This window comes from Nonomuraea wenchangensis (genome assembly GCF_900111685.1).
In the GTDB taxonomy this organism is placed as follows: Bacteria; Actinomycetota; Actinomycetes; order Streptosporangiales; family Streptosporangiaceae; genus Nonomuraea; species Nonomuraea wenchangensis.
This window is the reverse complement of sequence record NZ_FOHX01000008.1, coordinates 164163-218742: the sequence shown is the minus strand read 5'-3', so window position 1 is coordinate 218742 and position 54580 is coordinate 164163. Positions and strand designations below refer to the sequence as shown.

The following is a 54580-nucleotide window of genomic DNA, read 5'->3' as shown; positions in this document are numbered from 1 at the left end:
CGGCGAGTTGCGCGAGGGTGAGGGGGGTCGACTCTGCGGTCATGACCGAAGCATAGTCACGGGGGTCGCGGCGTGCGGCGCGGCGGTGATCTCCGTCGCGCCGCACGGCGGACGTCACCGGATCAGGGGTTCTTCCCCATCGCCTGGCGGATGACGTCGCGGACCCGGTCCATCATGGCGGCCGGGGTCCCCATGAGGATGTTCTTCTTCGCCGACTCCACGCCGGGGTGCGGGTGGGTGGGCGCCATGGCCTCGGCGGCCTTCACGCCCGCGGCCATCGCGCGCCGCTCGGCCTTGGTGGTGTGGGCGTACAGCTTGGTGAACTCGTAGCGTTCCTCGCTGCGCGCGTGCGCCTCGACCGCCGCCCGCAGCACGAGCAGGTTGTGCATGAAGTCGGGCGCGTCCGCCCCGGCCTGGTCCATCCGCTGCAGCAGCTCCTTGGCCTCGTGCTCCTCGGCCAGGCGGTCGTCCACGATGCCGTCGCCGCCCTCGAACGCGTGCCGCGCGCGCGGATGGACGATCTCCTCCTCGGCCGTCTCGTGCACGGCCAGCAGCCGTACGAGCCGGGTGAACGCCTCCGCCCGCCGGTCCGCGGACGCCTGCTCGACCTCGTCGAACAGGTTCCTGATCATGCCGTGCTGGGCCTGCAGCAACTCGATGACGTCCGCCTCGGCCATCTTCTCCGGCACGGTCTGCTGTGCTGTCATGATCGTCCTCTCTCGGTCACGCTCGGTGCCTACCCCTGGCTTTGCCGGCCACGCGGGGCATTACCAACTCCAGCCCCTCGACCTGCGGCAACGTCCTGCGGGTCGCGCAGACGGCGTTACCGTCGCGATCTGGCGGGCAACCGCCTTGCATGCTGCGCAACGTGATGAAGGGCGCTCTGGGCGGGACGGCCGCCACCGCCACGATGAGTCTGGTCATGATGGCCGGGAGCCGCATGGGGCTCATGCCGGACCAGCCACCCAAACGCATCGTCCGGGCGATGCTGCCGGGCCATCGGCACCGGCCCAAGCGGGGGGAGAGCGTGGCGGGGGCGCTCGCCCACTTCGGTTTCGGCATCACCGCCGGCTCCCTGTACGGGCTGCTGACCCGAGGACGGCACACCCCAGCGCCGCTCGGCGCCGGCTACGCGCTGGCGATCTGGTTCTCCAGCTATGAGGGCTGGGTCCCGCAGCTCGGCATCCTGCCGCCGGCCCGCCGGGACCGGCGTGGCCGCATGGCGGTCATGATCGCGGGACACCTGGTGTACGGCACGACGCTGGCCCTCACGCTGAACCGGCTCAACGCCCGCACCGCCGGCTCCGGACAGCCCTGACCGGCGCCCGCCCGGGCGGTGCCCGTATATCAGCCCAAGGACTGGACGCGGTACACCGCGTGCCCCCGGGCGCTGTTCGGGTCCTCCACGGCGGTGACCAGGCCGAGCGGGCCCATGAGCTCGTCCAGGGCGCGTGAGGCGCGTTCCCTGTCGAGCCCCGCCCGCCGGGCGATCTGCTCCAGGTCGCCCGGCCCGGCGGGGCCGCTCTCCAGATAGGAGACGGCCTGGAAGACGGCCGCCTGGTCGCCGTTCAGATCGGCGATGCCGTGATCGAGCTCGCTCATGGCGCTTCCCCTCCGCGTGCCGGCGCCGACGCCTGCGCACCTGCCCGGCGGCCGGGGACCGAACCCTCCGCCCGCGGGGCGGTCGGTACGGGACCGCCATCCGGGCAAAAGAATCCGAATATCGGCGATTTGTCCGCTTGTGGGGCATGAGGCGGGGCAGCGGAGCCCCGTGGCGCGACCGGGTACGCGATCCCGGCGCGCGGCTTTCCTGAGGAAAGGACTCCGCCATGACCACTGTGACGGCCGACGTCTCCGGACGGTTCGCGATCGACGGCACCCTCGGCGTCAACCGCCTCGGCTACGGCACGATGCAGCTCACCGGCCGGGGCGTCTGGGGGCCGCCGGCCGATCAGGACAACGCCGTACGGGTCCTGCGCCGGGCGGCGGAGCTCGGCGTGACCCTCTTCGACACCGCCGACTCCTACGGCCCGCTGGTCGCCGAGCCGCTGCTGCGCCGCGCCCTCGCCCCGTACGACGAGGACATCGTCATCGCCACCAAGGCGGGGCTGACCCGGCAGGGCCCGGACCGGTGGACACCCGTCGGCAGGCCCGCCTACCTGCGCCAGCAGTGCGAGATGAGCCTGCGCGTCCTCGGCCTCGACCGGATCGCGCTGTTCCAGCTGCACCGCGTCGACCCCGACGTGCCTCTGGAGGACCAGGTCGGCGAGCTGAAGGCGCTCAAGGACGAAGGGAAGATCGCGCACATCGGCCTGTCGGAGGTCAGCGTCCAGCAGATCGAGCAGGCCCGGGCCATCACCCCGATCGCCTCGGTGCAGAACCTGTACAACCTGGGCAACCGCTCCGCCGAGGACGTGCTCGACCACTGCGAACGCCACCAGATCGCGTTCATCCCCTGGTTCCCGCTGGCCACGGGCAGCCTCGCGAAGGCGGGCGGGCCGCTCGCGGACCTCGCCACCCGGCTGTCGGCCACGCCGTCGCAGCTCGCGCTCGCGTGGCTGCTGCGCCGCTCGCCCGTCATGCTGCCCATCCCCGGCACGTCGTCGGTCGAGCACCTGGAGCAGAACGTCGCCGCCGCGGGCCTGCGGCTCAGCGACGACGACGTCGCCGCGCTGACCTCGGCCGTCGCCAAGCCCGTCTGACAGCCCGCCGCCCGCCACCGGCTCAGGGGACGCGCAGCGCCAGCATGGCCACGTCGTCGTCGTTGTCCGCCGGCCGCACGCCTTCCAGCAACAGGTCGCAGAGGACGTCCAGCGGGCGGCGGGCGAGACCGGCGGCCCGCCGGCGCAGCCGCCCGAAGCTCTCGCCGAGGCCGTGCGCGCGGGACTCGACGAGCCCGTCGGTGTAGAACAGCAGGGCCGAGCCCCGCGGCAGCTCGATCACGGCGTCGGTGCGCGCCGGACGCAGCCCGGTGCCGAGCAGCGGACCGTGCCCCGCCTCCAGGAGACGGGTCCGCCCGTCGTCCTCGACGAGGAGCGGCGGGGGATGGCCGGCGTTGGCCCAGCGCAGCAGCCAGCGCCCGTCGTCGGTGTGCTCCAGGTGGGCGAGGACGACGGTGGCCATCGTGGTCTGCACCATCCGGGTCACCGCCAGGTCCAGCCGGCCCAGGATCGTGCTGGGCAGCTCCCGCTGGGCTCCGGCGTAGGCGCGCAGCATGTTGCAGATCTGCGCCATGCCGGCGGCGGCGTCGAGATCGTGGCCGACCACGTCGCCGATCACCAGCGCGGTGCCGCCGCCCGGCAGGTGGAAGGCGTCGTACCAGTCGCCGCCGACCTGCGAGGCGTGGGGCGCGGGGACGTAACGGGCGCTCATCTGCACGCCCGGCACGACCGGCAGCTGCGGCAGCAGGTGGCGCTGCATGGTCTCGGCCACCCGGCGCTGGCGCTCGTACAGGCGGGCGTTGTCCAGCGCCAGCCCGGCGCGGCGGGCGATGTCCTCGACCAGCAGCAGGTCGGTCGTGGTGAACGCGCCCGGCTGGTCGGCCCGCCCGAGGGTCAGCGCCCCCACCACCTCGCGCACCCCGCGGATCGGCACGATGCAGGCGGAGCGCATGCCGGTGGCGCGGAACAGCTCCCGCTGCGCGACCGCGATGCCGGAGTCGGGCGTCCTTCGGTAGGTCTCGGGGCCGGTCAGCGTCGCGGTGACGCCGCGCAGCGCCCGCGACAGTGGCATCGGCGACTCCTCCGGCACCTGCGGCATCGGCCCCTGGAGGTCCTCCCGGTGGATCACGACGCCGTTCTCGTGATGCGCCACCACGGCCCGCGACACGCCGCGGTGCTCGGTGAGCAGGTCCACCACCGCCCAGTCGGCCAGCAGCGGCACCGTGAGGCGGACGAGCCGGCGCAGCGTCTCCTCCACCTCCAGGCTGGCGGTGAGGGTCGTGGTCGTCTCCGCGAGCAGGGCCAGCCGGTCGAGCTCCGACATCGTGGACGACGCGCTCTCCGGCTCCCGTCTGGAGGGGTCGGCCGTCTCGGTCTCGTAGAAGATCACCAGCGAACCGGTGCGTCCCGGGCCGGCGTCGCACGGCGTGACCAGCCAGGAGACCGGCAGCAGAGTGCCGTCCCCGCGCTCGAACCACTCCAGCTCCCCCTGACCGCTGCTCCCGGCGAGAAGGGGCTGCCGCATCGCGCACCGGCTGCGGGGCACGCTCTCGCCGTGCCGGCCGCGATGCAGCAGGTCGTGGGCGTCCCGGCCGAGCAATTCGTCGGCGGTACGCCCGAGCAGGCGCTCCGCGAGGGCGCTGACCTCGATGATCTGGCCGCGATCGTCCACCAGGTAGGTGCCGGCCTGGCGCAGCTCGCCCAGCCCGTGAGGCCGCTCGCCCGCCGCCGCCCGGCACCGCCGCTCGTCGCCGTCGGGCGCTTCCATGCGAGGACTCCCTTCCCTCCGCCGCCTCCGGTCCGAGGGCTTGCCTATCATCCCCGGCCGTCCGGCGCACCCCGCCGCGATGATCGCCGGGCCCTGGCGGGACGATCGAGCACCGATCAGTACGCTCGTACACATGATGCCTGATGGGAACCAGGTCCTCGCCGGAACGGACGACCCCCGCACCAGCCGCCGGGACCGGTGACGCCCGAGCGGACCCGCCGCGCCGCCCACCGCGCCCCGGGCTGAGCCGCACCCCGCGCCGGGACCACCGCCCGCCCGCGCCCGCCACCGTGATCGGAGAGCCGATGCCCGCTGCCGCCCCTCCCTCCGCGCCCGCCCGCCACGCGCGCCAGGCCCGTGCCGCCGTCGCGGTGCTGTTCCTCACCAACGGAGCCGTGTTCTTCAACGTCGTCCCGCGCTATCCGCAGATCAAGGCCGAACTGGGCGTGAGCAACGCCGTCTTCGGCGGCGCGGTGGCCGGCTACTCGGTCGGCGCGCTGCTGGCCGGGCTGCTCGCCGGGGTGTTCGTGCGCCGGTTCGGCTCGGCCCGGGTGGCTGCGTTCGGGATCGTCATCACCACGCTCGCGACCCTGGCGATCCCGTTCGCGCCGAACTGGATCGCCTTCGGCGCCGCGCTGTTCGTCGTGGGCGCGCTCGACGCGGTCGTGGACGTCGCGCAGAACGCCCACGGCCTGCGGGTGCAACGGCTCTACCAGCGTTCCATACTCAACTCGCTGCACGGCGTGTGGAGCATCGGGGCGGTGCTCGGCGGCCTGATGGGCGCGGCCGCCGCCGGGCTGCGCCTGCCCCTGGCGTTGCATCTCGGGATCTCCGCCGCGCTGTTCAGCGTCGTCGCGGTCGTCGCCTACCGGTTCCTGCTGGCCGGCCCGGAGGACGCCGAACGCACCGCGGCGGCCACCACCGACGGCCACCCGGCCACCGCCGGCGGTGATCCGGTGGCTCCGGCCGGGCGGCGGTCGTTCGCGCGGCCGGCGGTGTGGATGCTCGCGGCGCTCGGCCTGCTGGCCGCGTGCGGCGCGCTCGTCGAGGACGCCGGAGCGTCCTGGGGAGCCCTCTACCTCACCGGCCTGCACGCCGACGCCGCCACCGCCGGCCTCGCCGTCGTGGCCTTCCAGACCGCCATGACCGTCGGCCGCCTGTCCGGAGACCGCGTGGTGGACCGGTTCGGCCAGCGGACGGTGACCCGCGTGGGCGGCCTCCTCGCCGCCGCCGGGATGGGCGCCGCGCTGGCCGTGCCGTCCGTCCCGTCGGCGCTGGCCGGGTTCGTCCTCGCCGGGCTCGGCACGGCCACCCTCGTGCCCGCCGCCATGCACTCCGCCGACGAACTGCCCGGCCTGCCCTCCGGCACCGGCCTGACCGTCGTGAGCTGGCTGCTGCGCGGCGGGTTCCTGCTGTCGCCGCTGCTCGTCGGGTTCGTCGCCGACCTCGTCAGCCTGCGCGCCGGCCTGCTGTCGGTGGTCCTCGCCGGGCTCCTCACCTTCGTCCTGGCGCGCGTCCTGGTGAACGACCCCGGACGCTAGGACCCCGGACGCTACGACTCGGTCAACATGGCGAAGTCGGGGGCGTACACCGTCATCCAGTGCGGGCGCAGCCGGTAGTAGACCACCTCCTTCTCCCAGTCGAAGGCGGCGGCGCCGTAGAAGTCCTTGAAGTACGCGAGCAGCTCCGGCCAGTCCGGGTGCGGCTCGCCGTCCAGGGGGTTGAGGACCTCCACGGTGCCGTGCGTGAACACGCCCAGGTCCTCCCCGCGCAGGTGCGCGACGCTGGCGGCGGGACGCGCGGCGAGGTGGCGGGCCTTGGCGGCGTCGCGCGCCGTGCCGAAGTGCCATCTGCCGTGCAGGAAGTGCCCGTCCACGCCGCTGATCCGCGGCTCGCCCTTCGCCGTCACGGTCGACAGGGCGAGCGTGCGCATGCCGGTCAGGACCTGGGTGAGCTGCTCGGCGGTGAGCGTGTGCTCGGAGACGATGGAGCGGAGGTGCGAGGTGGAGCGGGAGAGCGAGGCGTCGAGGAGGGACTGCAGCCGCTTCAGCTCTTCTGGTGTCTCGTGCATCGAGGTCCTTGGTTCGGTGGTGTTTCGCGAAGGCATCACCTTTCCGGAAAAACCCGACACCTACTGGCATGTTTTCCCGATTGCCAAGATCCGCACACTTTGTCAGGAGCGGATGTGATGTAGTGATCTTCGTCCGTACCGCAGAAAGGACCACATGCCCGAGGAATCGATCAACCGGCGCAGGCTCATCACCTTGGGTTCGGCGGCGGCCGCGAGCGGCCTGTTAGGTCTGTCGCTCGTCCCGGCCGAGGCTCGGGCGGCGTCCCAAGCCGCCACGCGCGCCCGCCGTGCCGCGGCGACGTGGGAGAACCTCGTTGAGAAGTCCTCCTTCGCCAGCGCCACGGCTTTCGCCCAGGAATGGAACTACGGCTATCCCTGGGGGAACGTCCACAACGGCGCCGCCAAGATGCTGACCAGCAAGGTCTCGCTCTCCGGCGGCGTGCTCACCCTCACGGCCACCCGGCTCGCCCAGCCCGACGGACAGAGCGCGAGCCCGCCGCACGCACCGCTCTGGTACCAGTCCGGCGCCGTGCACGCCAAGGAGCAGATCCTCGTCAACGACCAGTTCCCCGAGTACGACATCGAGGGCGAGTTCCGTACGCAGACCGGACAGGGCATCTGGCCCGCCTTCTGGACCACCGGCATCGCGCCGAACTGGCCCCCGGAGAGCGACATACTCGAGTACGTCGGCGACTCCACGAACCTGTTCAACACCTGGACCAAGGAGGCCGGCGAGAACGACCCCGCCGAGCGCACGCCGATCAGCGGCCACAACCCCGACGCCTGGCACAAGTACCGGCTCTGGATGGAGAAGGACGGCAACGACGTCCTGCTCGACTACTACTTCGACGGCGTGTGGCAGGCGTCCCACCGGGGCGTGGGCTGGGCCGGCATCCCGCAGTACCTGATCATCAACCTGCAGATGGGGTCCTGGGCCTCCGGGATCGAGCCGGGCCACGCGCTCTGGAGCCAGCAGCCCGGCCCCTCCGGCAACACCTACTTCCGGGCCCGCAACGTGTGGTTCGGCCGCACGCGGGCCTGGTGACGCCGGCGTCCGTCCGGTGAGCTGACGATCGTCCCGGCCCGCACCGCCGGGCCGGGACGAGATCGGGTCTAGGCGACTTCCCTGCGCGCCATTACGTTCCTTACAGCACCATCTCGGGGGAATTGTCTCGTCCCGTCAGATCCCCAGAGGAATGGCATGAGATCACGTCTGCTCGCCGCACTCACCACCGTGACCCTGGCCTTGGCCGGCGCCCTCACCGTCGCGCCCGCGCCGGCCTCGGCGGCGCTCGCCGTGCCCGACATCCCGCTGGCCGGCGTCAAAGCGCACCTGACCCAGTTACAGAGCATCGCCACCGCCAACGGCGGCAACCGCGCCCACGGCCGGCCCGGCTACCTCGCCTCGGCCAACTACGTCAAAGGCCGCCTCGACGCCGCCGGGTTCACCACCACCCTCCAGTCCTTCACCTACAACGGCGCCACCGGCTACAACGTGATCGCCGACTGGCCCGGCGGCGACGCGAACGACGTCCTCATGATCGGCGCCCACCTCGACAGCGTGACGGCGGGTCCCGGCATCAACGACAACGGCTCCGGCAGCGCCGCGATCCTGGAGACCGCGCTGGAGGTCTCCCGGCAGGCGCTCCAGCCCACCAAGCACCTGCGCTTCGCCTGGTGGGGCGCCGAGGAGCTGGGACTGCGCGGCTCGCAGTTCTACGTCACCAACCTGGCCGCGACCGAACGCGCCAAGATCAAGGGGTACCTCAACTTCGACATGGTCGGCTCGCCCAACGCCGGCTACTTCATCTACGACGGCGACAACTCCGACGGGGTCGGCTCCGGCCCAGGCCCGGCCGGCTCCGCCCAGCTCGAACGGGTCCTGCAGGACTACTTCACCTCGATCGGCGTGCCCACGCGCGGCACCGACTTCGACGGCCGCTCGGACTACGGCCCGTTCATCTCCCAGGGCATCCCGGCCGGCGGCACCTTCACCGGCGCGGAGGGCATCAAGAGCAGCGCCCAGGCGCAGCTGTGGGGCGGCACGGCGGGTCAGGCCTTCGACCCGTGCTACCACCGCTCCTGCGACACGACGGCCAACATCAGCGACACCGCGCTCGACCGCAACGCCGACGCGATCGCGTACGCGGTCTGGACCCTCGGCACCGCCGTGCCGCCCACCGTGGTCTGGTCGGACGACTTCGAGACCGACCGGGGCTGGACGACCGTGGCCGGCACCGCCACGAGCGGCCTGTGGGAGCGGGGAGACCCGGAGGCCACCACCTCCAGCGGCGCCAAGCAGCTCGGCACCACGGTCAGCGGCGTCAACGACCTGGTCACCGGCAGGCTGGCCGGAGCGTCGGCCGGCGACCACGACGTGGACGGGGGCCTGACGTCGATCCAGTCGCCGCCGATCACGCTGCCGGCCGGGGCGCCGAAGCTGTCGTTCTCCTGGTATCTCGCGCACGGCAGCAACTCCTCCAGCGCCGACTACCTGCGGGTCAAGGTGGTCGGAAGCACGACGAGCACCGTGTTCCAGCAGCTCGGCGCGGCCAGCGACCGTGACGGCGCATGGGCGGTCGCGACCGTCGACGTGTCCGCGTTCGCGGGCCAGACCGTACGGGTGCTCGTCGAGGCGGCAGACGCCTCGACCGCGAGCCTGGTGGAGGCGGCCGTCGACGACGTGAAGATTCTCCAGTAGCGAGGGCCGGCGGGGGCCGCGCGCCCCCGCCGGATTGCCCTTCATATAGCCGTATGGCAATATGAACGGCATGAGCGCCTACGCAGCCCTGGCGGAGCCGCATCGCAGGCGGATACTCGACCTGCTCCGCACCGGTGAGCGGCCCGCCGGCGAGCTGGTGGAACATCTCGACCTCAGCCAGCCCGGCGTGTCCAAGCACCTCAAGGTGCTCCGCGAGGCCGGGCTCGTCGCCGTGCGCACGCACGGCAAGCAACGCGTCTACTCGCTGCGCCCCGAACCTCTCGCCGAGGTCGCGGAGTGGCTGGAGCCCTACCGGATGCTCTGGTCCCAGCGTCTCGACGCCCTGGAACGACACCTGGAGGACAACCCATGACCGACGGCACCCTGGAGACCATCGGCGGACGCCCGGCGCTGCGCTTCGAGCGCGTGCTCGCCTTCCCCGTCGAGCGCGTGTGGCGGGCCGTCAGCGTGCCGGACGAGCTGCGGGCCTGGTTCCCCGCGGCCGTCGACTGGACGCCGGCGGTCGGCGAGACCTTCGACGCCGGCGGCGCGACCGTCGAGGTGACCGAGGTCGATCCGCCCCGCCGCCTGGCCTGGACGTACGCCGGCCAGCCGTACAGCTTCGACCTGACCGCCGACGGCGACGGCTGCCGCCTGGTCTTCGTGCACGTCATCGACGACCTCGGCCTCGCGGCGCAGACCGCGAGCGGGTGGGACGCCTACCTGTCGCGGCTGGAGCCCTACCTGTCGGGCCGGACCGTCACCGAGGAGGAGGCCCACAAGGGCTGGGAGGAGACGCACGAGCGTTACGCCGCGCGCTTCGGCGTCGACCCGGAGCCGGGCCGCCGCTTCGCCGCCTCCCTGCGCGGGGACGCCGGCGCATAGTGGGCCTGTGCCGGCGCGCGGGAAGCGGGCATGCTGAAGGGCCGGACGGAGTGTCCGGCCCGACGCGGCACTGGCGGTGGCATGAGCAACTTCCTTCCCGAGCCCGAGCTCGGCGAGGCGGCCCAGCGGCTCTACGACGAGGACCTGGCCGACAACGGATACGTGATGAACCTGTCCCGGCTGTGGGCCCACCAGCCGGCGGCGCAGGACAGGCTGTTCGGCCTGATCGGCGAGGTGGCCGCGGCCGGTGGGCTGACGCTGCGGCAACGCGCCGTGCTGGTCACCGCGTGCGCCTCCACGATCGGTGACTCCTACTGCTCGCTGGCCTGGGGGACCAGGCTGGCGGCGGTCGCCGGGGCCGAGACGGCGGCGGGGCTGCTGCGCGGCGACGACGCCGGGCTGGAGGAGCCCGAGCGGGCGATGGCCGCGTGGGCGCGCAAGGTGGCCCGCGACCCCAACGCCACCCGCCCGGAGGACGTCGAGGAGCTGCGGGCGGCCGGGTTCGGCGACGGGCAGATCTTCGCGATGACGGCGTTCGTCGCGTTACGGCTGGCGTTCTCCACGGTGAACGACGCGCTCGGCGCGCGGCCCGACGCCGCCCTGCGCGCCGCGGCTCCCGAGCCCGTACGCCGCTCCGTCACCTACGGCAGGCCCGCCGAGACCGTCCCGTAGCGGGCGCCCGTCCGATGAGTTTCCGCGCCGCCACCGGTCTCCACCGGCATGACGACTTACGCGCTCATCCACGGCGGCGGCGGTAGCGCCTTCGACTGGCACCTGGTCGAGGCCGAGCTGCGCGCCCGCGGCCACGACCCGGTCGCGGTGGACCTGCCGACGTCCGACCCCGGGGCGGGCCTCTGGGACTACGCCGACACCGTCGTCCGTGCGGTCGCCGGGCGCGGGCCGCTCGTGGTGGTGGCCCACTCCTGGGGCGGCTTCGTCGCCCCGCTCGTCTGCGCACGCGTGCCGGCCGCCGCGCTCGTCCTGGTGACCGCCATGATCCCGGCCCCTGACGAGCCGCCGGGGGACTGGTGGGAACGCAGCGGGCGGCCCCCGTCCGACATCGACGACGAGCACGAGCTCTACTTCCACGACGTCCCCCGTGATCTGGCCCGCCAGGTGCTGGACCACGACGGCGCGCTCGCCGCCCACATGAACATGGACCGGGCGTGCGCCGAGCCCTGGCCCCTGCCCGCCTGGCCGGACGTGCCGACGAGATACCTGCTCTGCCGCGACGACCGGCTCTTCACCCCGGACTTCGTCCGCCGCCACGTCAAGGAACGGCTCGGCCTCACCCCTGACGAGATGCCCGGCGGCCACATGGCGATGCTGTCGCGACCGGCGGAACTGGCCGCCTACCTGGCGGGGATCCTCCCCGCCGCCCCCTGACGCCACGACGGCCGCCGGTTTGTCGGTCGGTCTCGCCATACTCACCGCTGACGATCAAGAAGACCGGCACAGCGTGGAGGTATCGGCATGACCGCACACGAGGGCGACGAGGACCGGCTGACCATGCCGGCGGCCTGGCTGCGCGCGCTCTGCCCGCGGCGGGGCGGCGTCGAGGTGGCGGTGAAGGGGCCCGATCCCGCCGCGCCCGGCCGGCTCGCCGCGACGCTGGACGGCCACCGGCAGCAGCTTCTCGACGCGCTGGCGGCGTGCCCCGACCCCGAGCCGCGCGCGGCCGGCCTCGCCTGCGTCGAGGGGGAGTCCCCGGCCACGCCCCTCGGCGCGGCGGTGGTCGCCGAGCTGATGACTTTCCACGCCTCTGACGACCAGACCTGGCAGTCACTGCTCGCCGACGCCTGGCTGGCCGGACCAGGCCCGGTGTTCGCGGCGGCGGCCGTGGCCGAGCACGCCTGCCTGGACATGATCCACAGCAAGGGCGTCTGGACGGTCCGGCGGCTGGACGACGCGAGCTCCCCCAGCCACTGGACCGCCTGGAAGCGGATGGAGGCCGCCGCGCGGGTCCGCGCCGCCCTCGCCGCCGCGCCGGACGCCACGTACGCCGAGGCCGTCGCGGCGCTGGCCGCGTCCCGTGACGGCGGGCTGCACCACCGGGTGGCCGCCTCCTTCCTCGCGCCGACCGAGACCGGCTGGGTCGAGGCCGACTGCGCCGAGGTGAGCCACGTCAACCCGGAGCTCTCCGCCCGGCTGCTCGCCGCGGTCGGCACGCCGGAGCAGGCCGCGCTCATCGCCGGCCACGTGCACGGCTCCAGCGTGACGCACTCCCTGGCGCTGCCCGCCACGCTCGTCGACGGCCTGGGCCTGGCGGCCGTGCCGCTGCTGACCGGCTGGCTCGGCCAGTCCTACGACTCCGCGGGCGAGCGCCGGCTGCTGGAGGTGCTCGCCGAGCTGCCGGGCGACGCGGCCATGCGGGCCATCCTCGACCGCATCGACGACAGGTATGCTCAGCCCGCGTTCCTGCGCGCGGCGGCCCGCTTCCCGCGCCGGGCGATGCGCCTGCTCGCCGCGTCGCACGGCAAGACCGTGGACGGGCTGCTGCGCGTCCACGTGGCGACCCACCCCGACCTGGTGCCCGAGGTGGTCCCGGCGCTCGGTGAGGCCGCCGCCCAGCGGATCGGCAGGATCGCCTCGGCCCCGCCCGTCGCCGTCGCGCCGGCGGAGGCCCTGCCCGAGGTGCTGGTCAGCCCGCCGTGGACGCGTCCGCGCACGGTGCGCAAGCCGGTCGTGGTGAGCGGCCTGACCTGCCAGGACGAGCCCTCCGTGACGTGGGGGCCGGGGGAGCGGGACGCCTGGCTCGCCGCCCCGCCCGACCACTGGGGCCGGGTCTACGGCCGCACCTGGAAGGACATCGCCGACGGCCGCGGGCGGTACGACTGGAGCGACGTGGTCGCGCTGTTCATCGCCGGGCCCGAGGAGCTGGCCGCACCGCTGCTCTCCACCTGGCGGCTCGGCGGTCACTGGCACTGGGGCACGGCCGACTGGCTGCCCGGGGTGGCCGCCAGGTTCGAGCTGGCGGCGCTGCCCCTGCTGCTGGACACCGCCCGGCACACCCCGAGCGGCGCCGGTCCGTCGCTGCTCCCGTTCGCCGCACCGGAGATCGCCGTCCTCATGGCCGACTGGCTGGCGCGGCTGAAGTCCGTCCGCGCCACCGCGCTGGCCTGGCTGTCCCGCCATCCCGACGCGGCCGCCAGGGCGCTCGTCCCCGCCGCGCTCGGCAAGCCGGGCGCGGCCCGCCGGCAGGCCGAACGGGCGCTCACGGCACTGGTCACGGGCGGCCACCGCGACGCCGTCGCGCGGGCCGCCGCCGGCTACGGCCCCGCCGCCGAGGCCGCGATCGGCGACCTGCTCGCGGCCGACCCGCTCGACGCGCTGCCCGCCAAGATGCCCGTTCTGCCCGAATGGGCGGACGTCGCGGTCCTCAGCCCGATCCGGCTCCGCGGCGACGCCGGCGCCCTGCCCGCCGAGGCGGCCCGCCACGTCACCACCATGCTGGCGATCTCCCGGCCCGGCGAGCCGTACCCCGGTCTCGACGCGGTCCGGCAGGCGTGCGACGCCCGCAGCCTCGCGGACTTCGGCTGGGCGCTGTTCCAGCGCTGGCAGGCGGCCGGTCACCCCGCCAAGGAGAGCTGGATCATGGACGCGCAGGCGCTGGTCGGCGACGACGAGACCGTACGCCGGCTGGCCCCGCTGATCAGGACCTGGCCCGGCGAGAACGGGCACGCCCGTGCCGTCGCGGGCCTGGACCTGCTGGCCGGCATCGGTTCCGAGGTCGCGCTGATGCACCTGCACGGCATCGCGGAGAAGGTGAAGTTCGGCGGGTTGAAGAAGCGGGCCCGCCAGAAGATGGACGAGGTCGCCGCCGAGCTCGGCCTCACCCCGCAGGAGCTGGCCGACCGGCTGGTGCCCTCCTTCGGGCTGTCGGCCGACGGCAGCCTCACCCTCGACTACGGCCGCAGGCGGTTCGTCGTCGGCTTCGACGAGCAGCTCAAGCCGTACGTCACCGACGCCGCGGGCAAGCGACTGAAGAACCTCCCCAAACCGGGCGTCAACGACGACCCCGAGCTCGCGCCCGCCGCCCACCGGCGCTTCGCCGGGCTGAAGAAGGACGTGCGCGCCGTCGCCGCCGACACCATCCGCCGCCTGGAGCGGGCCATGGTCGACCGGCGCCGCTGGAGCGCCACCGACTTCGAGCGGCTGCTCGTCGGCCATCCGCTGCTCTGGCACATCGTCCGCCGCCTCGTGTGGGGCCGCTACGACTCCTCCGGCCGGCTCGTCGGCGCCCTGCGCGTGGCCGAGGACCGCACCTTCGCCGACGCCGCCGACGATCCGCTGACGCTGCCCGGCGACGCCGTCGTCGGCGTGGCGCACCCGCTGGAGCTGGGGGAGGAGGTGGCAGCCTGGGCGGAGGTGTTCGCCGACTACGAGATCCTGCAGCCGTTCCCGCAACTCGGCAGGGAGACTTACACGGCCGACGAGGCGCTGCTGGCCGAGATCTGCGGGGCCAAGATCCCCACCCACGCGGTGCTCAGCCTGGAACGGCGCGGCTGGCGGCGGGGCGACCCCCAGGACGCCGGCTGGCAGGGCTGGATCGAGCGGGACGTCCCCGGCGGCGGCACCGTCGCCGCCGGCCTCGACCCGGGCGTCGCGATCGGCTGGATCGACATGAACGAGACGCAGACGCTCATGGGCGTCAGCGTCGACGGCCTCGACCCGATCACCGCCTCCGAGATCCTGCGCGACCTGAGGGAGATCACCCGATGAGCGAGCGCGCACAGCGGCCCCCCGCCGAGGTCCGCCACGCCGACGAGCTGGCCCGGCTGCGCGAGCACGACGCCGACGACCGGCCGCCCGGCTGGGCGCTCAGCCTGCGGGCCGCCCGGCGCTTCATCCTCGGCGACGACGCCCTTGGCGTCAGCCGCAAGTTCGTGGGCGACGCCTCGCTCATCGACCGGTCCCTGGTCGCGCTCGCCACCCAGCGCGGGCTGATGCTGGTGGGGGAGCCGGGCACCGCCAAGTCGCTGCTGTCGGAGCTGCTCGCCGCCGCCGTGAGCGGCACCTCCACGCTCACCGTCCAGGGCGGCGCGGCCACCACCGAGGACCAGATCAAATACTCGTGGAACTACGCGCTGCTGGTCGCCGAGGGGCCGTCCACCCGGTCGCTGGTGGCCGCGCCGCTGCTGCGCGGCATGGCCGAGGGCAAGGTGGTGCGGTTCGAGGAGATCACCCGCTGCCCTCTGGAGGTGCAGGACTGCCTGCTGTCGCCGCTGTCGGACCGGGTGCTCGCCGTCCCGGAGCTGACCGGCCCCGAATCGATGGTGTTCGCCCAGGAGGGGTTCACCGTCATCGCCACCGCCAACACCCGCGACCGCGGCGTCAACGAGATGAGCGCCGCGCTCAAGCGCCGCTTCACCTTCGAGACCGTCTTCCCCATCGCCGACTTCGACACCGAGCTGCTGCTGGTGGAGTCAGAGGCCACCGCGCTGCTGCGGCGCTCCGGCGTCACCGCGCCGCCGCGCCGCGACGTGCTGGAGGTGCTCGTCACCACCTTCCGCGAGCTGCGCGAGGGTCAGAACGCGCGCGGCGACGTCACCGACCGGCTGTCCGGCGTGATGAGCACCGCCGAGGCCGTCTCGGTCGCCCACGCTGTCGGGCTGCGCGGCTGGTTCCTGCGCGGCGAGCCGGGCACCGCCGCCGACCTGGTCGCCTGCCTGGCCGGCACCGCCGCCAAGGACAGCCCGGAGGACCTGGCGAAACTCCGCCGCTACCTGGAGCGGCGGCGGCACGGCGCCCAGTGGAAGGCCCTGTACGACGCCCGTCACCTCCTGCCGGGCTGACGATGACGGTCACCTTCCTCGGCGTGCGGCACCACAGCCCCGCCTGCGCCCGGCTGGCCGCCGACATCGTCGCCGCCGTACGGCCCGCGTACGTGCTGGTCGAGGGCCCGGCGGACATGAACGACCGGATGGACGAGCTGCTGCTGGGCCACGAGCCGCCGATCGCGGTCCACACCGGCTACCGCGACCCCGGCCGCCGGCACGGCTCGTGGACGCCGTTCTGCGACCACTCACCGGAGTGGACGGCGCTGAACGCGGGCCGCGCCGCCGGCGCCGAGCTGCGCTTCATCGACCTGCCCGCCTGGCATCCCGCGCTGGCCGGCGTACGCAACCGGTACGCCGACGCCGAGGCCCGCTACGGCGAGGCCACCGCCCGGCTGTGCCGTGACTTCGCCGTGGACGACGCCGACGCGCTGTGGGACCACCTGTTCGAGATCGAGCCGGCCGACGGGCTGGCCGAACGCCTGGCCGTCTACTTCGACCTGCTGCGCGGCGACACCGAGGCGGGGCCGGACGACACCGCCCGCGAGGCGTACATGGCCCACTGGGTCAGGGCCGCCGCCGCACACGCGGACGGGCGGCCGGTGGTCGTGGTCACCGGCGGCTTCCACCGCCCGGCGCTGATCCGGCTCGCCGAGGACGGGGACCGGAGCTGGCCGGAGGTGCCCCGGCCGCCGGACGGCGCGACGGCCCGCAGCTACCTCGTGCCGTACTCGTTCCGGCGGCTCGACGCCTTCGACGGCTACCAGGCGGGCATGCCGTCGCCCGGCTACTACCAGCACCTGTGGGAGCACGGCGCCGCCGGGGCCGGCCGGCTGCTCGTCGAGGCGGTCGTCGCCCGGCTGCGCGCCCGGCGTCAGCAGGTCTCGACCGCCGACCTGATCGCCGCCCGCGCCGCCGCCGACGCGCTCGCGCTCATGCGCGGCCACCGCCACCCGGCCCGCGTGGACGTGCTCGACGGCCTGGCCGGCGCGCTCGTCAGTGAGGCGATCGAGACGCCCTTGCCCTGGGCGAGCCGCGGCCCGCTCCAGGCCGGCGCGCACCCGGTCATCGTCGAGATGATCGCCGCGCTCAGCGGCGACCGTACGGGCCGGCTGCACCGGGACACCCCGCTGCCGCCGCTGGTCCACGCGGTCCTCGCGGTCCTCGGCGAGCCCGGCGAGGAACGCCTCGACCTCGGCGAGGAGACCGGCCGCGAGCGCAGCCGGCTGCTGCACCGGCTGCGCGTGCTGGGCGTCCCCGGCGTGCTGCGCACCTCCGGGCCGAGCCCGGCGGGCGGCGCCGAGCTGACCGAGCGGTGGGAGCTGACCGACTCCGACGAGCGCCTGCCCGCCCTCATCGAGGCCGGGGCGTACGGCGTCGACCCGCAGGAGGCGGCGGCGGCCGTACTCGCCGAGCGCGTCCCCGGCGCCGACCTGGACGAGCTGGCCGGCGTCCTGCTCGACGCCGCGCTGTGCGGCGTCGGCGAGCTGACCGGGCAGGTGCTGGACGACCTGGCGCGGGCCGTCGGCAGGGCGGCCGACCTGGGCGCGCTGGGCCGCACCCTCGCCGTCGTCCTCGCCATGTGGCGCCACGGCGAACTGTTCGGCACCAGCGGCAGCGCCACCCTCGGGGCCGTCGTACGGGCCACGGCGGAGCGGGCGCTCTGGCTGGCCGAAGGCGTACGCGGCGGGCCCGCGCCGGCCGACCTGCGGCGGATCGAGGCCATGGCCGCCGTCCGCGACGCGCTCAGGCACGCCGGATCGGCGCTCGGCCTGGACACGGAGGCGGCGCTCGGCGTCGCCGACCGGATCGCCGCCTGCCGGGACGCGCCGCCCGACCTGCGGGGAGCCGCGCTGGGCCTGGCCTGGACGCTGCGGGGCCACGCCGCAGGAGACCCCGGGCGGGCGGTACGCGGCGCGTTCGTCCCCGCCACGGCGGGCGACTGGCTGGCCGGGCTGTTCGCGCTCGCCCGCGAGGAGGTGCTGCACACCGCCGGCGTGCTGGAGCTGCTGGACGAGCTGGTCGCGGCGATGGCCGACGACGACTTCCTGGTGGCGCTGCCCGCGCTGCGCCAGGCGTTCGGCTTCTTCCCGCCCCGCGAGCGCCACCTCATCGCCACCCGGCTGACCGGGCTGCGGGGCGGCGGCACGTCCCCCTGGGACCTGATGAGACTGGACGCGGCCCCGGAGCTGGTGGCCGCAGGCATGGCGCTGGACGAGCGGGCCGACGCCGCACTGCGCAGAGAAGGACTGATCCCCTGATGGCCGACCCCACACTCGAACGCTGGCGGCTGCTGCTCGGCGAGCCGGGCGCCGCCTGTCTCGGCGGGCAGCCGCTCGACCCGCGGGCCGCGGCCCGCGACGCCGCACTCGACTGGCTCTACGGGCGCGACGAGGACCTCCGCAGGCGCGGCGTACGCCGGCAGGGCGGATCAGGGCCGTCGTCGCTGACCACGTTCGGCTGGCTCGACGACATCGCCAGGCTCTTCCCCAAGGAGACCGTCGAACGGCTGCAGCGCGACGCCGTCGAGCGCTACGAGATCCACGACGTCGTCACCGACCCGGACGTGCTGGCCCGCATCGAGCCCAACCCCGCCCTGCTCCAGGCGGTGCTGCGCACCAAGCACCTGATGAACCCGCAGGTGCTGCGGCTGGCCAGGCGGATCGTGGAACGGGTCGTCGGGCAGCTCATGGACCGGCTCGCGACCGAGGTCCGCAGCGCGTTCACCGGCGCCAGGGCGCGCCGGGCCGGGCGCCTGCGGCGGGCCCGCGACTTCGACGTGGTGCGGACCGTACGCGCCAACCTCGGCCGCTACCAGCCGGAGACCGGCAAGCTGGTGATCGAGACGCCCCTGTTCTTCTCCCGGACCCGCCGCCACCTCCAGCCGTGGCAGGTGATCCTGCTCGTCGACCAGTCCGGGTCCATGGTCGAGTCGGTCATCCACTCGGCCGTCACCGCGGCCTGCCTGTGGGGGCTGCCCGGCGTACGCACCCACCTCGTCGCGTTCGACACCGACGTGGTGGACCTCACCTCCGACGTCGACGATCCCGTGGAGCTGCTGATGAAGGTCCAGCTCGGCGGCGGCACCGACATCGCGCGCGCGGCGGCGTACGGGGCGGGCCTGGTGGAGCAGCCGCGCCGGGCGATCGTCGTGCTCATCTCCGACTTCTACGAGGGCGGCGATCCGCACCGGCTCGTACGGGTCGTACGCGGCCTGGCCGAGCAGGGCAGCAAGGTGCTGTGCCTGGCCGCGCTCGACGAACAGGCCGACCCCGCCTACGACCGGGAGCTCGGGCAGCGCCTGGCCGACGCCGGAGCGCACGTGGGCGCCATGACGCCCGGCGAGCTCGCGTCCTTCGTCGCGGAGCACGTGGGCCGATGAGGACCGACCTGCTCGCGCTCACCACCGACTCCCTGGCCGCGCTCACCAACCGCGGCCTGGTCAAGCGGGCCGCCAAGGAGGCCACGCCGGAGCTGCGGCTCGACGCCGACGGCACCGTGCACGGCGGCTTCCCCGGCGGGCCCGACACGAGCCTGCCGCCGGGCGGCCTCGACGCGGCCCGCTGCACCTGCGGCGCGATCGGGGTGTGCCGGCACGTGATCGCGGTAATCCTCACCTACCAAACCCTCCCCACCACCCCCGCCTCCCCGGAGTCCGGTCCCGCAGCGCTGGACTCCCCGGCCCCTGCCTCTCCGGAGCTCGGTGCCGTAGCGCTGGACTCCCCGACCCTCGCCTCCCCGGAGGCTACTTCCGTGGCGTCGGCCATCGCGGCCCCCGCCTCCGCGGCCCCCGCCTCCGCGGCGCCCGGTTCCGCGGCGCCCGCTACGCATGAAACGCTCGCGACGCATGGGACAATCGCGACCCCTGCGGCTTCCGGGACGGTGAAGACGCTCGGGACATCCGGAACGCCGGGGACGACGGCCGGGACGCTCGCCAGGCCGGGGGAGGAGCCGGGGGCCTGGTCGCCGGGGCAGGTCACCGATGACGAGCTCACCGCCAGGCTCGGCGCCCGCCTGATGAGCGCCGCCCGCCGCGCCGAACGGGCCGGCTACACCGCCCGGATCAGGCGGGCCACCCCCGCCGACCAGGTGCCGCAGGTCGAGCTGCCCACCGCGACCGTGCGCTTCCTGGTCCCCGGCGACCTCGGGTTCGTCCACACCGACGCCGTCGCGGGCAGCCGCGACGACGTCATCGCCCTGGCCGTGTGGGCGTTCCGGGTCGCCGACGAGCTGCACCCCGGCGTTCCCGACGCTCGCGTCGATGTCGGCGGGCAGGCCGTGACCGCGTCCGGGTCCGGGGCCGCGGCCGGGCTGGAACGCGCCCTCGCACTGGCCGGCACGGTCCTGCGCGAGGGCGCCGCGCACCTCGGCCAGGGCCTGGAGGCGACCGTCGCCGACGTCACGCGCCACCTGGACGCCGCCGGGCTGCGCTGGCCGCTGCTGGCCGTCGGCGACCTCGCCGAACAACTGGCCGCCTACCGCGACCGCGCCGCCCACTACCGCCCCGAACTGCTCGCCGGGCACCTCGCCGAACTGCACGCCCGCCGCCGTGCCGCGACCCGCCAGGACGCCGCCCCGCGCAGCAGCGTGCTCGGCACCACCGAGGCCGCCGAGACCCCGCTGCGCCGGGCCCGGATGGAGGGCCTCGGCTGCCGGGTCCGCGCGTTCGGCGACCGGCGGATCGCCGAGATCTACCTCGCCCACGCCGACGCCGCCATGGTGCTGGTCCTGCGCCGCCAGTGGGAGGGCGACGACGACGGGGCCGCGCTGGCCCGGCGGCGGATCGCCACGTCCACGCTGGCCGGGCTGGCCGCCGGCAGCGTGGTCACCGAGTCCGCCGTACGCAGCGCCAGCCGTACGGTCCGGCTGGCCACCGGGCGCGTCTCCCGTACGGACGTCAGCTCGTCGCGGGGCGACTGGGACGCCTTGCCGCCGTCACTGAAGGTGACGGATTTCGCGGTGCTCGGCCGGGAGCTCGACGCCCTCCCGCTCCGCCTCGTCCGGCCGCGTGTCGAGGCCGAGCTCGTCAGGGCCGTCGCCGTCGCGGCGGTCGAGTCCATCGCGTACGCGCCCGGCGACCAGCGGCTCGATGCCGTCATCGCCGACCGGGCGGGCAACCTCGCCACGGTCAGCGCCACCCACGCCGCCTCCGCGCCCGGCCGGCTCGACGCGCTGGCCGCCGTACTCGCGGGCGAGGAGGGAGAGCTGAGCTTCGTCAGCGGCATCGTCGGACGAGCCGGGGCCGGAGCCGGGGTCGTCATCGAACCGATCGGGCTGGCGGCGGGCGGCCGCGTGATCGTCCCCGACCTGCGGCCCGCCACCGGCGGCACGCTGACACCCACATGGGACGACGAGCCAGAGCCGCCGCTGACCGCCGCACTGACCCACGCCCGCGCGCTGCTCGCCGAGGCCGCCCACCACGGCCTGTCCCACCTGCCGCCCACCTACGACGCCCGGCTCGACGCCGCCGCGCACCGGCTGACGGCCCTCGGCCTGCACCGCGTCGCCGCGGCCGTCACCGCCTTCGCCGCCGCACGCGCCGCCGGCTCCGCCGAAGCGGCGGAGCGGACCTGGGTTGACGCCTACTTGCGCCTGGACGCCGCCCTGGAACTGAGCTGAGGCCCGAGGACATCAGGACCGGCGCCAGGGCCGTGCCGGGGCCGTCCGCGCCAGGGGCATCAGGGCCGTGCATGTCCGTGCCGGGGTCATCAGGCCGAGGTCATCAGGCCGAGGTCATCAGGGTCGGGCGAAGCGGGACAGCAGCTCGTCCACTGCCGCGAACCCGGCCACCACCTCGGCGGCCGGGCGCTCGTGCCGGACCAGGCCGACCGCTTGCCCGGCGTAGACGAACGCGGCGTCGTAGTCGCCGTCCCGCCGCGCGGCCGTCAGCTCGTCCCGCGCCGCCTCGTTCTCGCCCAGCTCCTCCTCCTTCCCGTGCCACCGGTCGAAGAAGGTGTTGCGCAGGGCCCGACCTCCGTACTCGGGCGGCCAGGCCAACCGCTGGGCCACGTCGAAGACCCGGCCGTACGCCGTCCCCGTCTCGCCGGCGGCCAGGACCCGCGCCCGCGCAGGCCCGGAGAGGGCCGTCTCGGCGCAGCCGAGGAACGCCGTCCCCGCCCACCCGCCCTCGGCCCCCGCCGCCAGCACGGCGGCGAGGCCGCGCGCCGTCGCGATGCCGCCCGCCGCGAGCACCGGAACGTCGACCGCGTCCAGGACGCTCTGCAGCAACGGCAGCGTCGCCACCTCGTCGCGCCCGTGCCCGCCGCCCTCGCCGCCGCGCGCCACGACGACGTCCACGCCGGCGCGCTCGGCGTCCAGCGCCTCCTCCGTGGTGCCCGCTTGGGCGGCGACGGTGATGCCCGCGCCGCGCAGCGGCTCGACGTACGGGCCGAGGTCGCCGTAGCTGACGGAGACGAGCGCGGGACGGGCGGCGAGCACCGCGTCGAGCTGCTCGGGATTGCCCGGCAGCGCCCACGCCATCAGCCCGATCCCGTACGGCCGCCCGCTCCCTGCGGCGACGGCGGCCTGCTCGGCCACCCACGAGCCCGGCGCTTTCGCCGGCACCCCGAACATGCCCAGCGCGCCCGCCGCCGACACGGCCGCCGCGAGCCTGCCGTCGCCGGCTCCCGCCATCGGCGCTCCCACCAGCGGCACGTCCAGCCCGAACCGTTCGGTCAACCAGGTACGCGGCATCGTCCTGCTCCTTCATCTCACCTCGGTATCGACGGAACTGTCGTACCCGAATGCGAGACTTCCGGGATGCTGAACGTGGACGAGTTGCGGCCGCTGCTGCGCGCCGCCTGGGGGCCGGACACCTGCGATCCCGCGAGCCTCGACGAGTGGCGGCCGGACAACCCGGCGAGAGGCCAGTGCGGGACGACGGCGCTGGTGGTGCAGGACCTGCTCGGGGGTGATCTCATCCTCGGCGAGGTCCACGTCGACGGTGCCCGGACCTCCTACCACTACTGGAACCGGCTGCCGGACGGCACCGAGACCGACCTCACCGCCGAGCAGTTCGGCCCCGATGAGGTCGTCTCCGGTGGCACCGTCCAGCAGCGGCCGCCGGAGGGTCCCCGGCGCTGCCGTGAGCAGTACACACTGCTGCGGCAGCGGGTGCTCGCCGCCCTGACCTGACGGGCGCCTTGCGGGATCCGTGCCGCTACGGTCGCGACCAGGGCACGAGGAGCCCGCTCACGGCCGACAGGATCGTCCGGGTGAACGGCGACACGCTCGCCGGCCCGTGGAACGGCCGCGTCCCGCCCCCGGTCACCCCCTCCAGCGTGCCCAGATCGGCCCCGGGGTGGCAGGCGATGTCGGGCCCCGGCAGGTCGGCCAGCAGAAACTCGCCGTCGTCGCTACCGGCCTGCGACGGATGCGCGGCGCGCCGCACCCAGCGCGCCCGCCCGTCCCGGTCGAGCCGGTAGACGCCGGAGCCCTGCCCGCCCGCCATCCGCGCGGGCGGGCCCTCGGCCAGGCGCAGCCGCACCGCGAACGGCCCGCCCGGCTGGGTGGCGCGCAGCAGCGTGAGCTGGTTGAACTCCGCCGCGTCGCCGAGCCAGCCCACCGGCCGGCCGAGCATCACCGCGAGCTGCCCCAGCACGAACGGCGGCAGCCCTGCCGCCTGCTGGTTGACCGCCTCCACCTCGTCGCGCCGCTGCCGCCGCCACCGCAGCGCGGTCAGGTAGATCCGCTCGTCCGGCGTGAGGAGCGCGTCCACGCCGAACATCCCGGCGGCCCCATACCTGCGCCAGGCCCAGAGCGCCACCCGTTCCGCGCACTCGATGAGCAGCGCGGCGGCGGGCGCCGGCCAGGGCCGCGACCAGTCGGCGCCGGCGGCGCTCACGGGGCCGAGGGACGGCTCGGCCACGCAGGTCGTCAGGTGCGCGGGCCGGTCGGCGTACACCTGGACGCCGCCCCTGCCGTCCGGGACGCTGAGCACGGTGATCGCGACCGGCCAGCCGTCCACGTACGCGGCTACCCGGTACGGCCCGAGCAGCCGCGCCGCGCGGCCCATGTCACCCTCCCCGGACACGATCACCGTGCCGCTCCCGCCGGGCCCGCCCGCCTGCACCACCACGCGCTCGGCCCCGACCGCTCGCCGCAGCTCGGCGGGCGACGGCAGCCGGTCCACGTACGCGCTGCGGACCCGCGCCACGGCCGGCACCCCGGCGGCGCGCAGGAGGTCGTCGAGGAGCGGCTTGGACTCCAGCGTGCCCCGTACGCCGGGGTCGATGGAGGCGGGCGTGCCGCCGGGACCGGCCAGCTCGGCGAGCCGGACGTCCGCGCCGCCGGTGACGACGACCGGCGGGCGGTCCAGCTTGAGCAGGTGCCGGGCGGCCTCGTGGCGCACCCGGCGCGGCCAGCCGTGGCGCTCGGCCACCGAGCGCACGCGGGTGCGGTCCTCGGCGGCGACGACCAGGTCCGCCAGGCCGGGGTCCCAGGCCGCGTAGCAGCCGATGGCGAGCGCGGGCCGCAGCGCCGCCACGGCGGACGGGCCGGTGTAGCCGGTGCGCAGCGCGCTGGTGCACCGGTCCACGACGACCAGCGGCCGACCGGCGAGCACCTCGTCCCGCACGGCCTCCGCGTCCCACCGCGCCGCCCAGACGTCCTTGACCGAACGCCTGTCCCGCTGCACCACGCCGGCGTCCCACTCGCCGGCGTCCGGCTCGCGGGGATCCCGGTCTTTGGGGTCCCACTCCCTGGGGTGGGTCCACTCGCCGGGGTCCCGGTCTCTGTCGACGACCGCGCCGATGCGACGGGACGATCGTTTCTCCGGCTCTCCGCTCATGTCGCCGCCCCCGCCATAAATCGTCCTTCAGACCGCTGTGTCACGGTCCGCACTATTGACGGTGCTCTGCGTGGAGCGCAGAGTCGAGGGCACCAGGATGTGAAGCGATGTGAAGCTGCGATGCCGCCCCGCCGCACCCACCCCGTCGCCAACCGGGCCCTGGCCGCGCTGATCGAGCAGGCCGCCTGGACCCACGCCGCCCTCGCCCGCCACGTCAACGCGGCCGCCGCCGTGAACGGCGACCCCCTCCACTACGACCGCTCGGCCGTCGGGCACTGGCTGACCGGCACCGTCCCGCGCCCGGAGGCGGTGGCGGCGGTGCTGGAGGCGTTCCGGCGGCGGCTGGGCCGTCCCGACCTCACCGCCGCGCACCTCGGCTGGCCCGACCCCGGCGCCGGGCCGCCCGACGACCCCTGGCACGGCGACCCCGTGGCCCGCCTGGCCACGCTGGGGGAGGACGACCTGCTGAACCGGCGCGCGGTGCTCACGGCGGGCACGTTCACGCTGGCCGCGCTCTCGGGCCTGGCGGCGAAGGCACGCGTCCCTGCCGCCGCGGAGGTCGCGGCCGAGGTCGCCGCCGGGGTGGCCGCGGGGGCCGCCGCGCGGATCACGTCCGGCGGCCGGGCCCCGGCCAGGGCGGGCGCGGCCGACGTCACCAGGATCCGCGCCGCGACCGCGGGCTTCGCCGACCTCGACGACCAGTACGGCGGCGGCCACGCCCGCGCCGCCGTGGCCGCCTACCTGGCGCGGGAGGTGACGCCGCTGCTGCACGGCACGTCCGGCCGCCGCCGCCCGGACCTGTTCGGTGCGGCGGCCGAGCTGAGCTATCTGGCCGCGTACATGGCGATGGACGCGGGCGCGAACGCCCTGGCCCAGCGCTACTACATCAGCGCCGTCCGGCTCGCCGACGAGGCCGGCGACCTCGTGTCACGCGCGACCGCCCTGCGCAGCATGGCCGTGCAGGCCGCCGAGCTGGGCCACGACAAGGAGGCGCTGGCCCTGGCCGAGGCGGCCGCCTCCGCGCTCGGCGGCCACGGCCCGCCGCGTACGCAGGCATGGGTCACCGGCATGCGCGCCGAGGCGCACGCCGCCGCCGGCACCCGCCACGACGCGCTGAACCTGCTGCACCGCACCGAGAGGCAGCTCGAACGCGCCGACTCCCGCCCCGAGTCGGAGTGGACCGGCAACTACCGGCGCGAGTCGCTGGAGCACCAGATCGGGCTGACCCTGACCAGGCTCGGCGACCACGCCGGGGCCGCCCGCCACTTCGCCGCCTCCATGGACGCCCGCCGCCCGGTCGAGCGGCGCACCCGCACCCTCATCGGGCTGCGGGCGGCGCACGCGTTCCTGCGCGCCGGGGACGTCGAGCGGGCCGCGGTGACCGTGCTCGGGCTGAGCGAGGACGTCCGGCTGGTGGCCTCCGCCCGCGTCCGCGGCGAGCTGCGCGAACTGCGGACGGCCTGGCAGCCGTACCGGAGGACCGCCCTCGTCGCGGAGGCCGACCGCGTGCTGCGCGGCGCGTGACGGACCGCGGACCGGCTAGACGTCGTGGGTCCAGAGGGTCAGCAGCTCCTCGGCCGCGGCGGTGCGCGGCGTGACGCTCCTCTCCTCGTGGTCCACCTCGATCTCGACGGGACGCAGGTCGGGGACGAGCCCGCTGCCGAGCGCCTGCTCCTCGGGCAGGTCCTCGTGCGCGCCGGGCCGCCACCAGTAGACCTGCGGGGTGAGCGGGTGCTCGCCCTGCTCGACATGTGTACGGCTGAGCGACTGCATCGTCTCCATGGCCGCGACCAGGTGCACGTCGCCGATGACGTGCACCAGCACGTACTCGGGGACGGGGAACGACACCAGGGCGCCCAGCCCGGCGTGCCGCAGATGCCGGGTGAGCACGTGCGCGTGGGCGCCGACGTAGCGGTGGGTCTGCCCGATGTGCGTGATCGGCACGCCCCAGAGCTGCTGGGTCTCGACGTAGTGCGGCTCCCGGTGGATGGAGGCGCGCAGCGCGGCGCCGAACACCTCGTTCTCGGTGCGATGGCCGAGGTCGGAGCGGTTGAGCGGGACGATGGAGTCAGGCAGGTCCATCACCACCGTCTCGACCAGGCCCGGCGCGAGCGGGCGGGTCGCCAGGGCCGCGAGCAGGCCGGGCGGGTCGGCGAGCGCCTGCTCGGTGTAGAGGCGGATCCGCAGGGAGTCCTCGGCCAGCAGCCGTTCGATGTCGACCGCGGACGCCTCGGCGAGGGCCCGGGCCCCGGCGTGGTGGCGGCGCATCCCCTGGACGAACCCGCGCGCGAACTCGGCGGCGAACCCTGGGATCTCGGACGGCGGCAGGAGGCCCGCGTGCTCGGTGTAGGTGGTCACGTCGGCGGGGACGTCGCCGATCTCCGGCAGGCTGACGCTGACGGTCGTCGGGCCGACGAACCTGGCCTCGACGTTCTCGCCCGCGAAGGCGCTGATCAGAGCGTGGACGGCGACGTCCTGGACCATCGTTCGTTCTCCTCGGACCGGTGGGCAGCCTTCCGATGGTAGAGGGACGCGGCCGTCAGCGGGTCAGGGCCGGCGACCACGACGCCAGATCTGCCGCGATGACCAGCGGATGGTCCTCCGGAGTGTGGTGCCCGGCCACCTCGTCGTGCTCGCGCACCTCCAGCGAGGCCATGGTGGCGGCGCACCACTTCACCGTCTCCTGCGTCCACATCGACCCCGGGCCGGGCCGGAAGCCGATCAGCAGCTTCGGCACCTCGGGGCTGTCGGCCGCCCACCGCCCGAACGCCTCCATCCTCGCCACCACGTCCGCGGGCTCGCCGCCGAGCGGCATCGACCGCGGCCACCGCAGCAGCGGCAGCCGGCTCTCCCTCGTCGGGTACGGCCGCAGGTAGACCTCCAGGTCCTCCTCGGCCAGCGGGGTGGCCATGGTGGCGGGCAGGCCGCGCAGGAAGGCGTTGTCGTCGAGGATCATGGACTCGCCCACGCCCTCGGTCCTGATCGCCCGGAACAGCTCCCGGCCGCCCTCCGGGAACTCCTCCCAGCTCATGGGCTTGACGACGGCCTCGGTGAAGGCGATGCCGCGCACCCGGCCGGGATGGCGGGCGGCCCAGTCGAAGGCGAGCGCGCCGCCCCAGTCGTGGCCCACGAGCAGCACGTCGTCGAGCTCCAGGGCGTCGAACCAGGCGTCGAGGTAGCGGGCGTGGTCGGCGAAGGTGTAGTCGACGGGCGGTCTGCCGGACTCGCCCATGCCGATGAGGTCGGGGGCCAGGCGGCGGCCGGGCCCGGCGGCGGGCATGACGTTCCGCCACAGGTGGGAGCTGGTGGGGTTGCCGTGCAGGAAGACGACCGGCGCGCCGGAGCCCAGCTCGCGGTAGGACATGGTGGAGTCGAGGACGTTCAGTACGGGCATGAGGGTTCCGTTCAGATGTTGAGGGTGGTGACGCGGCTCACCGCGATCTCGACGACGACCCGGCCCGGAGGGGCGGGCGGCGGCGAGCCGTAGCGGAGGGTGTAGCGGCGGACGGCCTCGGCCACCCGCCCGCGGTCGGCGGACACCGTGGCGGCGCCCTCCAGCGTGGCCCAGCGGAAGCCGTCCACCTGGCAGAGGGCCGCGTGCGGGTCGGCCGTGAGGTTGCGGGTCTTGCGGGCGCCGGCGACGGTCAGCACGCGGGCCAGGGACGCGCCCGCGTCCCAGGTGAAGCGGACGGCCGTCACGTGCGGGGTGCCGTCGGGGCGCAGTGTGGTCAGGGTGGCCACATCCGGCCCGGCGAGGAAGCGGAGCAGTGGCCGTGACGGGGTCATGATCCCCTCCGAGAGAGTTAGTTAGCTGACTGACTGAGATCGAGACCATAGCGCGCCCCAGAAGCGGTTGTCTATAGTGAGTGAGATGACTGACTCAACGAGGGCGGGCAAGCGCGAGCGGCTCGCCGCGGCCGCCGCCCGGGTCCTCCACGAGCAGGGCGTCGAGAAGACGACGCTCGCCGACATCGCCCGCGCGGCCGACGTGCCGGTCGGCAACGTCTACTACTACTTCAAGACCAAGGACCAGCTCATCGGGGCCGCCATCGACACCCACGGCCGCGAGCTGGAGACCCTGATCCACCGCCTCGACCGGCTCCCTGACCCACGGGACCGGCTCAAGGCCCTCGTCGGCGGCTGGGTCGGGCAGAGCGACGTCACCGCCCGCTTCGGCTGCCCCACCGGCACCCTCGCCTCCGAGCTGGACAAACGTGACGACGGCCTCGACCGGGCCATCGCCACAGTCATGGGGGCGCTGCTCGACTGGATGGAACGGCAGTTCGCCGCCATGGGCCGGGCCGACGCGCGGGAGCTCGCGGTCGCCCTGCTGGCCGCCTATCAGGGCGTGTCGCTGCTCACCAACACCTTCCGCGACCCCGCTCTCATGCGGGCGGAAGGGCGGCGGCTGGAGCGCTGGATCGACTCCCTCGCCTGAAGGGCGGCCGGCGGGCCCACGTCGCCCACCGCCACGACCACTCCAGCGGCCCCTGACGGAACCACCGCAGCCACAACGCCGACCAGACCCACTGCAGGACGAGGACGCCGCCCGCGATCGACAGCACCGTCGCCGTGGACCAGCCGTCCGGCGAGCCGCCCACCAGGCGGGCGGCGAGCAGGACCAGCACGGTGGCCGTCAGGTAGTTGGTCAGCGCCATCCGCCCGAGCGGGGCGAACACGGCCCGCAGGAACCGCCCCAGCGGGGTACGCAGCAGCACGAGCACGGCGCAGACGTACGCGCCCGCGGTCAGCAGCCCGGCGGCCCCCATCGCCCGCGAGTCGCCCGTGCCGCTCTGCAGCCATGCCAGCGGCGCCGCCGCGGCGGAGAAGGCCAGGCACAGGAGGGCCGGCACACGGGTGGAGTCCTCGATGCGCGCGGTCACGCCGTACCTGGTGAGCGCCGAGCCCAGCAGGAACAGCCCCGGCACCAGCCCGAACGTCCCCGCCCCCGTCGCGAGCGCGGCCACGACGACCACGCCCGACAGCCCGGCCACCGCCCGGCGCGGCAACCAGGAGGAGGGCAGCAGCACCGCCAGGCCGACGACCGCGTACACGGTCAGGATGTCGCCGTACCACAGCAGGAACATGTGAGCGAGCCCCAGCGCGAGCAGCGCCAGGAGCCGGCGCAGCAGGAGCAGCCGCGGCCGTCCCACCTGCCGCCCGGCGGACTCCAGCAGCAGGGAGAAGCCCACGCCGAACAGGAACGAGAAGATCGGGAAGAACCGCTGGTGGACCAGCAGCCCCAGCCAGGCGTCGCCGGCGTCGCCTCCGCCGGTCCGCACGGCCAGGGCGTCGCCGGCGTGCGCGATGGGCTGGACGTTGGCCACCAGGATCCCGCACAGCGCGAGGCCGCGGATCACGTCGAGCGCCCCGATCCTGGGGCGCGCATCCCGTGTCATATGTTCTCGTGACATGGCCCCACATCCTCGGGACCGCGTGGGAGCGGCGGTACGGGCCGGAAGCAGGGTTCGCGGGCGGCGGGAGTCATACTTTCGGCCGGTACGGCGGGAAGGGCCCGGCTTCTAACCTGAGCGGCGTGACTGACCGGGACCAGCCGGCCGCGCGCGACCGGGCGCCCGGCGACCGAGCCTCCGCCGTGAGCGCCGACGGCGCGGCGTGCGGGCGGCTGCGGTGGGTGGCGGACGCCGGGCTCGGCGCGATCCTCGCCGGACTTCTGGCGTTCTGGGCGTACAGCGTGGCGACCTCCTGGGGGCCCGGCTACTGGGCGTTCGGGTGCGTGGCGGGGGCGGCCGTGTCCGCGATCGCGCTGGCACGGCGCCGGCGCAAGGCGCTCGCGGCGGTCGCGGGCCAGCTCGTGGCGCTGTCGGCCGCGCTGGTGTCCCACCTCGCCGGGCTGCCCGCCGAGCCGGGGCCCGCCGCGGCGCTGGCCCTGGCCGTGCTCACGGCCTCGGCCGTACGGACCCTCGCGCCCCGCGCCGCCTGCGCCGTCGCCCTGGGCGGGCTGGTCGTGGTCGCCGCGACCGGCCTGCGGGCCACCACCGGGATCCCGCCCGTCACGGTCCTGAACGCCGGGGCGTGGCTGGCCGGGCTGGCGGCCGGGCTCGGCGCGCGTACGCTGGCCGCCCGCCGCGAGGCCATGGCCGAGACCGTACGCCGCCACGAACGCCTCCAGCTCGCCCGCGAGCTGCACGACGTCGTCGCGCACCACGTCACGGGCATCGTCCTGCAGTCGCAGGCCGCCCAGGTGCTGGCCCGCCGCCGCCCCGAACACGTCGGGAGCGCTCTGACCGGCATCGAGACCGCCGGCGCCGACGCCCTGGCCGCCATGCGCCGGCTCGTCGGCCTGCTCCGCGACGCGGCCCCGCCCGCGCCGCCCCCGGAGAGCCTCGCCGGCCTCGCCGCCCGCTTCGACGGCCCGCCCGTCCACCTGCGCCTGCCGGAGCAGGACGAGGACGGCGCCACCTGGCCGCCGGAGGTCACCGCCACCGTCTACCGCGTCGTCCGCGAAGCCCTGACGAACGTCTCCCGCCACGCCCGCGCCGCCCGCTCCGTCCACGTCACCGTCGCCCGCGAGCCCGGCACGCTCACCGTCGAGATCACCGACGACGCCCCGCCCGCCCCCGCCCGCCGCCGGCGCGCCGCCACCGGCTACGGCCTGCTCGGCATGCGCGAACGCGTGACGGCACTCGGCGGCACCCTGCACGCCGGCCCGCGCCCCGGCGCGCCGGGCTGGTCCGTGCGCGCCGCCCTCCCGCTGCCCCCGCCCACCGGATCGGAGCCGCGATGAGCATCAGCGTCCTGCTCGCCGACGACCAGGCGCTCGTCCGGGCCAGCCTGCGGGTCATCCTGGAGGACCAGCCCGACATCCGCGTCGTCGCCGAGGCCGGGGACGGCGACGAGGCCATCGCGCTGGCCCGGCGGCTGCGTCCGGACGTGTGCCTGGTCGACGTCCAGATGCCCGGCGCGAACGGCATCGAGGTGACCCGCGCGCTCGCCGGGCCGGGCGTCCCGTCCCCGCTGCGGGTGGTCGTCGTCACGACCTTCGGCCTCGACGAGTACGTCCACGGCGCGCTGCGCGGCGGCGCCGTCGGCTTCGTGCTCAAGGACGCCGGCCCGGCCCTGCTGGTCGAGGCGGTACGGGCGGCCAGTGCGGGAGACGCCCTGATCTCCCCGTCGCTCACCCTGCGCCTGCTCCGCCACGTCACGGCCGCCGGTCAGGCGTCCGGCGACCGGCGTCCGGCGACGCCGCTGTCGGAGCGCGAGGTGGAGGTGGCCCGCGCGGTCGCACGGGGGCGTACGAACCCGGAGATCGCCGCCGAGCTCTTCATCTCCCTCAGCACCGTGAAGGGGCACATCTCCGCCATCCAGGCGAAGCTGGGCGTACGCAACCGGGTGGGGATCGCCTCCTGGGCCTACGAGACCCGGCTGACGGACGCCCCGTGACCCGGCCGCCGGACCGGAGAAGACGGCCGGACCGCGCTTGACAAGATCCACTGAAGGCGCGTGTAATGGCCGTCGCGTCGCGTGACGCCGGCCGGGGTGTACGGCGGCGGCATGGAGGCGCCCGATCAAAGGGGATGACGCCGTGAACACTCACACGTTCGGTCGTGCCTGACCTCCGGATCCCCGCGCGTCATCCCATGCCACGGACGGTGTAGTCGGCCCGTCCCGCTCGCTCTGACGGCATGCCGTGCGGGTTCTCCCTTGCCCGCCGACTTCGCACACACCCACGCACGGAGTGACGAACACGCATGCCCATGAACTTCAACCAGCAGATCATCGACGAGTTCCGCGCCAACGGCGGCCGGGTCGGCGGCCCCTTCGAGGGCGCCAGGCTGCTCCTGCTGACCACCACCGGCGCCCGTAGCGGCGCGCCGCACACCGTACCGGTCGCGTGCCTGCCCGACGGCGACCGCGTCCTCGTCATCGCCTCGGCCGGCGGCGCGCCCCGCCACCCGGCCTGGTACCACAACCTGCGCGCCGACCCGCGCGTCACCGTCGAGGACGGCACGTTCACCTATCAGGCCGAGGCGGTCGTGCTCACGGGCGAGGAACGCGACCGGCTGTTCGCCCGCGCCGTCGAGCAGAGCCCGGGATGGGCCGACTACGAGACCAAGTCGGGGCGCGTCCTGCCGGTGGTCGCGCTCGTCGCGGGCGATCCCGGGCCGCCCGCCGGCCCCATGGGCGACGGGCTCAAGCGCCTGCATGACGCCTTCCGCAGGGAGCTGGCCCTCATCCGCGCCGAGGTCGCCGCCTCGGGCCCGCGTGTGGCCGCCCAGCTCAAGGTCAACTGCCTGACCCTCTGCCAGGGGCTGCACGTGCACCACTCGCGCGAGGACGACTTCATGTTCCCCGCGATGGAGGGACGCCATCCGGAGCTGGGGCCGGCGCTGGAGCGGCTGCGGGCCGAGCACGCCGTCGTGGCGCGGCTGCTGGAGGAGCTGCGTACGCTGCTCGCGGCCGACGACGTCGCCCCGGCCGTGCTGCTGGCCGAGGTGGAGCGGCTGACGGCGGAGCTGGAGGCGCACCTCGACTACGAGGAGGAGCAGCTCGTCCCGCTGCTCAACGCCGGGTAGGCCCTTCAGCCGCGTGTCCCGGATGTGGGATATCATCCCGGATGTGAGAAGCGCGGAGGAGCTGGACGTCCGGCTCGCGGGCCGGCTGGCGGAGCTGCGCGTCGAGCGCGGGTGGTCGCTCGACGAGCTGGCCGCCCGCGCCGGCGTCAGCCGTTCCACCCTGTCCCGGCTCGAACGCGCGGAGATCAGCCCCACCGCCGCCCTGCTCAACAAGCTCTGCGCCGTCTACGAGCGGACCTTGTCGCGGCTGCTGGCCGAGGTCGAGCCGGAGCCGCCGCCGGTGGTGCGCGCGGCGGAGCAGCGGGTGTGGCGCGACGAGGAGTCCGGCTTCGTCCGCCGGTCGGTCTCGCCGCCGCACCCCGGGCTGCGCGGCGAGGTCGTGGAGGGCACGCTCCGGCCCGGCGCGGACATCGCGTACGACGTGCCGCCCGTCCCCGGGCTGGAGCAGCACATCTGGGTGCTGGAGGGCACGGTCGAGATCACCGCGAACGGCCGCACGCACGTCCTCGACGCCGGCGACTGCCTGCGCTTCCTGCTGCGGGGCGCCTCCCGTTTCCGCTGCCCGGGCCCCGGCCCGGCCCGCTACGTCATCCTCGTCGTCCTGCCCTGACCCCCCACTGGCGCCCGCTGGAAGGACCCCGCGCATGTACGCCATCGACCTGCTGCCGGCCGAGGAGTTCGACGCAGCGATCAAGGATCTGGCCGCTCTGCTCGCCGACGCCGTGGACGACGGCGCGTCCGTCGGCTTCCTGTCCCCGTTCGGCCTGGAGGAGGCCGCCGGCTGGTGGCGGGACCAGGCCCCCGCCGTGGCCGCGGGCACCCTCCGGGTCTGGGTCGCCCGTGACGCCTCCGGCGTCGCCGGCACGATCAGCCTCGCCCTGACCACCAAGCCCAACTCCCGCTACCGTGGCGAGATCGTGAAGCTGATGGTGCACCGCGACGCCCGGGGCCGCGGCCTGTCCCGCGCGCTGCTCGCCACCGCCGAGCGGGCCGCGCTCGCCGACGGCGTCCACCTGCTGATGCTCGACACCGAGACCGGCAGCACCGCCGAGCACGTCTACCTCACCGGCGGCTGGACCCGCTACGGCGTCGTCCCCGGCTACGCCGCCTCTCCGGACGGCACACCGGCCGCCTGCAGCTTCTTCTACAAAGACCTCCGGTGACAAAGGCAAGATCGCCTTGCACCACGTCGAGCGGCGGACCGGAGGGCCGTTGAGAGCGCGCAAGGTCGTGGTTCGCGCTCCGGCTGACGCGGCATGGGCCGTGCTCATCGCCAGGATGTGAGGACCGACAGGGCGTTGCAGGTCACCGGCCGCCGGAGGGTATCGTTCGATCGCAGATGAACGGCCGGATTGTTGTGGGAACCCTCCATGACCGAAGCATGCCGTTCTGGTGTGAGATCGACTCCATGAAGAATGCAGGCAAGTGGCGCAGGTTCCCCACCGGAGACCTGGCGAGGGTGGCGGTGTTCGCCGCGCTCATCGCCGTGCTCGGGCTGCCGGGCTCGGTCAACGTCTTCGGCAACCTGGTCCCGATCACCCTCCAGACCCTGGGCGTGATGCTGGCCGGGGTGATCCTCGGCGCGTGGCGGGGCGCGCTGGCCGTCGCCGTGCTGCTGGTGCTGGTGGCCGCCGGGCTGCCGCTGCTGGCGGGCGGGCGCGGCGGGCTGGGCGCGTTCATCGGGCCGTCGGCCGGGTTCCTCATCGGGTGGCTGCCCGGCGCGGCCGTGACCGGCTGGCTCACCGAGCGGGCCGGCCGCAGCCCGAGCCTGCTCCAGCTCGTCGTGGCCTGCCTGGTCGGCGGCATCGGCGTGATCTACCTGTTCGGCATCCCGGTGCAGGCGCTGGTCACGGGCGCGTCGCTGCCGGCCGCCGCGGCGCTCAGCGCCGCCTTCCTGCCCGGCGACGTGATCAAGGCGGTGCTGGCCTCGGTCGTGGCCCGGGGCGTCCAGCGGGCCTACCCGGACGCGGTGCCCGCCGTGCACCGCGAGCGGTTGCGGTCCGGCTGGGGGCGTTGAGCGGTTCATGCCGGTAGCAGCACACGTCCTGCGGCACGCCGCCGCCCGCCCCGATGCCGTCGCGCTCCGCGGGCCGGGCCGCGAGCTCACCTACGCCGGGCTGGCCGGCGACGTCCACGGCGCCGCGCGGCGGCTGCGCGGCCGGGGCGTACGTCCCGGCTCGCTCGTCGCGATCGGGCTCGCCGACCCGGTCGCGCTGCTGACCGCCGTGGTGGCGGCCGACCTCGCCGGGGCCACCCCGCTCGTCGGCGACCCCGCGTGGGACCGGCGGCGCTGGACGCGCATGCTCGCCGCCGCGCCCCCGGACCTGCTGGTCGACGAGCCGCTGCCGGCCGCGCCCGGCCCCGCGATCGTCCCCGCTCCCGAGCCCGGCGACCTCGCCTGGGCCTGCTTCACCTCCGGCAGCACCGGCCGCCCCCGCGCGATCGTGCGCACCCGCGCCTCCTGGACGGGGTCGTTCCCGCACCTGGCGGACCTGGCCGGCATGAGCGCCGACGACGTGGTGCTGGTGCCGGGACCACTGTCGTCCTCCCTGTACGCCTTCGCCGCCGTGCACGCCCTGGCCATCGGCGCGACCGCGCTCGTCCCCGGCCGCCGGCCGGCCGGCCGCGGCCCCGAGGGCCTGGCCGCGCACCTGGACCGGGCCACGGTCGTGCACCTGGTGCCGCACCTGCTGCCCGCCGTGCTCGCCGCCCCCGGATCGGTGCGCGCCGCCGTCGCGGGCGGGGCCGCGCTCGCCCCCGGCGTACGGGAGGCCGCCGGGCGGGCCGGGATCCGGGTGGTGGCCTACTACGGGGCGAGCGAGCTGTCGTTCGTGGCCGCCGACGCCGACGGGGCGGGGCTGCGCCCGTTCCCCGAGACCGAGATCGAGGTGCGGCCCGGCGCGGGCGGGCTGGGGGAGGTGTGGGCACGCTCGCCCTGGCTGGCGGAGGGCTACCTGGGCGGCGCGAGCGGCCCGCTCCGCCGTGACGGCGACGGCTGGATGACCGTCGGCGACGTCGCCTACCCGTACCGGCCGGGGGAGCCGCTGCGGCTGCGCGGGCGCGGCGACGGCGCGATCCAGACCGGCGGGGCCACCGTCGTCCCCGAGGACGTCGAGGAAGTGCTGCGCAAGGTGCCCGGCGTGGGCGACATCGTGGTGATCGGCTCGCCGCACCCGTCCCTGGGGTCGGTGGTGACCGCGGTCGTCGAGGGCGACGGCGGCGCGCCGCCGCCGCGGGCGCTGCTGGAGGCGGTCGCGCGCAGCGGCCTGGACGCGGCACAGCGGCCCCGCCGCTGGTACGCGGTGCCCAGCCTGCCCCGCACCGGCGCGGGCAAGCCGGCCCGCGCGCTGGTCGCGTCCCGGCTCGCCGGCGGCGACCCCGGCATCAGGCGGCTCACGTGACCGGCTCCGGCGTCACGACGGCTGGTGGGACCGGCTCCGGCTCCAGGGCGGCTGGCGTGACCGATCCCGGGGCGCCCGTCGTCGTGGCGGCCCGTCGCACGCCCATCGGCACGGCCGGGCACGCCTACAAGGACCTCGCCGTCGAGTTGCTGGCCGCGCCGGTCGTCGCCGCCGTCGCCCGGGACGCCCGCCTCGACGGGCGTCCCGTGGACGACGTCGTGCTTGGCAACTGCATGGGCCCCGGCGGCAACGTGGCCAGGGTCGCGGCGCTGGCGGCCGGGCTGGGGAACGAGGTGCCCGGCCTCACCGTGGACCGGCAGTGCGGCAGCGGGCTGGCCGCGATCCTCGTGGCGGCGCAGGCCGTACGCGCGGGGGAGGCGGAGCTGGTGATCGCGGGCGGGGCCGAGAGCGCCTCGACCGCGCCGCTGCGCACCCGCAGGGGGGAGAGCGAGCCCTACCCGCGGGCGCCGTTCGCGCCGGACGGCCACCCGGACCCCGACATGGGACCCGCCGCCGAGGCGCTGGCCGCGGCCCGCGGCATCACCCGCGCCCGCCAGGACGCCTACGCCGCCCGCAGCCACGCCGCCGCCCTCGCCGCCCGCGACGCGGGCGCCTTCACCGAAGAGATCGTCCCGGTCGGCGACCGGCACCACGACCAGCGCCCGCGCCCGCTGCGCGTGGCGTCCCTGGCCCGTCTCCCGGCCGCGTTCACCACACCCGCCCCGGACGGATCGGCGACGGCCGGTACGGTGACGGCCGGCAACTCCTCCCCGATCAGCGACGGCGCGGCAGCCGTGGCCGTGGTGCCGGAACGGCTGCGCGCCGGCCGGCCGGGCCTGCGGCTGCTGGCCGGGGCCGTGACCGGCTGCGACCCCGCGCTGCCCGGCTGGGGGCCGGTGCCCGCCGTGCGGCGCGTGCTGGCGCGGGCCGGGGCCGGCATCGAAGACGTGGCGGCTGTGGAGCTCGTGGAGGCGTTCGCCGCCCAGGTGCTGGCCGTCACCGACGCCCTCGGGCTCGACCCGCTCGGCGCCGACGCCGGCCGCGTCTGCCCGGGCGGCGGCGCGCTCGCGCTCGGCCACCCTTGGGGAGCGACCGGCGCGGTCGTGGTGACCCGGCTGTTCACCCGGCTGGTCCGCGGCGGCGCCCCGCCCGGCACGCTCGGCCTGGCCGCGGCGGCCGTCGGCGGCGGCATGGGCGTGGCGGCCCTGTTCGAGGTGGTGTGAAGTGGGGGAGACGTGATCGAGTTCGCGGACGTACGGGTCCGGCTCGGCGAGCGGGACGTGCTGCGCGGCGTCACCGCCTCGCTCGGCGAGCGGCGGATCGGCGTGGTCGGGGCCAACGGCTCCGGCAAGAGCACGCTCGCGCGCCTGATCAACGGCCTCGCGCTGCCGACGTCCGGCACCGTCACCGTGCTCGGCCTGGACACCCGCCGCCAGGCGGCGAAGATCAGGCGCGAGGTCGGCTTCCTGTTCACCGACCCCGACGCCCAGATCGTGATGCCGACGGTGGCCGAGGACGTCGCGTTCTCCCTGCGCCGCCACCGCCTGCCCCGCGAGGAGGCCGACCGGCGGGTCGCCGAGGTCCTCGGCCGCTACGGCCTGGCCGGTCACGCCGACCATCCGGCCCATCACCTGTCCGGCGGGCAGAAGCAGCTCCTCGCGCTGTGCTCGGTGATGGTGCTGGAGCCGCGGGTGATCGTCATGGACGAGCCCACCACGCTGCTCGACCTGCGCCACTCGCGCCAGGTGGCGGAGCTGCTGCGCGAGCTGCCGCAGCAGGTGGTCGTGGTGACCCATGACCTGCCGCTGCTGGCCGGTTTCGACCGCGTCCTGGTGCTCGACGAGGGCCGCGTGGTCGCCGACGGCGTGCCCGAGGAGGCCATCGGCCACTACCGGAAGCTCATGGCGTGAACGGCCGGACCGGCGCCTACGTGCCCGGGGCCTCGCCGCTGCACCGGCTGCCCGCCGGGGCCAAGCTGGCCGGGCTCGCCGTCGTCTGCACGGCTCTGGTGCTGCTGCGCTCGCCGTTCGCGCTGGGGGGCGCGGCGGTGGTCACGGCGGGCCTGTACGCCCTGTCGCGCGTCGGCGTGGCGGCGGCCTGGGCGCAGGTGCGGCCGGTGCGCTGGTTCGCGGTGGCGCTGTTCGCCCTGCAGTGGGTGTTCGTCGGGGTGGAGGGGGCGGCGGTCACGACCCTGCGGGTGGTGGTCGCGGTGGCGCTGGCCGGGCTGGTGACGATCACCACGCGCACCTCGGAGATGATGGCCGTGCTGGAGCGGTTGATGGCCCCGGCGCGGCTGGTCGGGCTGGACCCGTTCCGGCTGTCGCTGCTGCTGTCGCTGACGATCAGGACGGTGCCGGTGCTGGCGGATCTGGCCGGCCGGGTACGGGACGCGCAGCGGGCCCGCGGGGTCGAGCGCAGCCTGCGGGCCTTCGCGGTGCCGCTGGTGGTCGGCGCGCTGCGGCACGCCGACGCCCTGGGCGAGGCGTTGAGCGCCCGCGGCCTGGACGACTGACACCCCTTACCTCAAGTTTGACTTATATAAGCAGCACCTGAAATACTCGGGACGTGCACGCATTCGACGTCCTCGGCGATCCGGTCCGGCGCCGGATCCTGGAGCTCCTCGCCGGCGGTGAGCGAAGCTCCGGCGAGGTCACCGCCGTCATCCAGCAGGAGTTCGGCATCTCCCAGCCGGCCGTCTCGCAGCACCTGCGGGTGCTGCGCGACAACGGGTTCGCCAGCGTGCGGGCCGCGGGCACCCGGCGGCTCTACGCCGTCGAGGCCGGACCGCTGCGTGAGATCGACCTCTGGCTGGAGCGCTTCCGCGGGTTCTGGGACCAGCGCCTCGACGCCCTGGCCACCGAGCTGGCCCGCGGCAAGCGCGAACGCTCATCCGCCACCGAGAAGAAGGAGACCTCTGATGATGGACATGGTTGACGAGATCACCCGGGCGCACCGGAAGCTGTCCGACGGCGAGCACAAGGCCCTGGTCATCCGCCGCCGCTACGAGGCCGAGGTCGAGGACGTGTGGGACGCCTGCACCGACGCCGACCGACTCAAGCGCTGGTTCCTGCCGGTGAGCGGCGAGCTGCGGCTCGGCGGCAGATACCAGTTCGAGGGCAACGCCGGCGGCGAGGTCCTGGAGTGCGCACCGCCCCGGCGGTTCAAGGTGAGCTGGGCGATGGGCGACGCCCCGGGTCTGTCCGAGGTCGAGGTCGAGCTGACGTCCGAGGGCGGCGCCACCTGGCTGGAGCTGCGGCACGTCGCCGAGGTCCCGCCGGAGATGTGGGAGGGGTTCGGCTGCGGCGGGGTCGGCGTCGGCTGGGACCTCGGGCTGCTCGGCCTGGCCCTGCACCTCTCCGGCGGCGAGAAGGTGGGGGAGGACACCTTCCACCTGACCCCGGAGGGACGGCAGGTCATCACCGCCTCGGCACGGGCCTGGGGCGAGGCGGAGGAGGCGGCCGGCATCCCGGCCGATCGGGCGGCCGCCCACGTGGCCGCCGTCACCGCCTTCTACGCTCCGGAGCCCGGCGCGTAGAACGGGCCGGCCGACGGGTCTCGGGGCCTCGGAGGTAAGGTGGTGAGTAAATATTCACTCACCCCTCCGAGAAAGGGGACGCCCCATGAGGCTGGCAGTCTTCGGAGCGACCGGCGGCATCGGGCTCGAACTGGTCCGCCAGGGCCTCGACCGGGGTCACGAGATCACCGCCGTCGTACGCGCCGCCGCCCGGCTGCCCGCCGGGCTCCGCGACCGCGTCGAGGTCGTCGAGGCCGACGTGATGGACCCCGCCGCCGTCGCCCCCGGCGTCGAGGGCCGTGACGCCGTGCTCAGCGCCATGGGCAGCCGCGAGCGCGGCCCCACCACCGTCCACTCCGGCAGCGTCGCCGCCATCACCGAGGCCATGCGCCGCGCAGGCGTGCGGCGCGTGCTGACCGTCGGCGCGGCCGGCATGGTCGCCGACGCGGGCGACGGCCTCTTCACCCGCTACGTGCTCAAGCCGCTCGTCGTGCAGCCGCTGTTCCGCCACTCCTACGCCGACCTCGCGGCCTCGGAGGAGCTGCTGCGCCGCGCCGGTCTCGACTGGACCGTCGTCCGCCCCGGCCGGCTGCGCGACGCCCCGCCGACCGGCCGCTACCGCACCTCCTGGGACCGCTGCGTCAGGGGCGGACACAGCACCGTCCGCGCCGACACGGCCGACTGCATGCTCTCCCTCCTGGACGATCCGGCGAGCGCCGGCCACATCGTTTACGTGACCTCCTGACGGACCGTACGCGAAGGTCTCCTGCCAGGATGAGCACATGCGCGCAGACCGCCTGGTCGCCGCCCTCCTCCTGCTCCAGGGGCGCGGCCGGCTGACCGCCTCGGAGCTGGCCGGGGAGCTGGAGATCTCCGTCGCCACCGCCCGCCGCGACCTGGAGGCCCTGTCGGCCGCGGGCATCCCCGTCTACCCGCAGCCCGGACGCGGGGGCGGCTGGTCGCTGGTGGGCGGGGCGCGTACCGACCTGACCGGGCTCACCGCCGCCGAGGCGCGGGCGCTGTTCCTGCTCCTCGGCCCGGCCACGACCGCCGCGCCGGCGCTCACCTCGGCCCTGCGCAAGCTCGTACGGGCGCTGCCGGCCACCTTCCGCGCGGACGCCGAGGCCGCCGCGCGGGCGGTGGTGTCGGACCCGGCCGGCTGGGGCGAGGCGGGGCGGGAGCCGCCCGCCCTGGTACGGACCCTGCAGGATGCGGTCGTCGCCGGGCACAAGGTGCGCCTCACCTACGCGCGCAAGGGCAGCGAGCCGGCCGAGCGGCTGGTCGATCCCTTAGGACTGGTGGACAAGGACGGCCTGTGGTACCTCGTGGCGGGCACCGGGGCGGGGCGGCGGACGTACCGGGTGGACCGGGTCACCGCCGCCGAGCCCACCGACCTGCCCGCCGAGCGGCCGGACGGCTTCGACCTCGCGGCGGAGTGGGAGCGCGTCGTCGGCGAGGTCGAACGCCGCCGCTCCCTCGTGACGGCGGTGGTGCTCGTCGCCGAGCGGCACGCCGGGATCCTGCGCGACCACTTCGGACGCCACTGCGAGGTGCTCGGGCGCGAGCCGGACGGCCGGGCCCGGCTGCGGGTCGCCGCCCCGATGGCCCTGTCGATCGCCGAGCAGCTCGCCGGCTGGGGCGCCCAGGTGGAGGTCGTCGAGCCGGAGGCGGTGCGCGCCGAGCTGGCCAGGATCGGCGCTGAACTCGTCGCTCGCTACGCGCCCTGAGGTTTACCCCCGGTGCGCCTGGGGCAGCAGCCTCATTCCGAACTTATCTGATCATCTCTAGCCTTGAGGCTCATGACTGACTGGCTCATCGGACTGATGGAGACGCTGGGGGCCCCCGGAGCGGGCCTCGCGATCGCGTTGGAGAACCTCTTCCCTCCCCTGCCCAGCGAGGTGATCCTGCCCATGGCCGGCTTCACCGCCAGCCGGGGGGAGCTGGACCTGCTGGACGTGGTGGTGTGGACCACCATCGGCTCCGTCGTCGGTGCGCTGGCGCTGTACTGGGTGGGCGCGATGCTCGGGCGCGACCGCGTGATCGCCCTGGTGGAGCGGATACCGTTGCTGAAGACGTCCGACGTCGAGAAGACCGAGGCGTTCTTCCAGCGGCACGGCCGCAAGACCGTCTTCTTCGGCCGGATGATCCCCGTCTTCCGCAGCCTCATCTCCATCCCTGCGGGGGTGGAGCGCATGCCGCTGCCCATGTTCCTGCTCCTCACCACCGGGGGCAGCCTGATCTGGAACGTCATCTTCGTCTACGCCGGCTACCTGCTCGGGGAGCAGTGGCACCTCGTGGAGACGTACGTGGGGGTCGGCACCAACGTGGTGATCGGGATCGTCGTGGCCGCCGTGCTGGTGTTCATCGGGGTACGGGTGGCCGAGCGGCGCAAGGAGAGGAACGCGGCCCGCCGCTGACCCGGGCGGGCCGCTCCTCGTCAGTGGCCGCCGCCGGCCAGGTTGAGGCCGACGACGCCGAGCAGGATGAGCCCGATCGAGATCAGCTTCAGCGGGGACGTGTCCTCACCGAGCGCGATCATGCCGAGCGTGGCGGTGCCGACGGCGCCGATGCCGGTCCACACCGCGTAGGCGGTGCCGACCTCCAGGTTCTTCAGCGCCAGCGCGAGCAGCCCGAACGACAGCACCGCGGAGACGCCGAAGACGACGCTCGGCCAGAGCGCCGAGAACCCGTTGCTGGCCTTCAGCGAGTAGGCCATGACGACCTCGAACAGACCGGCAGCGATGATCAACAACCAGGCCATGACGGCTCCTTCCCAGGGAGCGTCGTCTTTGCAGGCCGGGTACGGCGCGTCTCGTCCGGGCAGGCCACCGGAACGGGGGCCGCATCGACGACAACGGCCCGCCCGCCGTCCCTATTCCGGTCCGCCCGATCACAACCGTTCAAGACCCGCGCCCGCTCCCTCCGCTACAACGGATGCCGCGGAGAGGGAGGTGGGGCGGATGACGGTGGGGTTCGCCGGGCTGGGCCTCATGGGCCAGCCCATGGCGGTCAACCTGGCCAGGGCCGGCACGCCGCTCGTCGTGTGGAACCGGACAACGTCCCGCGCCGAAGCCGCGCGGGCGGCCGGGGCAGGGGTGGCGGCGGACCCGGACGAGCTGTTCCGGCGGGCGCGGGTGGTGCTGCTCATGCTGGCCGACGAGGCCGCCGTGGACGCCGTGCTGGGCCGCGGCACGCCGAGCTTCGAAGCGCGCGTGTCCGGGCGGATCGTGGTGCACATGGGGACGACCGCGCCCGCGTACTCCGCAGCGCTGGCCGGCGACGTGCTCGCGGCGGCCGGCCGGTACGTGGAGGCCCCGGTGTCGGGCTCGCGCGGCCCCGCCGAGGCCGGCCGGCTCGTGGCGATGCTGGCGGGCGAACCGGACGCCGTGGAGGAGGTACGCCCGCTGCTGGCCCCGATGTGCTCCGGGACGGTCCCGTGCGGGCCGGTCCCCGGCGCGCTGCTGATGAAGCTGGCGGTGAACCTGTTCCTCATCACGATGGTGAGCGGGCTGGCCGAGGCGACCCACTTCGCCGCAAGGCACGGGCTGGACCTGGAGACGTTCGCGCGGGTGCTCGGCGCCGGGCCGATGGCCAGCGACGTCTCGCGGGCCAAGGCGAGCAAACTGGTCGAGGGCGACTTCGCCGCCCAGGCGGCCATCGCGGACGTGCTGAAGAACAACCGGCTCATCGCCGAGGCGGCGCGGGAGCGCGGCGTGGCCGCGCCGCTGCTGGACGTCTGCCACGCGCTGTTCGCCGAGACGCTGCGGCTGGGGCACGGCGGGCTCGACATGGTGGCCGTGATCCGCGCGATCGAGGCCAGGACGGAGAGGGGACAGACATGGTGATCATCGTCACCGGCGGCTCGCGGGGGATCGGCGCCAGCATCGTGGAGCGGCTGAGCGCGGGCGGCGCGAGCGTGCTGTTCACGCACTCCGGCTCCGACGCCGAGGCGCGGGAGCTGGAGCGGCGGCTCGGTCCGCGGGTCCGCGGCCTGCGCCACGATGTCAGGGACGACCCCGAGCCGCTGTTCGCCGCGGCCGAGGAGCTGGGCGAGGTCACCGGGCTGGTGAACAACGCGGGCGTCACCGGACGGCTCGGCCCGTTCGCCGACCTGACCGACGACGACCTGCGGCGCGTGGTCGAGGTCAACCTGGTCGCGCCGCTGCGCCTGTGCCGGGAGGCGGCGCGGCGGTGGCGGGGACGGCCGCCGGGCGAGAAGGCCATCGTCACGGTCTCGTCGGTCGCGGCCCGCACCGGCTCACCCGGCGAGTACGTCGCCTACGCCGCCACCAAGGCCGCCGTGGACACCATGACGGTCGGCCTGGCCAAGGAGCTCGCTCCGGGCGTGCGGGTCAACGCCGTGTCGCCGGGCACCATCGACACCACGATCCACGCGCGGGCGGGCGAGCCCGGACGGGCGTGGCGGGTGGCCGAGCGCGTCCCGCTGGGGCGTCCCGGCCGGCCGGAGGAGATCGCGGCGGCGGTGGCGTGGCTGCTGTCGGACGAGGCGTCGTACGTGACCGGCACCGTCCTGGACGTCGCCGGCGGCCTGTGAGGACGGCTAAAGGCGCAGCGCGGCCAGCCAGCGGCCCGGGGTGAGGCCGTAGGCGCGTTTGAACATGCGCGTCATGTGGGCCTGGTCCGCGAAGCCCGCCTCCAGTGCCGCCTCGCGCAGCGGCGTGCCGTGCCGCAGCGCCCGGCGTACGACGTCGAGGCGGCGCATCGTGCGGAACCGGGTCGGGCTGGTGCCGTACGCGGCGCGGAACTGGCGGGCCAGCGTCCACCGGTCGAGCCCCGACGCCCGTTCCAGCTCCGCAACCGTCAGCCGGGCGGCCGGGTCGGCCGCGATCAGCTCGCGCACCCGCGCCAGCGCCGCCACCGCCAGAGGTCCAGGCCCGTCCTGCGCGGGGCCGCCGGCGTGTCTGCGCAGCGCGCCGGCCACCAGCAGCGCCACCTCCAGCCGGGCGAACTCGTCCAGCGGCTCGTCCATCCGGCGCAGGCAGGCCAGCAGCGACGGGTCCATCCCGGACGGCGCGACGATCGGATCGGCCACGAACGGCAGCGGCCCGCCGCCCAGCGCCTCCCGCACCAGGAACGGATCGACGTACAGGATGCGGTAGGCGAAGCCGTCGTCGGTGCCGGCCGCGCCGTCGTGCGGCTCGTCGGGGTGCAGGACGTGCCACTCGCCCGGCAGGCAGCGCCGCCGCTCGCCCCGGTAGCGGAAGGTCTGCACGCCGGACAGCGTCACGCCGAGGGCGTAGGTGTCGTGGCGGTGTGTGGCGAACGCCTCGCCGACGAGCCTCGCCTCCAGGCGTTCGATGCCCTCGGCGCCTCGGCCGAAGCGCAGCCGCTGCCCGGGGACCGGCAGCAGATGCTCGCTCAGGTCGTCCATCCCGGACCGGACTCTAGCACCGGGCGCGCGGGGTAGGAGGGATCGGGAGAGTCAGGAGGCGACGTGGGCAGAGCCGTGTACGTCGGCGCCGCCGTCGAGGTGGCGGCGCCGCCCGAGCAGGTGTTCGCGCTGCTCACCGACTGGGACAGGCAGCGGGAGTGGATGTTCCTCACCAGCACCCGCCAGGTGGCCCCGGACGCCGTCGAGGCGTACACCGGGGTGTGGCCGGTCGGGTTCATGGACACGATGACGATCACCCGGTGGGAGCCGCCGGAGCTGGTCGTGATGGAGCACACCGGGCGGCTGGTGCGCGGCCGGGGCGCGTTCCGGGTGCGGGCGCTCGGGAGCGGCAGCCGGGTGATCTGGACGGAGGAGCTGCTGGCGCCGTTCGGGGCGCTGGGGCGGGCCGGCTGGCCGCTGGTGCGGCCACTGGCCAAGGCGGTGTTCCGCCACAGCCTGCGCGAGCTCGCGGCCCTGGTGGCGGCCGAACGGCGGACGTGACCTCGGGGCTCAGGCGTCCACGGAGACCTTCGCCGCGCCGATCCGCGCCATGCGTTCGGTGCCCCAGGCGCCCAGGGGGGCGAGCGCCGCGTTGAGCGAGACGCCGTGCTCGGTCAGGGAGTACTCGACCTTCGGCGGCACCTCGCGGTAGACCTCGCGATGCACCAGCCCGTCCTCCTCCATCTCGCGCAGATGCTGGACCAGCATCTTCTCGCTGACGCCCGGCAGGCCGCGGCGCAGCTCGGCGAACCGGCGGGTGCCGTGGTGGTGCAGCTCCCAGAGGATCAGCGACTTCCACTTGCCGGCGACCACGTCCATCGCCGCGTCGATGCCGCAGAAGTAGGGACCCCGTCGTGCCGATGACGCCATGCGCTCTCCCAGCCGTACTTACTTTTTGGTGAGTACCTGACTAATTAGTCCGTACTGGTCAACTCTAGCGGCGGTGGAAAAGATGGGGGCCATGACGAACCACGACATTCAAGTAAGTGTGCTCGGGCTGGGGGAGATGGGCGGCGCGCTCGCGGCCGCCCTGGTGGCGGCCGGGCATCCGGTGACGGTGTGGAACCGGTCACCGCGCAAGGCGGACCCCTTGGTCGCGCGCGGCGCGCGGGCCGCCGCCACGGCCGGCGACGCGGTCCGGGCCGCCCGGTTGGTGATCGTCTGCCTGCTGGACGACGACTCGGTCCGCGAGGTGCTCGAACCGCTCGCGGACGACCTGGCCGGCCGGACCCTGGTCAACGTCACCACCACGACACCGGCCCAGTCGCGGGAGATGGCCGAGTGGGCGGACCGTGTCGGGGCCGCGTACCTGGACGGCGGCATCATGGCCGTGCCGCCGATGATCGGCCGGCCGGGGGCGTCGGTCCTCTACAGCGGGTCGGCGGACGCCTTCCACGAGCACAGGCACCTGCTCGACCTGTGGGGGAGCAGCACCTACTTCGGCGCCGACGCCGGCCTCGCCTCCCTGTACGACCTCGCGCTCCTCGCCGGCATGTACGTCATGTTCGCCGGGTTCGCGCACGGCGCCGCCATGGTCGCACCGGCCGGCGTGACGGCGGGCGAGTTCGCCGCCATGGCCGCCCCGTGGCTGACCGCCATGACCGGCGCCTTCGAGGGGTTCGCCGCGGTGATCGACGGCGGCGACTACACCGTGCCGGGGCAGCAGAGCCTGGAGTTCTCCGACCTCACGTACCTCGTGGCCGCCAGCGCCGACCAGGGGGTCAGCACCGAGGTCGTCGCCATGGTCCAGCGGCTCGTGCAGCGCCAGGTCGACGCCGGTCACGGGAAGGAGGGCTTCGCCAGGATCATCGAGAGCATCAGGCGGCCGGGCTGACGGCCCGCGCGGAAAAGCGGTGGCAGCGCGCCGGGCGGCGCGGGTAACGTCCCGGCCGTGGATGATCCCGACGACGGTTTCTTCGGCGAGAGCGTCGCCGCCGCCTACGACGACTCCTCGGCCGCCATGTTCGCCCCCGAGGCGATCGAGCCGGCCGTGGACCTGCTGGCCGAGCTGGCCGGCGAGGGCCACGCCCTGGAGCTCGGCGTCGGCACCGGCCGCCTCGCGCTGCCGCTCGCCCGCCGCGGCGTGCCGGTGCACGGCATCGACCTGTCGCGGGCGATGGTCGAGCGGCTGCGAGCCAAGCCGGGCGGCGCGGACGTCGAGGTGACGATCGGCGACTTCGCCACCACGAAGGTGCCGGGGACGTTCACGGTCGCCTACCTCGTCTTCAACACGATCATGAACCTCACCACCCAGGACGCCCAGGTCGACTGCTTCCGCAACGTCGCCGCCCACCTGGCTCCCGGCGGCTGCTTCGTCGTCGAGGTCGGCGTCCCCGACCTGCGGCGGCTGCCGCCCGGCCAGACGGCCGTGCCGTTCCACGTCGGCGACGGCTCATGGGCCTACGACCTCTACGACGTGGCCACCCAGGCCATGAGCTCCAACTACGTCGACGTGGCCGGGGGCCAGGGCCGGTTCCGCTCGATCCCGTTCCGGTACGTCTGGCCTGCCGAGCTCGACCTCATGGCCCGCCTCGCCGGGATGCGGCTGCGCGAGCGCTGGGAGGGCTGGACGCGCGAGCCGTTCACCGGCGAGAGCACCCGGCACGTCTCGATCTGGGAGAAGCCCTGACTCAGACGCGCAGGGCCGCGGCGTGGCGGGTCACGGCGGCGGCGAACGCGGAGATCACCGGATGCGGCCGGCCGTCGCGCTCGGCCAGCTCCGGCTGGAACAGCGTGGCCAGGAAGAACGGATGGCCGGGCAGCTCGGCGACGCGGGCGGTGCCGTCGTCGGCGGCGTGGCCGGAGAAGACCAGCCCGCCCGCGGTCAGGGCGTCCCTGTAGGACTCGTTGAGCCCGTACGAGCAGACGTAGGACTCCAGCGTCTCCCGCGCGGCCACGATCCGCGCGATGAGGGTGCCGGGCGTGAGCCGGACCAGGCTCTCGTGACCGGCCAGCGAGCAGGCCAGCGGCGTGAGCAGGAAGTCGCGGCCGGCCGGGTCGTTCTCGGCGTGCGCCACGTCCAGGCCGCACACGTGGCGGGCGTACTCGAGGAGCATGTGCTGGAAGCCCGCGCAGGTGCCGAGGAACGGCAGGCCGCCCTCCCTGGCCACGCGCACGGCCTCGACCGCGCCCGCCTCGTCCTGGTAAGGGCTGCCGGGCAGCAGCCAGACGCCGTCGAAGCCGTCCAGCCCGGCGGCGACGTCCGTGGTGCGGATCCAGTAGGGGTCGAGGGCGATGCCGTCGTGCTCGCGCAGCGCCTCCGTGATCCAGGGGATGCGGGTGTGCGAGCGGACGCTGGGGGAGCGGTCCCCGACGAGGGCGATTCTCATGCCTTCCATCGTGACGGCCGTTACCGGTGAAGCGCCAACGATGATTCCTGCACCTGCCATAAGGGTTGCTCATGGACGTCCGCCTCGAATCCGAACTAGCCTGGCGCAATGGTGCAGAGCAAGGCCGGCGACGTCGACGGCTACCTGACGGAGGTCCCCGCGGAACGCAGGGAGGTGCTGGCCAAGCTGCGGCAGCTGTGCCGGGAGGAGCTGGCGGGCTTCGACGAGGTCATGGCGTACGGGATGCCGGCGTACGGGCGGGACGGCTCCTGCGAGATCGCGTTCGCCAGCCAGAAGCAGTACATCTCCTTCTACCTCATGCGCGGTGACGTCCGCGAGGCGTTCGAGGAACGGCTGGCCGGACAGGACATGGGCAAGGGCTGCCTGCGGTTCCGCAAGCCGGAGAACGTCGACTTCGTCCTGTTGCGGGATCTGCTCAAGGCCACCGCGGCCCGCCCGTCGTGAGGTCCTGCCCCTGCCATAAGGGGAGCTGATGGACCCTCATCTGCTGACGACGTTCGTGACCGTGGCTCGGTGCGGCTCCTTCTCGGCCGCCGCCACCGAGCTGGGCTACACGCAGTCGGCGATCTCCCAGCAGATCGCCGCCCTGGAGGCCGACCTCGGCCTGCCGCTGCTGAGCCGGCGCCCCGTCGAGCCGACCCCGGCCGGGCGGCGGCTGCTGGAGCACGCCGAGCCGCTGCTGCTGCGGCTGCGCGCGGCCCGCGCCGACGTGCTGCGGGCCGCCGCCGCGCCCCGCCACCGGATCGGCCTGGCCGTCACCCCGCTCGGCTTCACCGCCGACCTCGCCGACCGGCTGGCGCGGGCCCGCGCCGCGTGGCCCCTGCTGGAGGTGACGGTGGTGACGTGCGGGCGCGAGCGGGTCGCCGTGCTGGTGGCCGAGGGGGAGGCCGACCTCGGGCTGGTCGACGGCCTCGCCGCGCCGAGCGACCCGCTGCGTCCGCCCGACGCCGGGCCGCTGACGACCACGGGCGTCAGCGAGGAGGACGTGGTCGTGGCCCTGCCCGCCGGCCATCCCCTGGCCGGGCGGGCGGCGCTGCGGCTGGCCGACCTGGCGGACGCGCGCTGGCTGCGTACGCCGCTCTGCCCGCTGCCCCGGCTGCGCGCCCTCGCCGGCGACGGCTTCCCGGTGGCGCTGGAGCATCGGGGCGACGACGTGCGCACGCTGATCGCCCTCGTGGCCGCCGGGCACGGCCTGACCCTGCTGCCCGCCTCCGCACTGCGCACCCCGGGCGGCGCGGTGGGGGTGCCGGTGTCCGCGCCGCGTCTCGTCCACCGCGTCGAGCTCCTGCACGGCACGCTGCCCCCGGGCCCGGCCGCCGACCTGGCCCGCGCCCTCACGGGGTGACCCCGCTGTCAGGCGGTGGCGGGGGCTGACAGCGATCTGTGCGGGAAACGGCAGCGCCGCCCCGCACGATGGGCCCCATGTACGCCTTCGAAGCCGAGGGCCTGGTCAAACGCTTCGGCGAGACCACCGCCCTGAACGGCATCTCCTTGTCCGCCCCGCCCGGCACCGTCCTCGGGGTACTCGGCCCCAACGGCGCCGGCAAGACCACCGCCGTACGCATCCTGGCCACGCTCCTGCGCCCCGACGCGGGCCGCGCGGCCGTCGCCGGCGTGGACGTCGTGCGCCACCCCGCCCGCGTCCGCCGCCTCATCGGCCTGACCGGCCAGTACGCCTCCGTCGACGAGGACCTGACCGGCGCGGAGAACCTCGTCCTCATCGGCCGCCTGCTCGACCTGCGCTCCGGCGAGGCCAAGGCCCGCGCCGCCCGCCTGCTGGCGGACTTCGGCCTGGCCGAGGCCGCCGACCGGCGCGCCTCGACCTACTCGGGCGGCATGCGTCGCCGCCTCGACCTGGCCGCGAGCCTCGTCGGCCGGCCCGAGGTGATCTTCCTGGACGAGCCCACCACCGGCCTCGACCCGGCCAAGCGCGAGGACGTGTGGGCGATCGTCCGCCGCCTCGTCGCCGACGGCGTCACCGTCCTGCTCACCACCCAGTACCTGGAGGAGGCCGACGCCCTGGCCGACGCCATCTCGGTCGTCGACCACGGCCGGGTGATCGCGCACGGCACCGCCGCCGAGCTCAAGCGTGTCGTCGGCGGCCAGACCGTGCTGGTGCGCCCCGCCGATCCGGCCCGACTGGCCGAGGCGGCGGCCATCGCCGCGGCGGTCGCCGGCCGTCCCGCCGAGCCGGCCGGCCGCGACGCGACGACCGTGCCGGTGGACGACGCCGCCGCGTTCACCGAGATCGTCCGCCGCCTGGACGCGGCCGGGCTCGCCGTCACCGAGCTGTCGCTCCGCCTCCCCAGCCTGGACGAGGTCTTCTTCACCCTCACGGGCCACCGCACCGGACAGGAGCGCGCCGCATGACCACCACCGAGACCGCGGCCCCTTCGCGGGCCGCCGCCCCCGGCGAGGAGCGGCGGCGCACGTTCCGGCTCGCCCGGCACAGCCTCGCCCTGGCCGGGCGGAGCATCCGCAAGACCCTGCGCACCCCCGAGCAACTGCTCGACGTCACCCTGCAGCCGGTCATGTTCGTCGTCGTCTACGTGTTCCTGCTCGGCGGCGCGGTCGCCGGCTCGACCGGCGAGTACCTGCAGTTCCTGCTCCCGGCGATCATGGTCCAGACCGTGCTGTTCGGCGGGATGGCGACCGGGGTCAACCTCAACACCGACATCAAGAAGGGGGTCTTCGACCGGTTCCGCAGCCTGCCGATCGGGCGCTCCGCGCCGCTCATCGGCTCGGTGCTGGGCGACCTGATCCGGTACGTGCTCGCGGAGGCGGTGCTGCTCGGCTTCGGCTACGCGCTGGGCTTCCGGGCGCACACGGGGATCGTGCCCGTGCTGGCGGCGTGCCTGCTGACGGTGTTCCTGGCGTTCTGCGTGAGCTGGGCGTTCGTGCTGGTCGGGATGTTGATGCGGGAGCCGGGCGGGGTGCAGGGGGCGGCGTTCGTCGTGCTGTTCCCGCTGACGTTCGGGACCAGCATGGTCACCCCCAAGGACACGCTGCCGGGATGGCTGCGGGCCTGGGTGTCGGTCAACCCGGTCAACCACGCCATGGAGGCCGCCCGTGGGCTGATGCTGGGCGGGCCCGTCGCCACCGGTGTGGTGTGGACGCTGGTGTCGGGCGTGGTGATGCTGGCGGTGCTCGCCCCGCTCGCCGTCGCCGCCTACCGCCGCCGCGCCTGACCGCCCGCGCGTGACCGGCCGCGACCGCCGGCCTGCGGGCATCTGCCCCATCGGCCTGCCGTGCCACCCGGGCCGGTCGTTCAGCCGTCGGCGCGTGTGTCCGACGTCGCCGCGCGGACCAGCGACACGGCCTCGGCGGGGGGCAGGGCCCGGCCGTCGGCGTGCGCGGCGGCGTAGCGGGCCTCGCCCAGCCGGGCGCGCAGCCGGGACGCCAGGCGGGCCACATCGGGAAGCGCCGCGTCGGGCGCGCCCCGGAGCCGTTCGGCCGCGCCGGTCAGCGTCGCCGCCCGCTCCGGCGCGCCCTGCGCCTCCCGCAGCTCGGCGAGGGCGACCGCGGCCCTCGCCAGCACCGGCATGTCCCGTACCAGCAACGTCAGCTCGACCGCCTCGGCCACCCGCCCGGCCGCCTCCTCCAGCGCCCCGCACGCCACCGCCAGATGGCCCTGCCCGATCAGGACCAGTGCCCGCAGTTGCGGCGCGACCGAGGCGGACTCCTCCAGCAGCGCCGCCGCCCGCTCGTACGACCGCGCCGCGCCCCCGAACTCGCCCTCCATCCTGGCCAGGTCACCCAGCCCCAGGTGGGCGAAGGCGAGATCGTGCTCCGACGGCTCGCCGCCGTCCGGCTCCAGCATCGCGCGGAACTCCGCACGAGCCCGCGCGACGTCGCCCTGCCTGACCAGGATCTGCGCCCGCCAGCCCTGCTGGTGCAGCAGCCCCGCGTCCGGGTCGAGCTCCCGCAGCAGCGTCATGGCCTCCGCCATGGCGGCCAGCGCCGCGTCGAACTCGCCGAACATGGCGTGCGCCTCCGCCAGCGAGGTCAGCGCCATCGACAGGCCCCACCGCTCGCCGGCCACCCGCAGGTGCCCGCACGCCGACAGCAGGTCCTCCCGCGAGCCGGCCATGTCGCCGTCGTTCTCCTTCAGCGCGGCCCGCGCGACGTACAGCATCCCGCGCGTCCACGGGTCCGGATGGGACAGCCGCCGCCCGATCACCTCCATGCCGAACGCCGAGTCGTCGGTGAACAGCGCCAGCGCCGGCTGCAGCATCGCCAGCACCGGATGCTCCGGCTCCGGCTCCACCTCCTCGGCGGTACGGCGCAGCTCACGCAGCGCGGGCTCCGCCCGGATGTGCCCACCGGCCAGCGCGCCGTTGATCAGGCAGACGGCGGAGGCGATGAGGCGGGCCTGCCGAGGGGCGGAGCCGGGCAGGGCGAGCGCGCGTTCGAGCCAGCCGACGGAGTCGGCGCTGAAGCCGCGGATGACCCAGAACGTGCCCATCGCCGCCGCCAGCCGCAGCGCCGTGTCGGCGTCGCCGGTGTCGGCCGCGTGGTGCAGCGCGGTCAGGATGTTGTCGTGGTCGGCCAGCAGCCGCCCGATCCAGGCGAGCTGGTCGGGGCCGCGCAGGTGCGGCTCGGCCCGCTCGGCCAGGTCGCGGTAGTGGGCGGCGTGGCGGGCGCGCGCCTCGGACAGGAGACCGGCGTCGGTCAGCCGTTCCAGGCCGTACTCCCTGATCGTCTCCAGCATGCGGTAGCGGCCGTCCCCGGCGGCCTGGACGAGGGACTTGTCGACCAGGGCGGCGAGCACGTCGAGGGTGCCTCCGGCGCCTTCGGCGGCGGCCAGGTCGAAGCCGCCCGCGAAGACGGCGAGCCGTTCGGCGAGGACCCGCTCGTCGTCGTCGAGCAGGTCCCAGCTCCAGGCGACGACCGCCCGCAGCGTCCGGTGACGCGGCAGCGCGGTACGGCTGCCGCCGGTCAGCAGCAGGAACCGGTCACCGAGCCGGTCGGCGAGCTCGCGCGGGGTCAGGGCGCGCAGCCGGGCCGCGGCCAGCTCGATGGCGAGCGGCAGCCCGTCCAGCCGGCGGCAGATCTCGGCGGCGACGTCCGCGTCGAGGACGAGGGCGGGGTCGATGGCCGCGGCGCGGTCGGCGAGCAGCCGCACGGCGGGCTCGGGCGGCAGTGGCGGCACGGGCCCCAGGGTCTCGCCCAGGATGCCCAGCGGCTCGCGGCTGGTGGCCAGCACCCGGAGGCGGGGGCAGCGGCCGAGCAGCTCCTCGGCCAGGCGGGCGGCGGCCTCGACCACGTGCTCGCAGTTGTCCAGCACCAGCAGGACGCGGCCCGGCGACAGCGCCTCGGCCAGGGCCTCCGTCGTGCCGGTCACGCCGGGATGGCGGCTCGCCTGGTCGCCCAGCACGGACAGCACGGCCCGTGGCACGTCGGCAGGGTCGGTGACGGCGGCCAGCTCCACCAGCCATGTCGCGGTGTGCTCGGCCACCAGGGCGGCGGCGGCCGTGGTCGCCAGCCGGGTCTTGCCCGCGCCGCCGGGCCCGACCAGCGTGACCAGCCGGCCCGTGCGGAGCTGGTCGTGGAGCCGCGCGAGCTCGGCGTCGCGGCCGACGAAGCTGGTCAGCGGGGCGCGCAGGTTCGTCCGCCGGGGGCGGAGCGGCTCGGCCCGCAGCACCTCCAGATGGGCCTCGCGCAGCTCGGGCCCCGGGCTGGTCCCCAGCTCGGCGGCCAGAGCGCGCCGGCACTCCTCGTACGCGGCCAGGGCCT

The 54580-nt window shown here is 74.9% G+C and carries 57 protein-coding genes, 1 pseudogene and 1 riboswitch (2 of these 59 only partly in view); of the genes and pseudogenes, 42 read left to right on the top strand and 16 right to left on the bottom strand.

Features of this window, described 5'->3' with window-relative positions; genetic code table 11:
• A protein-coding gene (locus BMW85_RS25250) for a LacI family DNA-binding transcriptional regulator (RefSeq protein WP_091085889.1) crosses the window boundary here: on the bottom strand, nt 1–43 show its 5' end (the start). The gene continues 977 nt to the left of window position 1, outside the view; only the first 43 of its 1020 coding nucleotides appear in the window; the start codon lies at nt 41–43; its stop codon lies off the left edge, out of view.
• A gap of 79 nt (nt 44–122) precedes the next feature.
• On the bottom strand, nt 123–707 hold the full coding sequence (locus tag BMW85_RS25245) for a hemerythrin domain-containing protein (protein ID WP_245775049.1): 585 nt from the start codon (nt 705–707) through the stop codon (nt 123–125).
• Between the two features lie 149 nt (nt 708–856).
• On the opposite strand from BMW85_RS25245, the gene BMW85_RS25240 reads away from it, so the two are divergent.
• Nucleotides 857–1318, top strand: a complete 462-nt coding sequence (locus tag BMW85_RS25240) for a DUF6789 family protein (protein WP_091085886.1) — start codon at nt 857–859, stop codon at nt 1316–1318.
• A 29-nt stretch (nt 1319–1347) separates the two neighbouring features.
• Here the strand turns inward: BMW85_RS25240 and BMW85_RS25235 are convergent, their stop codons facing one another.
• Nucleotides 1348–1602: a hypothetical protein gene (locus BMW85_RS25235; protein ID WP_091085884.1), complete on the bottom strand. Its 255-nt coding sequence runs from the start codon at nt 1600–1602 to the stop codon at nt 1348–1350.
• Between the two features lie 227 nt (nt 1603–1829).
• Between BMW85_RS25235 and BMW85_RS25230 the strand changes: the two genes are divergently transcribed.
• A complete protein-coding gene (locus BMW85_RS25230) occupies nt 1830–2702 on the top strand; it encodes an aldo/keto reductase (protein WP_091085882.1) in 873 nt (290 codons plus the stop codon).
• 22 nt (nt 2703–2724) lie between these two features.
• On the opposite strand, the gene BMW85_RS25225 is transcribed toward BMW85_RS25230, so the two are convergent.
• Nucleotides 2725–4428: a SpoIIE family protein phosphatase gene (locus tag BMW85_RS25225; protein WP_091085879.1), complete on the bottom strand. Its 1704-nt coding sequence runs from the start codon at nt 4426–4428 to the stop codon at nt 2725–2727.
• A gap of 305 nt (nt 4429–4733) precedes the next feature.
• Between BMW85_RS25225 and BMW85_RS25220 the strand changes: the two genes are divergently transcribed.
• Nucleotides 4734–5969, top strand: a complete 1236-nt coding sequence (locus BMW85_RS25220; RefSeq protein ID WP_091085876.1) for an MFS transporter — start codon at nt 4734–4736, stop codon at nt 5967–5969.
• An 11-nt stretch (nt 5970–5980) separates the two neighbouring features.
• Here the strand turns inward: BMW85_RS25220 and BMW85_RS25215 are convergent, their stop codons facing one another.
• Nucleotides 5981–6499 carry a pyridoxamine 5'-phosphate oxidase family protein gene (locus tag BMW85_RS25215; RefSeq protein WP_091085873.1) on the bottom strand — a complete coding sequence of 173 codons (519 nt, stop codon included), beginning with the start codon at nt 6497–6499 and terminating at the stop codon, nt 5981–5983.
• Nucleotides 6500–6653: 154 nt separating this feature from the next.
• Between BMW85_RS25215 and BMW85_RS25210 the strand changes: the two genes are divergently transcribed.
• The 11 genes from BMW85_RS25210 (at nt 6654) to BMW85_RS25160 (ending at nt 21481) form a co-directional block, all read left to right on the top strand.
• Nucleotides 6654–7544 (top strand): glycoside hydrolase family 16 protein, encoded by an 891-nt coding sequence (locus BMW85_RS25210; RefSeq protein ID WP_091085871.1) that lies wholly within the window; start codon nt 6654–6656, stop codon nt 7542–7544.
• A 156-nt stretch (nt 7545–7700) separates the two neighbouring features.
• Nucleotides 7701–9200, top strand: coding sequence for a M28 family peptidase (locus tag BMW85_RS25205; RefSeq protein WP_091085869.1), 1500 nt, complete (start codon nt 7701–7703; stop codon nt 9198–9200).
• Between the two features lie 70 nt (nt 9201–9270).
• Nucleotides 9271–9573, top strand: coding sequence for an ArsR/SmtB family transcription factor (locus BMW85_RS25200; protein ID WP_091085867.1), 303 nt, complete (start codon nt 9271–9273; stop codon nt 9571–9573).
• Complete coding sequence (locus BMW85_RS25195; protein WP_091085865.1) at nt 9570–10085, top strand: SRPBCC domain-containing protein; 516 nt, start codon at nt 9570–9572, stop codon at nt 10083–10085. Before BMW85_RS25200 ends, BMW85_RS25195 begins: the two co-directional genes overlap by 4 nt.
• Before the next feature lie 81 nt (nt 10086–10166).
• The gene (locus BMW85_RS25190; protein ID WP_091085863.1) at nt 10167–10757 is read left to right on the top strand and encodes a carboxymuconolactone decarboxylase family protein; all 591 of its coding nucleotides are present in this window, start codon (nt 10167–10169) and stop codon (nt 10755–10757) included.
• Nucleotides 10758–10805: 48 nt separating this feature from the next.
• On the top strand, nt 10806–11471 hold the full coding sequence (locus BMW85_RS25185) for an alpha/beta fold hydrolase (RefSeq protein ID WP_091085861.1): 666 nt from the start codon (nt 10806–10808) through the stop codon (nt 11469–11471).
• A gap of 87 nt (nt 11472–11558) precedes the next feature.
• Nucleotides 11559–14807 (top strand): DUF4132 domain-containing protein, encoded by a 3249-nt coding sequence (locus BMW85_RS25180; RefSeq protein ID WP_091085860.1) that lies wholly within the window; start codon nt 11559–11561, stop codon nt 14805–14807.
• Nucleotides 14804–15880 carry an ATP-binding protein gene (locus BMW85_RS25175; RefSeq protein WP_091085858.1) on the top strand — a complete coding sequence of 359 codons (1077 nt, stop codon included), beginning with the start codon at nt 14804–14806 and terminating at the stop codon, nt 15878–15880. Before BMW85_RS25180 ends, BMW85_RS25175 begins: the two co-directional genes overlap by 4 nt.
• A 2-nt stretch (nt 15881–15882) precedes the next feature.
• On the top strand, nt 15883–18123 hold the full coding sequence (locus BMW85_RS25170) for a DUF5682 family protein (RefSeq protein ID WP_091085856.1): 2241 nt from the start codon (nt 15883–15885) through the stop codon (nt 18121–18123).
• Complete coding sequence (locus BMW85_RS25165; RefSeq protein WP_091085854.1) at nt 18123–19244, top strand: VWA domain-containing protein; 1122 nt, start codon at nt 18123–18125, stop codon at nt 19242–19244. The genes BMW85_RS25170 and BMW85_RS25165 overlap by 1 nt, the downstream gene beginning before the upstream one ends.
• Nucleotides 19241–21481 carry a YehQ family protein gene (locus BMW85_RS25160; protein ID WP_091085853.1) on the top strand — a complete coding sequence of 747 codons (2241 nt, stop codon included), beginning with the start codon at nt 19241–19243 and terminating at the stop codon, nt 21479–21481. The genes BMW85_RS25165 and BMW85_RS25160 overlap by 4 nt, the downstream gene beginning before the upstream one ends.
• Before the next feature lie 117 nt (nt 21482–21598).
• On the opposite strand, the gene BMW85_RS25155 is transcribed toward BMW85_RS25160, so the two are convergent.
• Nucleotides 21599–22555, bottom strand: a complete 957-nt coding sequence (locus BMW85_RS25155; RefSeq protein ID WP_091085850.1) for an NAD(P)H-dependent flavin oxidoreductase — start codon at nt 22553–22555, stop codon at nt 21599–21601.
• A gap of 66 nt (nt 22556–22621) precedes the next feature.
• Between BMW85_RS25155 and BMW85_RS25150 the strand changes: the two genes are divergently transcribed.
• Nucleotides 22622–22996 carry a YunG family protein gene (locus BMW85_RS25150; RefSeq protein WP_091085849.1) on the top strand — a complete coding sequence of 125 codons (375 nt, stop codon included), beginning with the start codon at nt 22622–22624 and terminating at the stop codon, nt 22994–22996.
• A 25-nt stretch (nt 22997–23021) separates the two neighbouring features.
• Here BMW85_RS25150 and BMW85_RS25145 read toward each other — a convergent pair whose 3' ends face one another.
• Nucleotides 23022–24650, bottom strand: a complete 1629-nt coding sequence (locus BMW85_RS25145; protein WP_091085848.1) for a hypothetical protein — start codon at nt 24648–24650, stop codon at nt 23022–23024.
• A 120-nt stretch (nt 24651–24770) separates the two neighbouring features.
• On the opposite strand from BMW85_RS25145, the gene BMW85_RS25140 reads away from it, so the two are divergent.
• Nucleotides 24771–26174, top strand: a complete 1404-nt coding sequence (locus BMW85_RS25140) for an NsdA family TPR-like regulatory protein (protein ID WP_218155919.1) — start codon at nt 24771–24773, stop codon at nt 26172–26174.
• Nucleotides 26175–26189: 15 nt separating this feature from the next.
• Here BMW85_RS25140 and BMW85_RS25135 read toward each other — a convergent pair whose 3' ends face one another.
• From BMW85_RS25135 to BMW85_RS25125, 3 genes are read right to left on the bottom strand one after another with little or no spacing between them, the layout of a single operon-like run.
• Nucleotides 26190–27134 carry a hypothetical protein gene (locus BMW85_RS25135; protein ID WP_091085846.1) on the bottom strand — a complete coding sequence of 315 codons (945 nt, stop codon included), beginning with the start codon at nt 27132–27134 and terminating at the stop codon, nt 26190–26192.
• 55 nt (nt 27135–27189) lie between these two features.
• Complete coding sequence (locus BMW85_RS25130) at nt 27190–28044, bottom strand: haloalkane dehalogenase (protein ID WP_091085843.1); 855 nt, start codon at nt 28042–28044, stop codon at nt 27190–27192.
• Nucleotides 28045–28055: 11 nt separating this feature from the next.
• Nucleotides 28056–28436, bottom strand: coding sequence for a pyridoxamine 5'-phosphate oxidase family protein (locus BMW85_RS25125; protein ID WP_091085841.1), 381 nt, complete (start codon nt 28434–28436; stop codon nt 28056–28058).
• Between the two features lie 85 nt (nt 28437–28521).
• Here BMW85_RS25125 and BMW85_RS25120 point away from each other — a divergent pair, with 85 nt between their 5' ends.
• On the top strand, nt 28522–29088 hold the full coding sequence (locus BMW85_RS25120; RefSeq protein ID WP_091085839.1) for a TetR/AcrR family transcriptional regulator: 567 nt from the start codon (nt 28522–28524) through the stop codon (nt 29086–29088).
• On the opposite strand, the gene BMW85_RS25115 is transcribed toward BMW85_RS25120, so the two are convergent.
• A complete protein-coding gene (locus BMW85_RS25115) occupies nt 29036–30049 on the bottom strand; it encodes a DUF418 domain-containing protein (protein WP_177240870.1) in 1014 nt (337 codons plus the stop codon). The two genes, BMW85_RS25120 and BMW85_RS25115, sit on opposite strands and share 53 nt — an antisense overlap.
• A 137-nt stretch (nt 30050–30186) precedes the next feature.
• Between BMW85_RS25115 and BMW85_RS25110 the strand changes: the two genes are divergently transcribed.
• The 15 genes from BMW85_RS25110 (at nt 30187) to BMW85_RS25040 (ending at nt 42519) form a co-directional block, all read left to right on the top strand.
• Nucleotides 30187–31398 (top strand): sensor histidine kinase, encoded by a 1212-nt coding sequence (locus BMW85_RS25110; protein WP_245775048.1) that lies wholly within the window; start codon nt 30187–30189, stop codon nt 31396–31398.
• On the top strand, nt 31395–32054 hold the full coding sequence (locus BMW85_RS25105) for a response regulator (protein WP_091085834.1): 660 nt from the start codon (nt 31395–31397) through the stop codon (nt 32052–32054). Before BMW85_RS25110 ends, BMW85_RS25105 begins: the two co-directional genes overlap by 4 nt.
• Before the next feature lie 308 nt (nt 32055–32362).
• Nucleotides 32363–33187: a nitroreductase/quinone reductase family protein gene (locus BMW85_RS25100; RefSeq protein ID WP_091085832.1), complete on the top strand. Its 825-nt coding sequence runs from the start codon at nt 32363–32365 to the stop codon at nt 33185–33187.
• 43 nt (nt 33188–33230) lie between these two features.
• The gene (locus BMW85_RS25095; RefSeq protein WP_245775047.1) at nt 33231–33797 is read left to right on the top strand and encodes a helix-turn-helix domain-containing protein; all 567 of its coding nucleotides are present in this window, start codon (nt 33231–33233) and stop codon (nt 33795–33797) included.
• Between the two features lie 34 nt (nt 33798–33831).
• On the top strand, nt 33832–34350 hold the full coding sequence (locus BMW85_RS25090) for a GNAT family N-acetyltransferase (protein ID WP_091085828.1): 519 nt from the start codon (nt 33832–33834) through the stop codon (nt 34348–34350).
• 245 nt (nt 34351–34595) lie between these two features.
• Nucleotides 34596–35204: a biotin transporter BioY gene (locus tag BMW85_RS25085; RefSeq protein WP_245775046.1), complete on the top strand. Its 609-nt coding sequence runs from the start codon at nt 34596–34598 to the stop codon at nt 35202–35204.
• Between the two features lie 7 nt (nt 35205–35211).
• Entirely contained in the window at nt 35212–36588 is a 1377-nt protein-coding gene (locus BMW85_RS25080) for an AMP-binding protein (RefSeq protein WP_091085824.1), read from the top strand.
• Between the two features lie 56 nt (nt 36589–36644).
• Nucleotides 36645–37811 (top strand): thiolase family protein, encoded by a 1167-nt coding sequence (locus BMW85_RS25075; RefSeq protein ID WP_091085821.1) that lies wholly within the window; start codon nt 36645–36647, stop codon nt 37809–37811.
• Nucleotides 37812–37823: 12 nt separating this feature from the next.
• The gene (locus BMW85_RS25070) at nt 37824–38498 is read left to right on the top strand and encodes an energy-coupling factor ABC transporter ATP-binding protein (protein ID WP_091085819.1); all 675 of its coding nucleotides are present in this window, start codon (nt 37824–37826) and stop codon (nt 38496–38498) included.
• Nucleotides 38495–39100: an energy-coupling factor transporter transmembrane component T family protein gene (locus tag BMW85_RS25065; protein ID WP_091085817.1), complete on the top strand. Its 606-nt coding sequence runs from the start codon at nt 38495–38497 to the stop codon at nt 39098–39100. The genes BMW85_RS25070 and BMW85_RS25065 overlap by 4 nt, the downstream gene beginning before the upstream one ends.
• A 53-nt stretch (nt 39101–39153) precedes the next feature.
• On the top strand, nt 39154–39522 hold the full coding sequence (locus BMW85_RS25060) for an ArsR/SmtB family transcription factor (protein WP_091085815.1): 369 nt from the start codon (nt 39154–39156) through the stop codon (nt 39520–39522).
• The gene (locus BMW85_RS25055) at nt 39506–40123 is read left to right on the top strand and encodes an SRPBCC family protein (RefSeq protein WP_245775045.1); all 618 of its coding nucleotides are present in this window, start codon (nt 39506–39508) and stop codon (nt 40121–40123) included. The genes BMW85_RS25060 and BMW85_RS25055 overlap by 17 nt, the downstream gene beginning before the upstream one ends.
• 85 nt (nt 40124–40208) lie before the next feature.
• Nucleotides 40209–40847, top strand: coding sequence for an NAD(P)-dependent oxidoreductase (locus tag BMW85_RS25050; RefSeq protein WP_091085813.1), 639 nt, complete (start codon nt 40209–40211; stop codon nt 40845–40847).
• Nucleotides 40848–40884: 37 nt separating this feature from the next.
• Nucleotides 40885–41829: a helix-turn-helix transcriptional regulator gene (locus tag BMW85_RS25045; RefSeq protein WP_091085810.1), complete on the top strand. Its 945-nt coding sequence runs from the start codon at nt 40885–40887 to the stop codon at nt 41827–41829.
• Nucleotides 41830–41901: 72 nt separating this feature from the next.
• Complete coding sequence (locus tag BMW85_RS25040) at nt 41902–42519, top strand: DedA family protein (protein WP_091085807.1); 618 nt, start codon at nt 41902–41904, stop codon at nt 42517–42519.
• A 20-nt stretch (nt 42520–42539) separates the two neighbouring features.
• On the opposite strand, the gene BMW85_RS25035 is transcribed toward BMW85_RS25040, so the two are convergent.
• Nucleotides 42540–42863: a DMT family transporter gene (locus BMW85_RS25035; RefSeq protein WP_091085805.1), complete on the bottom strand. Its 324-nt coding sequence runs from the start codon at nt 42861–42863 to the stop codon at nt 42540–42542.
• Between the two features lie 16 nt (nt 42864–42879).
• Nucleotides 42880–42949, bottom strand: a riboswitch (guanidine-III (ykkC-III) riboswitch).
• A gap of 101 nt (nt 42950–43050) precedes the next feature.
• On the opposite strand from BMW85_RS25035, the pseudogene BMW85_RS52040 reads away from it, so the two are divergent.
• From BMW85_RS52040 to BMW85_RS25025, 3 genes and pseudogenes are all read left to right on the top strand, one after another.
• Nucleotides 43051–43515, top strand: a pseudogene (locus tag BMW85_RS52040) (NAD(P)-dependent oxidoreductase); the annotation flags it as partial.
• A gap of 3 nt (nt 43516–43518) precedes the next feature.
• Nucleotides 43519–43947, top strand: coding sequence for an NAD-binding protein (locus tag BMW85_RS52035; protein ID WP_342743438.1), 429 nt, complete (start codon nt 43519–43521; stop codon nt 43945–43947).
• On the top strand, nt 43941–44657 hold the full coding sequence (locus BMW85_RS25025) for an SDR family NAD(P)-dependent oxidoreductase (protein ID WP_091085800.1): 717 nt from the start codon (nt 43941–43943) through the stop codon (nt 44655–44657). The genes BMW85_RS52035 and BMW85_RS25025 overlap by 7 nt, the downstream gene beginning before the upstream one ends.
• 6 nt (nt 44658–44663) lie before the next feature.
• Here BMW85_RS25025 and BMW85_RS25020 read toward each other — a convergent pair whose 3' ends face one another.
• The gene (locus BMW85_RS25020) at nt 44664–45494 is read right to left on the bottom strand and encodes an AraC family transcriptional regulator (protein ID WP_091085798.1); all 831 of its coding nucleotides are present in this window, start codon (nt 45492–45494) and stop codon (nt 44664–44666) included.
• Between the two features lie 63 nt (nt 45495–45557).
• Between BMW85_RS25020 and BMW85_RS25015 the strand changes: the two genes are divergently transcribed.
• Nucleotides 45558–45995 (top strand): SRPBCC family protein, encoded by a 438-nt coding sequence (locus BMW85_RS25015; RefSeq protein WP_091085795.1) that lies wholly within the window; start codon nt 45558–45560, stop codon nt 45993–45995.
• A 9-nt stretch (nt 45996–46004) separates the two neighbouring features.
• Here BMW85_RS25015 and BMW85_RS25010 read toward each other — a convergent pair whose 3' ends face one another.
• On the bottom strand, nt 46005–46364 hold the full coding sequence (locus tag BMW85_RS25010; RefSeq protein WP_091085793.1) for a winged helix-turn-helix transcriptional regulator: 360 nt from the start codon (nt 46362–46364) through the stop codon (nt 46005–46007).
• A 91-nt stretch (nt 46365–46455) separates the two neighbouring features.
• Between BMW85_RS25010 and BMW85_RS25005 the strand changes: the two genes are divergently transcribed.
• A complete protein-coding gene (locus BMW85_RS25005) occupies nt 46456–47328 on the top strand; it encodes an NAD(P)-dependent oxidoreductase (RefSeq protein WP_091085791.1) in 873 nt (290 codons plus the stop codon).
• A 57-nt stretch (nt 47329–47385) separates the two neighbouring features.
• Nucleotides 47386–48123: a class I SAM-dependent DNA methyltransferase gene (locus BMW85_RS25000; protein WP_091085789.1), complete on the top strand. Its 738-nt coding sequence runs from the start codon at nt 47386–47388 to the stop codon at nt 48121–48123.
• A gap of 1 nt (nt 48124) precedes the next feature.
• On the opposite strand, the gene BMW85_RS24995 is transcribed toward BMW85_RS25000, so the two are convergent.
• Nucleotides 48125–48823 carry a CTP synthase C-terminal region-related (seleno)protein gene (locus BMW85_RS24995; protein WP_218155918.1) on the bottom strand — a complete coding sequence of 233 codons (699 nt, stop codon included), beginning with the start codon at nt 48821–48823 and terminating at the stop codon, nt 48125–48127.
• A 108-nt stretch (nt 48824–48931) separates the two neighbouring features.
• On the opposite strand from BMW85_RS24995, the gene BMW85_RS24990 reads away from it, so the two are divergent.
• The 4 genes from BMW85_RS24990 (at nt 48932) to BMW85_RS24975 (ending at nt 52032) form a co-directional block, all read left to right on the top strand.
• Nucleotides 48932–49288, top strand: coding sequence for an iron chaperone (locus BMW85_RS24990; protein WP_091085785.1), 357 nt, complete (start codon nt 48932–48934; stop codon nt 49286–49288).
• Nucleotides 49289–49316: 28 nt separating this feature from the next.
• The gene (locus BMW85_RS24985; RefSeq protein ID WP_091085781.1) at nt 49317–50189 is read left to right on the top strand and encodes a LysR family transcriptional regulator; all 873 of its coding nucleotides are present in this window, start codon (nt 49317–49319) and stop codon (nt 50187–50189) included.
• A 77-nt stretch (nt 50190–50266) separates the two neighbouring features.
• Nucleotides 50267–51214, top strand: coding sequence for an ATP-binding cassette domain-containing protein (locus BMW85_RS24980; RefSeq protein ID WP_091085778.1), 948 nt, complete (start codon nt 50267–50269; stop codon nt 51212–51214).
• Nucleotides 51211–52032 (top strand): ABC transporter permease, encoded by an 822-nt coding sequence (locus BMW85_RS24975; protein ID WP_091085775.1) that lies wholly within the window; start codon nt 51211–51213, stop codon nt 52030–52032. The genes BMW85_RS24980 and BMW85_RS24975 overlap by 4 nt, the downstream gene beginning before the upstream one ends.
• A gap of 80 nt (nt 52033–52112) precedes the next feature.
• Here the strand turns inward: BMW85_RS24975 and BMW85_RS24970 are convergent, their stop codons facing one another.
• Nucleotides 52113–54580, bottom strand: the 3' portion of a protein-coding gene (locus BMW85_RS24970; RefSeq protein ID WP_091085773.1) for an AfsR/SARP family transcriptional regulator. The gene runs 628 nt beyond the window's last position; 2468 of the gene's 3096 nt are visible here — the last part of the coding sequence; its start codon lies off the right edge, out of view; the stop codon is at nt 52113–52115.

Coding starts and splice junctions, on each gene's coding strand:
- BMW85_RS25245 (WP_245775049.1), bottom strand. CDS start 707: ATGACAGCACAGCAGACCGTGCCGGAGAAGATGGCCGAGGCGGACGTC.
- BMW85_RS25240 (WP_091085886.1), top strand. CDS start 857: ATGCTGCGCAACGTGATGAAGGGCGCTCTGGGCGGGACGGCCGCCACC.
- BMW85_RS25235 (WP_091085884.1), bottom strand. CDS start 1,602: ATGAGCGAGCTCGATCACGGCATCGCCGATCTGAACGGCGACCAGGCG.
- BMW85_RS25230 (WP_091085882.1), top strand. CDS start 1,830: ATGACCACTGTGACGGCCGACGTCTCCGGACGGTTCGCGATCGACGGC.
- BMW85_RS25225 (WP_091085879.1), bottom strand. CDS start 4,428: ATGGAAGCGCCCGACGGCGACGAGCGGCGGTGCCGGGCGGCGGCGGGC.
- BMW85_RS25220 (WP_091085876.1), top strand. CDS start 4,734: ATGCCCGCTGCCGCCCCTCCCTCCGCGCCCGCCCGCCACGCGCGCCAG.
- BMW85_RS25215 (WP_091085873.1), bottom strand. CDS start 6,499: ATGCACGAGACACCAGAAGAGCTGAAGCGGCTGCAGTCCCTCCTCGAC.
- BMW85_RS25210 (WP_091085871.1), top strand. CDS start 6,654: ATGCCCGAGGAATCGATCAACCGGCGCAGGCTCATCACCTTGGGTTCG.
- BMW85_RS25205 (WP_091085869.1), top strand. CDS start 7,701: ATGAGATCACGTCTGCTCGCCGCACTCACCACCGTGACCCTGGCCTTG.
- BMW85_RS25200 (WP_091085867.1), top strand. CDS start 9,271: ATGAGCGCCTACGCAGCCCTGGCGGAGCCGCATCGCAGGCGGATACTC.
- BMW85_RS25195 (WP_091085865.1), top strand. CDS start 9,570: ATGACCGACGGCACCCTGGAGACCATCGGCGGACGCCCGGCGCTGCGC.
- BMW85_RS25190 (WP_091085863.1), top strand. CDS start 10,167: ATGAGCAACTTCCTTCCCGAGCCCGAGCTCGGCGAGGCGGCCCAGCGG.
- BMW85_RS25185 (WP_091085861.1), top strand. CDS start 10,806: ATGACGACTTACGCGCTCATCCACGGCGGCGGCGGTAGCGCCTTCGAC.
- BMW85_RS25180 (WP_091085860.1), top strand. CDS start 11,559: ATGACCGCACACGAGGGCGACGAGGACCGGCTGACCATGCCGGCGGCC.
- BMW85_RS25175 (WP_091085858.1), top strand. CDS start 14,804: ATGAGCGAGCGCGCACAGCGGCCCCCCGCCGAGGTCCGCCACGCCGAC.
- BMW85_RS25170 (WP_091085856.1), top strand. CDS start 15,883: ATGACGGTCACCTTCCTCGGCGTGCGGCACCACAGCCCCGCCTGCGCC.
- BMW85_RS25165 (WP_091085854.1), top strand. CDS start 18,123: ATGGCCGACCCCACACTCGAACGCTGGCGGCTGCTGCTCGGCGAGCCG.
- BMW85_RS25160 (WP_091085853.1), top strand. CDS start 19,241: ATGAGGACCGACCTGCTCGCGCTCACCACCGACTCCCTGGCCGCGCTC.
- BMW85_RS25155 (WP_091085850.1), bottom strand. CDS start 22,555: ATGCCGCGTACCTGGTTGACCGAACGGTTCGGGCTGGACGTGCCGCTG.
- BMW85_RS25150 (WP_091085849.1), top strand. CDS start 22,622: ATGCTGAACGTGGACGAGTTGCGGCCGCTGCTGCGCGCCGCCTGGGGG.
- BMW85_RS25145 (WP_091085848.1), bottom strand. CDS start 24,650: ATGAGCGGAGAGCCGGAGAAACGATCGTCCCGTCGCATCGGCGCGGTC.
- BMW85_RS25140 (WP_218155919.1), top strand. CDS start 24,771: ATGCCGCCCCGCCGCACCCACCCCGTCGCCAACCGGGCCCTGGCCGCG.
- BMW85_RS25135 (WP_091085846.1), bottom strand. CDS start 27,134: ATGGTCCAGGACGTCGCCGTCCACGCTCTGATCAGCGCCTTCGCGGGC.
- BMW85_RS25130 (WP_091085843.1), bottom strand. CDS start 28,044: ATGCCCGTACTGAACGTCCTCGACTCCACCATGTCCTACCGCGAGCTG.
- BMW85_RS25125 (WP_091085841.1), bottom strand. CDS start 28,436: ATGACCCCGTCACGGCCACTGCTCCGCTTCCTCGCCGGGCCGGATGTG.
- BMW85_RS25120 (WP_091085839.1), top strand. CDS start 28,522: ATGACTGACTCAACGAGGGCGGGCAAGCGCGAGCGGCTCGCCGCGGCC.
- BMW85_RS25115 (WP_177240870.1), bottom strand. CDS start 30,049: ATGACACGGGATGCGCGCCCCAGGATCGGGGCGCTCGACGTGATCCGC.
- BMW85_RS25105 (WP_091085834.1), top strand. CDS start 31,395: ATGAGCATCAGCGTCCTGCTCGCCGACGACCAGGCGCTCGTCCGGGCC.
- BMW85_RS25100 (WP_091085832.1), top strand. CDS start 32,363: ATGCCCATGAACTTCAACCAGCAGATCATCGACGAGTTCCGCGCCAAC.
- BMW85_RS25090 (WP_091085828.1), top strand. CDS start 33,832: ATGTACGCCATCGACCTGCTGCCGGCCGAGGAGTTCGACGCAGCGATC.
- BMW85_RS25085 (WP_245775046.1), top strand. CDS start 34,596: ATGAAGAATGCAGGCAAGTGGCGCAGGTTCCCCACCGGAGACCTGGCG.
- BMW85_RS25080 (WP_091085824.1), top strand. CDS start 35,212: ATGCCGGTAGCAGCACACGTCCTGCGGCACGCCGCCGCCCGCCCCGAT.
- BMW85_RS25055 (WP_245775045.1), top strand. CDS start 39,506: ATGATGGACATGGTTGACGAGATCACCCGGGCGCACCGGAAGCTGTCC.
- BMW85_RS25050 (WP_091085813.1), top strand. CDS start 40,209: ATGAGGCTGGCAGTCTTCGGAGCGACCGGCGGCATCGGGCTCGAACTG.
- BMW85_RS25045 (WP_091085810.1), top strand. CDS start 40,885: ATGCGCGCAGACCGCCTGGTCGCCGCCCTCCTCCTGCTCCAGGGGCGC.
- BMW85_RS25040 (WP_091085807.1), top strand. CDS start 41,902: ATGACTGACTGGCTCATCGGACTGATGGAGACGCTGGGGGCCCCCGGA.
- BMW85_RS25035 (WP_091085805.1), bottom strand. CDS start 42,863: ATGGCCTGGTTGTTGATCATCGCTGCCGGTCTGTTCGAGGTCGTCATG.
- BMW85_RS52035 (WP_342743438.1), top strand. CDS start 43,519: ATGTGCTCCGGGACGGTCCCGTGCGGGCCGGTCCCCGGCGCGCTGCTG.
- BMW85_RS25025 (WP_091085800.1), top strand. CDS start 43,941: ATGGTGATCATCGTCACCGGCGGCTCGCGGGGGATCGGCGCCAGCATC.
- BMW85_RS25020 (WP_091085798.1), bottom strand. CDS start 45,494: ATGGACGACCTGAGCGAGCATCTGCTGCCGGTCCCCGGGCAGCGGCTG.
- BMW85_RS25010 (WP_091085793.1), bottom strand. CDS start 46,364: ATGGCGTCATCGGCACGACGGGGTCCCTACTTCTGCGGCATCGACGCG.
- BMW85_RS25005 (WP_091085791.1), top strand. CDS start 46,456: ATGACGAACCACGACATTCAAGTAAGTGTGCTCGGGCTGGGGGAGATG.
- BMW85_RS24995 (WP_218155918.1), bottom strand. CDS start 48,823: ATGAGAATCGCCCTCGTCGGGGACCGCTCCCCCAGCGTCCGCTCGCAC.
- BMW85_RS24990 (WP_091085785.1), top strand. CDS start 48,932: ATGGTGCAGAGCAAGGCCGGCGACGTCGACGGCTACCTGACGGAGGTC.
- BMW85_RS24985 (WP_091085781.1), top strand. CDS start 49,317: ATGGACCCTCATCTGCTGACGACGTTCGTGACCGTGGCTCGGTGCGGC.
- BMW85_RS24980 (WP_091085778.1), top strand. CDS start 50,267: ATGTACGCCTTCGAAGCCGAGGGCCTGGTCAAACGCTTCGGCGAGACC.
- BMW85_RS24975 (WP_091085775.1), top strand. CDS start 51,211: ATGACCACCACCGAGACCGCGGCCCCTTCGCGGGCCGCCGCCCCCGGC.